At 30.7% G+C, this 57,671-nt stretch carries 45 protein-coding genes; 9 read left to right on the forward strand and 36 right to left on the reverse strand.

From position 1 onward, the window contains the following. Positions 1-134: 134 nt before the first annotated feature. Positions 135-815: a YczE/YyaS/YitT family protein gene (locus H9661_RS09570; RefSeq protein ID WP_143316235.1), complete on the reverse strand. Its 681-nt coding sequence runs from the start codon at positions 813-815 to the stop codon at positions 135-137. 277 nt (positions 816-1,092) lie between these two features. On the opposite strand from H9661_RS09570, the gene H9661_RS09575 reads away from it, so the two are divergent. After that, a complete protein-coding gene (locus tag H9661_RS09575; RefSeq protein ID WP_143316234.1) occupies positions 1,093-1,887 on the forward strand; it encodes an SDR family NAD(P)-dependent oxidoreductase in 795 nt (264 codons plus the stop codon). 130 nt (positions 1,888-2,017) lie between these two features. Then, a complete protein-coding gene (locus H9661_RS09580) occupies positions 2,018-2,908 on the forward strand; it encodes a LysR family transcriptional regulator (RefSeq protein WP_191768484.1) in 891 nt (296 codons plus the stop codon). A 112-nt stretch (positions 2,909-3,020) separates the two neighbouring features. On the opposite strand, the gene H9661_RS09585 is transcribed toward H9661_RS09580, so the two are convergent. From H9661_RS09585 to H9661_RS09635, 11 genes are all read right to left on the reverse strand, one after another. Beyond that, positions 3,021-3,398, reverse strand: a complete 378-nt coding sequence (locus H9661_RS09585) for a PH domain-containing protein (protein WP_191768486.1) — start codon at positions 3,396-3,398, stop codon at positions 3,021-3,023. Between the two features lie 167 nt (positions 3,399-3,565). Next, the gene (locus tag H9661_RS09590; protein ID WP_191768577.1) at positions 3,566-5,494 is read right to left on the reverse strand and encodes an ABC transporter ATP-binding protein; all 1,929 of its coding nucleotides are present in this window, start codon (positions 5,492-5,494) and stop codon (positions 3,566-3,568) included. Then, positions 5,481-7,220: an ABC transporter ATP-binding protein gene (locus tag H9661_RS09595; protein WP_191768489.1), complete on the reverse strand. Its 1,740-nt coding sequence runs from the start codon at positions 7,218-7,220 to the stop codon at positions 5,481-5,483. Before H9661_RS09595 ends, H9661_RS09590 begins: the two co-directional genes overlap by 14 nt. Before the next feature lie 58 nt (positions 7,221-7,278). Then, positions 7,279-7,710: a MarR family winged helix-turn-helix transcriptional regulator gene (locus H9661_RS09600; RefSeq protein WP_143316229.1), complete on the reverse strand. Its 432-nt coding sequence runs from the start codon at positions 7,708-7,710 to the stop codon at positions 7,279-7,281. 227 nt (positions 7,711-7,937) lie between these two features. Then, positions 7,938-9,500 (reverse strand): MFS transporter, encoded by a 1,563-nt coding sequence (locus H9661_RS09605; protein WP_143316228.1) that lies wholly within the window; start codon positions 9,498-9,500, stop codon positions 7,938-7,940. A gap of 179 nt (positions 9,501-9,679) precedes the next feature. Beyond that, a complete protein-coding gene (locus H9661_RS09610; protein ID WP_207706230.1) occupies positions 9,680-11,560 on the reverse strand; it encodes a sialate O-acetylesterase in 1,881 nt (626 codons plus the stop codon). A 26-nt stretch (positions 11,561-11,586) separates the two neighbouring features. Continuing rightward, entirely contained in the window at positions 11,587-13,677 is a 2,091-nt protein-coding gene (locus tag H9661_RS09615; protein WP_191768491.1) for an alpha-glucuronidase family glycosyl hydrolase, read from the reverse strand. A 31-nt stretch (positions 13,678-13,708) separates the two neighbouring features. Beyond that, a complete protein-coding gene (locus H9661_RS09620) occupies positions 13,709-15,322 on the reverse strand; it encodes a mannitol dehydrogenase family protein (RefSeq protein ID WP_279290156.1) in 1,614 nt (537 codons plus the stop codon). Positions 15,323-15,326: 4 nt separating this feature from the next. After that, a complete protein-coding gene (gene uxuA, locus H9661_RS09625) occupies positions 15,327-16,400 on the reverse strand; it encodes a mannonate dehydratase (RefSeq protein WP_143316227.1) in 1,074 nt (357 codons plus the stop codon). Between the two features lie 45 nt (positions 16,401-16,445). Further along, on the reverse strand, positions 16,446-18,578 hold the full coding sequence (locus H9661_RS09630) for a glycoside hydrolase family 3 C-terminal domain-containing protein (RefSeq protein WP_191768493.1): 2,133 nt from the start codon (positions 18,576-18,578) through the stop codon (positions 16,446-16,448). A gap of 93 nt (positions 18,579-18,671) precedes the next feature. Continuing rightward, complete coding sequence (locus H9661_RS09635; protein ID WP_191768495.1) at positions 18,672-22,025, reverse strand: hypothetical protein; 3,354 nt, start codon at positions 22,023-22,025, stop codon at positions 18,672-18,674. Positions 22,026-22,145: 120 nt separating this feature from the next. On the opposite strand from H9661_RS09635, the gene H9661_RS09640 reads away from it, so the two are divergent. Beyond that, positions 22,146-22,940 (forward strand): AraC family transcriptional regulator, encoded by a 795-nt coding sequence (locus H9661_RS09640; RefSeq protein ID WP_185966770.1) that lies wholly within the window; start codon positions 22,146-22,148, stop codon positions 22,938-22,940. A gap of 85 nt (positions 22,941-23,025) precedes the next feature. Here H9661_RS09640 and H9661_RS09645 read toward each other — a convergent pair whose 3' ends face one another. From H9661_RS09645 to H9661_RS09670, 6 genes are read right to left on the reverse strand one after another with little or no spacing between them, the layout of a single operon-like run. After that, positions 23,026-24,054 carry an aldose epimerase family protein gene (locus H9661_RS09645; RefSeq protein ID WP_191768497.1) on the reverse strand — a complete coding sequence of 343 codons (1,029 nt, stop codon included), beginning with the start codon at positions 24,052-24,054 and terminating at the stop codon, positions 23,026-23,028. Between the two features lie 16 nt (positions 24,055-24,070). Continuing rightward, positions 24,071-26,059, reverse strand: a complete 1,989-nt coding sequence (tkt, locus tag H9661_RS09650) for a transketolase (protein WP_191768499.1) — start codon at positions 26,057-26,059, stop codon at positions 24,071-24,073. An 18-nt stretch (positions 26,060-26,077) separates the two neighbouring features. Then, positions 26,078-26,725 carry a fructose-6-phosphate aldolase gene (fsa, locus tag H9661_RS09655; protein ID WP_191768501.1) on the reverse strand — a complete coding sequence of 216 codons (648 nt, stop codon included), beginning with the start codon at positions 26,723-26,725 and terminating at the stop codon, positions 26,078-26,080. A gap of 24 nt (positions 26,726-26,749) precedes the next feature. Continuing rightward, a complete protein-coding gene (araA, locus tag H9661_RS09660) occupies positions 26,750-28,216 on the reverse strand; it encodes an L-arabinose isomerase (RefSeq protein ID WP_191768503.1) in 1,467 nt (488 codons plus the stop codon). Then, positions 28,209-28,934 carry an L-ribulose-5-phosphate 4-epimerase gene (gene araD, locus H9661_RS09665; RefSeq protein WP_143316219.1) on the reverse strand — a complete coding sequence of 242 codons (726 nt, stop codon included), beginning with the start codon at positions 28,932-28,934 and terminating at the stop codon, positions 28,209-28,211. The genes araA and araD overlap by 8 nt, the downstream gene beginning before the upstream one ends. A 4-nt stretch (positions 28,935-28,938) precedes the next feature. Beyond that, positions 28,939-30,624, reverse strand: a complete 1,686-nt coding sequence (locus H9661_RS09670; RefSeq protein ID WP_191768506.1) for a ribulokinase — start codon at positions 30,622-30,624, stop codon at positions 28,939-28,941. A gap of 175 nt (positions 30,625-30,799) precedes the next feature. On the opposite strand from H9661_RS09670, the gene H9661_RS09675 reads away from it, so the two are divergent. Together H9661_RS09675 and H9661_RS09680 are read left to right on the forward strand one after the other, a co-directional pair. Then, entirely contained in the window at positions 30,800-31,891 is a 1,092-nt protein-coding gene (locus H9661_RS09675; RefSeq protein ID WP_191768508.1) for a GntR family transcriptional regulator, read from the forward strand. 182 nt (positions 31,892-32,073) lie between these two features. Continuing rightward, positions 32,074-33,480: a sugar porter family MFS transporter gene (locus H9661_RS09680; RefSeq protein WP_143316216.1), complete on the forward strand. Its 1,407-nt coding sequence runs from the start codon at positions 32,074-32,076 to the stop codon at positions 33,478-33,480. A 181-nt stretch (positions 33,481-33,661) separates the two neighbouring features. On the opposite strand, the gene H9661_RS09685 is transcribed toward H9661_RS09680, so the two are convergent. Together H9661_RS09685 and H9661_RS09690 are read right to left on the reverse strand one after the other, a co-directional pair. Further along, positions 33,662-35,131 carry an amino acid permease gene (locus H9661_RS09685; protein WP_191768510.1) on the reverse strand — a complete coding sequence of 490 codons (1,470 nt, stop codon included), beginning with the start codon at positions 35,129-35,131 and terminating at the stop codon, positions 33,662-33,664. A 130-nt stretch (positions 35,132-35,261) separates the two neighbouring features. Beyond that, positions 35,262-35,606: a phenylpyruvate tautomerase MIF-related protein gene (locus tag H9661_RS09690; protein WP_143316214.1), complete on the reverse strand. Its 345-nt coding sequence runs from the start codon at positions 35,604-35,606 to the stop codon at positions 35,262-35,264. Between the two features lie 287 nt (positions 35,607-35,893). Between H9661_RS09690 and H9661_RS09695 the strand changes: the two genes are divergently transcribed. After that, positions 35,894-39,517 carry a family 43 glycosylhydrolase gene (locus H9661_RS09695; RefSeq protein WP_191768512.1) on the forward strand — a complete coding sequence of 1,208 codons (3,624 nt, stop codon included), beginning with the start codon at positions 35,894-35,896 and terminating at the stop codon, positions 39,515-39,517. A gap of 66 nt (positions 39,518-39,583) precedes the next feature. Here H9661_RS09695 and H9661_RS09700 read toward each other — a convergent pair whose 3' ends face one another. Then, on the reverse strand, positions 39,584-39,823 hold the full coding sequence (locus H9661_RS09700; protein WP_143316212.1) for a hypothetical protein: 240 nt from the start codon (positions 39,821-39,823) through the stop codon (positions 39,584-39,586). 346 nt (positions 39,824-40,169) lie between these two features. Between H9661_RS09700 and H9661_RS09705 the strand changes: the two genes are divergently transcribed. Genes H9661_RS09705 through H9661_RS09715 form a run of 3 tightly spaced genes read left to right on the forward strand, consistent with a single transcriptional unit; the run spans position 40,170 to position 43,606 of the window. Further along, positions 40,170-41,156, forward strand: a complete 987-nt coding sequence (locus H9661_RS09705; RefSeq protein ID WP_191768514.1) for an alpha/beta fold hydrolase — start codon at positions 40,170-40,172, stop codon at positions 41,154-41,156. Between the two features lie 3 nt (positions 41,157-41,159). Then, positions 41,160-42,974 carry an ATP-binding protein gene (locus H9661_RS09710; protein WP_191768516.1) on the forward strand — a complete coding sequence of 605 codons (1,815 nt, stop codon included), beginning with the start codon at positions 41,160-41,162 and terminating at the stop codon, positions 42,972-42,974. A gap of 26 nt (positions 42,975-43,000) precedes the next feature. Further along, positions 43,001-43,606, forward strand: a complete 606-nt coding sequence (locus H9661_RS09715) for a response regulator (protein ID WP_143316209.1) — start codon at positions 43,001-43,003, stop codon at positions 43,604-43,606. A gap of 114 nt (positions 43,607-43,720) precedes the next feature. Here the strand turns inward: H9661_RS09715 and H9661_RS09720 are convergent, their stop codons facing one another. The 15 genes from H9661_RS09720 to hemC all read right to left on the reverse strand — a co-directional run bounded on the left by H9661_RS09720 (position 43,721) and on the right by hemC (position 57,558). Then, a complete protein-coding gene (locus H9661_RS09720; protein ID WP_143316208.1) occupies positions 43,721-44,254 on the reverse strand; it encodes a phosphoglycerate mutase family protein in 534 nt (177 codons plus the stop codon). Positions 44,255-44,332: 78 nt separating this feature from the next. Further along, the gene (locus H9661_RS09725; protein WP_191768518.1) at positions 44,333-44,575 is read right to left on the reverse strand and encodes a hypothetical protein; all 243 of its coding nucleotides are present in this window, start codon (positions 44,573-44,575) and stop codon (positions 44,333-44,335) included. 137 nt (positions 44,576-44,712) lie between these two features. Beyond that, a complete protein-coding gene (locus H9661_RS09730) occupies positions 44,713-46,011 on the reverse strand; it encodes an FtsW/RodA/SpoVE family cell cycle protein (RefSeq protein ID WP_191768520.1) in 1,299 nt (432 codons plus the stop codon). Continuing rightward, positions 46,005-46,349: a PadR family transcriptional regulator gene (locus H9661_RS09735; RefSeq protein WP_191768522.1), complete on the reverse strand. Its 345-nt coding sequence runs from the start codon at positions 46,347-46,349 to the stop codon at positions 46,005-46,007. The genes H9661_RS09730 and H9661_RS09735 overlap by 7 nt, the downstream gene beginning before the upstream one ends. 347 nt (positions 46,350-46,696) lie before the next feature. After that, positions 46,697-47,236, reverse strand: a complete 540-nt coding sequence (locus H9661_RS09740) for a GNAT family N-acetyltransferase (RefSeq protein WP_191768524.1) — start codon at positions 47,234-47,236, stop codon at positions 46,697-46,699. A 239-nt stretch (positions 47,237-47,475) separates the two neighbouring features. After that, complete coding sequence (locus tag H9661_RS09745; RefSeq protein ID WP_185966768.1) at positions 47,476-48,270, reverse strand: abortive infection system antitoxin AbiGi family protein; 795 nt, start codon at positions 48,268-48,270, stop codon at positions 47,476-47,478. Positions 48,271-48,593: 323 nt separating this feature from the next. Continuing rightward, on the reverse strand, positions 48,594-49,112 hold the full coding sequence (locus H9661_RS09750) for a hypothetical protein (protein ID WP_143316202.1): 519 nt from the start codon (positions 49,110-49,112) through the stop codon (positions 48,594-48,596). Between the two features lie 86 nt (positions 49,113-49,198). After that, entirely contained in the window at positions 49,199-50,755 is a 1,557-nt protein-coding gene (locus tag H9661_RS09755; RefSeq protein ID WP_143316201.1) for an ABC-F family ATP-binding cassette domain-containing protein, read from the reverse strand. A gap of 136 nt (positions 50,756-50,891) precedes the next feature. Continuing rightward, entirely contained in the window at positions 50,892-51,440 is a 549-nt protein-coding gene (locus H9661_RS09760; RefSeq protein WP_191768526.1) for a DUF3867 domain-containing protein, read from the reverse strand. 93 nt (positions 51,441-51,533) lie between these two features. Next, positions 51,534-52,061 carry a hypothetical protein gene (locus H9661_RS09765; RefSeq protein ID WP_191768528.1) on the reverse strand — a complete coding sequence of 176 codons (528 nt, stop codon included), beginning with the start codon at positions 52,059-52,061 and terminating at the stop codon, positions 51,534-51,536. A gap of 88 nt (positions 52,062-52,149) precedes the next feature. Further along, the gene (locus H9661_RS09770) at positions 52,150-52,935 is read right to left on the reverse strand and encodes a sirohydrochlorin cobaltochelatase (RefSeq protein ID WP_191768530.1); all 786 of its coding nucleotides are present in this window, start codon (positions 52,933-52,935) and stop codon (positions 52,150-52,152) included. A 2-nt stretch (positions 52,936-52,937) separates the two neighbouring features. After that, entirely contained in the window at positions 52,938-54,221 is a 1,284-nt protein-coding gene (gene hemL, locus H9661_RS09775; protein WP_191768532.1) for a glutamate-1-semialdehyde 2,1-aminomutase, read from the reverse strand. A 4-nt stretch (positions 54,222-54,225) separates the two neighbouring features. Next, the gene (gene hemB / locus H9661_RS09780) at positions 54,226-55,197 is read right to left on the reverse strand and encodes a porphobilinogen synthase (RefSeq protein WP_191768534.1); all 972 of its coding nucleotides are present in this window, start codon (positions 55,195-55,197) and stop codon (positions 54,226-54,228) included. Then, the gene (cobA, locus tag H9661_RS09785) at positions 55,197-56,675 is read right to left on the reverse strand and encodes a uroporphyrinogen-III C-methyltransferase (protein WP_191768536.1); all 1,479 of its coding nucleotides are present in this window, start codon (positions 56,673-56,675) and stop codon (positions 55,197-55,199) included. The genes hemB and cobA overlap by 1 nt, the downstream gene beginning before the upstream one ends. A 4-nt stretch (positions 56,676-56,679) precedes the next feature. Then, entirely contained in the window at positions 56,680-57,558 is an 879-nt protein-coding gene (gene hemC, locus H9661_RS09790; protein ID WP_191768539.1) for a hydroxymethylbilane synthase, read from the reverse strand. Positions 57,559-57,671: the final 113 nt, after the last annotated feature.

The raw sequence follows: 57,671 nt of genomic DNA on the forward strand, positions 1-57,671 counted from the left end.
AAGCTAATGGTTGGCACTATCAACCCCCATATCGGACTTTCACCGACTAGTACGTGCCCATGCTGGGCACACATAAATATAGGGATAGTTGAATTTCTCTACTATCCCTATATCTGCTAAAAACTGCTATATTCTTAAACTTCAACATCTTGGATTTCATCAAAAGCATAATTCTCCTTTAACATTTCCCCAATAAACTCAAGTTTTTTATTAAAGAACTTAGCCATAAGTCCAACAATTAAAGCCGCTATTATGGTACCTTCTCTAACCCCTACAATATTATGAAATAAAACTAAAGAAATAACACATGCACCTATAGTCAGGGATCCATCAAATACTATTTTGGTAGTACCAAATTCCTTTTTCATAACTTCTGAGATTGCTTTTACAAAAGCTTCCCCTGAAAGCATAACTACATCAGCAATTACTTCCATACTAATACCCAATGCAAGTATTATACATCCTATTATTAAATATGCAATTTTTTGAACATATACTGCAGGATTAAGAAAGGACAGCCCAGCCATAGTTAAATCAATAAAAAATGCAAATAGAAATGATACTGGAATTTGTAAAAGTTGTATTTTTTCAAAATCTTTTCTTAATATAACAATTTGTCCTAATATTAAGAACATATTTAATATAAATGTAAACTCTCCCATTGTAAGTGAGAATCCTTTGCTAAGGGTATACGGAATGCTTGATATTGGTGATGTACCCAAGCTTGCTTTTGTGATAAAACTCACACCTAATGCATTAATAAATAATCCAATAATAAAAAATAAATATCTTTTCGATAACTCCTTCTTCGTCATATAGAAAAACCTCCTGCTAAATTTATTTTTACATTTTCATCTTCTTTTACTTGTCCTAATCTGTTTAACTAATAAACTTCAAAAGGAAATAGTATATTGTATTTGATTTATAATCATTCACATCTACTTATTATAATTCTTCATTCTATTCTTATCTAATACATTTTTCATAACTTATAATAAGTAGATACTTATTATTGATATTTATAGAATAATTTATAAATTGATGCACAAAATAAATCTTAATCATTTATTTTAGACAGATTAGGGTGATAATATGAAAAAAATATTAATTACTGGGTGTGGTTCTGGACTTGGAAGAGAAGCAGCAGTCGCTTTAGCTAATAGAGGGCATTATGTATACGCAACAACCCATACAGAAGAACAAGCAAATGAATTAAATATCATAAGTGAAAAATATAATCTACCCCTTGAAAGCTTTAAATTAGATGTTTTATCCAAAGATGACAGAATGAAAGCAACAAACATTAGAGTTGATGTTTTAATAAATAATGCTGCTATTGGCAGTTCTGGTTCAGTTGCTGAAATAGATATTAATAATTACAAAGATACATTTGAAACTAATGTATTTTGTCCTATTGAGTTAACTCAACTTGTTTTAAAACAAATGCTCACTAGAAAAGAAGGCAGAATAATTTTCTTATCTTCACTAGCTGGACTTTCACCTATTCCATTTTTATCTCCATATTGTGCTACAAAATTCGCTTTAGAAGCCATAGCCCCCTCTTTAAATGAAGAATTAAAAGAATTGAAAGGCGTTAATATTCCTGTAATATTAATTGAACCTGGCAGTTTTCCTACTGGCTTTAATCAAAAAATTATAGGAAAACAATTTAACTGGATGAAGATGAATTCTTATTTCAGTAATAATATAAAATCACTAAAAAAGAAGCAATATGCATACTTCAAATTAACTGAATGCAGTGATATAGATTCTATAATTGATAAATATATTAAAGCAGTTGAAGATAAATATCCAAAGAAAAGATATACTGCTCCACATAATCAAAGTACTTTTATAAAAATAAAGAATAGCCTTTTTAAGAAGTAATTTATGTATTAGTCTAACAATACCTTTATCTAAGTTTGATAATTCTTTACAATATGTATTCTCTTCAGCCTTTGCCAATACTATTTTAATGACTTATAATAAACATATACTTATCATTGGCGGTGATTTTATGAACATAAGACAATTAGAATACTTTCTTGCTGTTGCAGAAAATTTAAACTTTACCAGGGCTGCTGAAAAATACTATATCTCACAAACCGCAGTCACTCAACAAATACAATCTTTAGAAAAAGAACTTAATGTAAAACTCTTTAATCGTACAAATAGACATGTAGAATTAACTTCTGCTGGAAGGATTTTTGTTAAGGAAGCAGAATCACTTATAAAACACACAAAAGAAGCATTAGAACGGACTCAGATAGCATCTACTGGATACTCAGGGGCATTAAGTCTTGGATTTGTAAAAGGTTATGAACAAACTTCCTTTTCTAGATTAATTCAATCTTTCCATACTTTCTTTCCAAATATATCTTTATTTCTAGTGCGTGATAATACTGCAAAACTATATACAGATTTAATAAATAGGCAACGATATGATATAATTTTTGCCGTTAAATTTCATATTGAAAAATATAATAATGTTAATTATAAAGTTATTGAAAAACATCCTCTTATTGTAGTTCTTTATCCTGACCATCATCTTGCTAATAAAAGATCTATTAAAAGGTCTGATTTAAAACATGAATTATTTATTGCAAATGAAATGCGTAATAATAGACATAACGGAGCTAGTTCTATTATTAATGATTCTATAAATGTTGGATTCATGCCTAATATAGCTAAGCAGTCAAGAGATGTTGAAACTATCCTACTCATGGTTTCCGCTGGTATGGGAATAGCAGTTCTCCCAGACTATGCAATCAAGGCATATACTAACTTCATGAATTTAGTGTATATTCCCATTGATGTAGAAGAAGAATATATAGAAACTGTTGCTGTCTGGAATAAAGATAATTCAAATCCATCATTAACTAAATTCTTAGAAATCCTTAATATTTAATTTTTCACATATACTAAAAATTATATTACTTTACAAAAATAACAGCCTCTATTATATAAAAAATCTATAATAGTAAGCTGTCTTTCTATTTTCCCCTAATTAACTTAATAGCTTATTTTAAAACATATGAAGCCAATACACTTTGTAGCTCATATATATTTAAACTTTTATTAAATTGTTTTTGTATTGGAAGGGCCATACTAGAAACCCATATCTTAAGTTCTGCATCTAGATCTAAATGCCCAGCTGTTTCAATACTAAATTGTGTAATACTTTTATATGGAATTGAATGATAATCTGTCTTTTTACCAGTAACTCCTTGCTTGTCTATTAATATAAGACGTTTATCTGTGAATATGAACATATCTCTTATTAACTTATATGCCTTTTCTATTCTTTCTGTAGGTGTTAAAAGATTAGCATATTCATTTTCAATTTCCTGAATGTTAACCTCAGAAGCATTTCCCATTAATCCACCAAGTAGTCCCATTATTAAATCCTCCTAAAAATATATTTTTTTAATATTGTATCATGGGAATTCATAAAATGTAATATTTTTTTATTTTGTGCATATATTACTCAAAATATAAATAAAAAAGCATTTCAAGATGATTCTCCAACCATCTTGAAATACCTAATTTTAATTCTATCTAAATCTTATGATAATTCAAATGCTCCTGTATATAATTGATAGTACTTTCCTTTTTGTTCAATTAAATCATCATGATTTCCTCTTTCAATAATTCTACCTTGTTCTAAAACCATAATTACATCAGAATTTTTGATTGTTGAAAGTCTATGAGCAATTACAAATACTGTTCTTCCATGCATAAGTTTATCCATACCATCTTGAACAATTTTCTCTGTTCTTGTATCAATACTAGATGTAGCTTCATCAAGTATTAAAACTGGAGGATCTGCAATAGCAGCTCTAGCTATTGTTAATAATTGTCTTTGTCCTTGTGATAAATTTCCTCCATCACCTGTAAGTATGGTATCATATCCCTTTGGTAAATGTTTTATAAATTGATGAGCGTTTGCAAGTTTTGCTGCTTCAACTACTTCTTCATCAGTTGCATCTAATCTACCATATCTAATATTATCTGCAACTGTACCTGTAAATAGATGAGCATCTTGAAGTACTATTCCAAGTGATCTTCTTAAATCATCTTTTTTAATCTTATTGATGTTAATACCATCATATCTTATTTTCCCATCCTGGATATCATAGAAACGGTTAATTAAATTAGTGATAGTAGTTTTCCCTGCACCTGTAGCTCCTACAAATGCTATCTTTTGGCCTTGTTTTGCATAAAGTTTTATATTGCGCAATATAATCTTTTCATCATTGTAGCCAAAATCAACATCATCAAATACTACTTCACCAAGGAGCTTAGTGTAGGTAAGGGTACCATCTTCATGTGGATGTTTCCAAGCCCAAATTCCAGTACGCTTTTCAGACTCTACTAACTCTCCATTTTCATTTTCATTTGCATTAACTAAAGTTACATACCCTTCATCCATCTCTTTTTCTTCATCAAGAAGCCTAAATATACGTTCTGCTCCTGCTAAAGCCATAATTACAAAGTTAAATTGTTGAGACATTTGATTTATTGTTTGGCTAAAAGTTCTTGTTAATTGTAAGAACGACGCAAGTGCTCCAAGAGTAAAGCTCCCTATTGAACCAATGGCAAGAATAGCACCTATAATAGCAACAAGCACATAATTTATATAACCTATGTTACCCATAATAGGCATTAAAACATTAGCATATTTATTTGCATTGTTTGCACTATTCATAAGCATATCATTTAATTTATCAAAATTTGCCTTTGCTTCTTCTTCATGACAAAAAACTTTTACAACCTTTTGTCCTTCCATCATTTCTTCTATATATCCATTTACTGCACCTAAATCTTTTTGTTGAAGCCCGAAATACTTTCCACTTTTTGCTCCAATTGATTTAGTTACATAAAACATTAATATTATGATTAAAATTTCTACACCTACTAATGGCAAGCTTAAAAATATCATAGAAATAAATATACTAACAACTGTTATTATAGCTGATAATAGTTGTGGTATACCTTGGCTAATCATTTGCCTTAACGCATCTGTATCATTGGTATAAAGACTCATTATATCCCCATGAGCATGTATATCAAAGTACTTTATAGGCAGTGTTTCCATATGTGAAAACATATCATCCCTTATCTTTTTTAGTGATCCTTGAGATATAAGAATCATAACACGGCTATATGCATAAGTTGATAAAACTCCAACATAATAAATTACAGCCATAGTAACTATCATTTTAAATAGTGGTCCAAAATTAGGCGAAGCCTTACCTAAAAGTGGTGTTATATAATCATCTATTAAATTTCTCAAAAATAATGTTCCTACAACATTGGCAAGAGAACTTATAATTATCATTATTAACACAATAAAAAATAATAATTTATATTCTTTAAGGACATAAGCTAATAATCTTTTTAACACTTTTAAAGAATTTTTATTAGCTTTTACAGGTCTACGTACCCCACGTCCATGGATTTCTCTTGGTTTTACTCCATTATTTTGACCCATCATTATCAGCTCCTTTCACTTGTGATTCATAAACTTCTCTGTATATATCATTTGATTCCAATAATTCTTCATGAGTTCCAAATCCATTTATTTTTCCATCATCTAACACAATAATCCTATTAGCATCTTGTACTGAGGATATACGTTGAGCAATTATTAGTTTTGTAGTATCAGGAATTGATTCTTTAAATGCTTTTCTAATTAAAGCATCTGTCTTAGTATCTACTGCACTTGTAGAATCATCTAAAATTAATATTTTAGGTTTCTTAAGAAGTGCTCTTGCAATACAGAGTCTTTGTTTTTGTCCTCCTGATACATTTGTTCCACCTTGTTCTATAAAGGTATCATATTTGTGAGGAAGATTTTCTATAAATTCCTCTGCTTGAGCTTGCCTGCAAGCAATGATTATTTCTTCATCTGTTGCATTTTTATTTCCCCATCTTAAATTTTCTTTTATTGTCCCTGAGAATAATACATTCTTTTGTAATACCATTGAAACTTCATCTCTAAGAGTTTCAATATCATAATTTCTAACATCTATTCCTGAAACTTCAACAGAACCTCCTGTAACATCATATAATCTTGGAATAAGCTGAACAAAAGTAGATTTTGAGCTACCAGTTCCTCCTATAATCCCTATAGTTTCCCCTGAATTTATTTTTATGTTGATATTTTCTAAAGTTAGGTTGTCCTTATCTTTAGCATAACTAAAATTAACATTATTAAATGAAATAGATCCATCTTTTATTTCATAGATTGGATTTTCTCCATTTGTTAAATCACTTTTCTCATCTAAAACTTCTACAATTCTTTCTGCTGATGACTTTGCCATAATTACCATAACAAATACCATTGATATAATCATAAGGCTCATTAGGATATTTGTTGTATAAGTAAATAAACTCATAAGTTCACCAGTTGTCATTGAATTAGCAACAATATTCTTTGCTCCAAGCCAAGATAAAAGTAAAATACAAGTGTAAACTGCAAATTGCATTGCTGGTCCGTTAATTATTATTAACTTTTCGGCTCTTATAAAGAATTTGTATAGTACTTCTGAAGCTTTATAGAACTTGTCTGTTTCATGTTCTTCTCTCACATAAGCTTTTACAGCTCTAATTGCAGTTAAATTTTCTTGTACACTTGCATTTAAATCATCATACTTTTTGAATACCTCCATAAAATATGGATGAGCTTTAGTCATAATAAAATATAATATAACTCCTAAAAATACTATAGCTCCTAGGAATATTGAAGACATCTTTGCATTAATATAAAAACTCATTGCCATAGCTGAGATCAGCATAAATGGTGCTCTAACAAGTATTCTTATTACCATTTGAAAAGCATTTTGAACATTAGTTACATCTGTGGTAAGCCTTGTTATAAGTCCAGCTGTAGAATATTTATCTATATTAGAAAAAGAGAAATTTTGTATATTATAATACATTCCTTTTCTTAAGTTTCTTGCAAAACCTGTTGATGCACTGGCTGCATGTTTACCTGATAATGCACCACAAGTAAGAGATATAAATGATACTATTAACATTACTCCCCCAACAATGCAAACATACTTCATATCACCTTTTCCTATTCCATTATCAATAATCCATGCCATTAATAGTGGAATAATAGTCTCCATTATTGCTTCTAAGGCAACATATATTGGAGTGAGAATAGTATCTCTTTTAAATTTTGCTACATAACCTACTAATCTTTTTATCATAATTTTCCTCCCTTTTTGTTAGACTTCTAACTAATAATTTTCCAAAAAAAAATTGCATCTAATCCGCAACTTTTTCAGATAATCTATCAATTAATTTTATTAATGTTTTTTGTTCATCATCACTTAGTTCATCTCTTAGTGATTTTTCTATTTGAATAATAAAAGCAAAAACATTCATATGAATATCTACACCTTTTTGTGTAAGTATTATCTTCTTAAGTCTTGCATCTTTTGAAACACTTACTCTTTCTATAAATCCATTTTTCTCCATAAGTTGAAGTACACTAGTTACTGAAGAACGTCTAATATCTAGCTCTTCTTCTATATCTTTTTGGAATATGTCCTTTTCCTTAGATTTATTATATATAAATCCCATTATTCTGCCTTGAACACTTGTTATCCCATATTGAGCAGTTTCTTTCTCTATTCTTCTATGGATTCTTCTAGCTAATATATTTATTTTTTTCCCAATATGAAATTCTCCATCCATCTTTGTACTCCTATGTTTTTGTTAGATTTCTAACTAATTTTAATTCTATTTTTTGTGCTTGTCAATAGTTTAGTATATATATTCCTCTTAATTATTAAGGTTATAAATCATTTATATATTCAAATTATATGATTTATAACCTTTAAGATTTTGTATGTAGATATAATAATGAGAGGATACACTCCTCAATTAGTTGTATCCTCTCATTGATATTATTTACAAATAAACTAAATTAATAAATTCTCCCCATTTGTACTGCCATTTACTTCATTTGCAACTGCAGGCCATACTTTTTCATATCTTATACCTGTTAAATGCTCAACAACATCTTTTGTTTTAGCATCTGCATCCTTTTTTAATCCATTATTTTTTAGCCTTTGAATTTCATTGATTAATATTTTATGAGTAGAAGTATTAAGTTTAAATCTAAAAGCTACTAACAATGAAATTAAAGTTAACCCCCCACCTCCAATTAACAAAGTTAATACAATAGCATGTTGTACTACCAATGGTTGAACAGTTGCATCTTTAACTAAACCTGCTGATTCAAGCATAATTCCAATAATAATTGCTGCAATCCCGCTTGTTGCTTTTCTTAAGAAAGTCATCACCGCAGCAAAAAGTCCTTCACGCCTCTTTCCTGTCATTATTTCATCTACATCAGGAATAAACGGAAATACGTTCCATGGCGTAAAATATACACAAGATTTTCCCGCTTGAAATACAAATGAAACAACAATAAGTGCAATAATTAGTGTACTATCTGTTAAATGCAGAACATAAATTCCACAATATCCTAAAATACCTATAATAACTGTTATATAGCAGAATTTTAATAGATTAGCTGGTCCAACTTTAACAAAAAGCATTCCCCACACTAAAGTTAATGGTACCCCAATAAGATTTATTGATAATAAACTCGAAGCAAAAGAAGCAGTAGAACCTAAATTGAAAACAATAAAATAAACAAAAACAGTTACAATAATATCCTGTGCTGTTACAGCAAATAAGTACATAATTAAATGCTGACGAAAGGCTTTTACTTTTAAAGTTGAAAAATATTCTTTAACTATATGAGCCACTTTTCCTGCTATTTCTATAATAGAAATACCTTTAAATGACTTATTCATATTTTGCTCTTCAATCATCTCAGCTGTTAATTCTCTTTCCCAAGTAGTGTTATAAGTAATCAATATACATATAACATAAAGTGTAGCAAAACTGAAACCAAGAACAAAATAAGCATTAGGGTTATTTTCCCCCATTATTTTAATTAATGTACCACCAACTATAGTACAAATAGAACTAGTAAAACCAGAACATAACATTCTACCTGTAGTCAATATTGTCCTTTTATTAAAATCAGAAGTCATTTCTGAAGGTAATGTTTCATATGGAATAAGAACAACACTGGCAAGAATATCGAAAATGACATAAGTCCAGAAATAAAACCAGTAGTTTAGTCCATTAATCCATAGCAATCCATAAACAAACATTAATGGAGCTCCAAATAAAAGGAAGAAACGTCTACGTCCAAATTTTTTTCCAAGCTTTGTACGATAAAAATAGTCGGTAATATTCCCCATGCAAATACTGACTACAGAGTCAATAAGTTTTGAAGATGCAAATATTGCTGCTGCTTCCATGGCGCTTAAGCCAACAAAGGTAGTATAGAAATACATAAGATAGGCCCCTATGAGCATTCCAGAGCTCCCTCCCATAACATCAGTTAATCCATATCCTAAACCTGTTAACAGAGTAATTTTTTTCTCTTTCCTACTTTTAAACATTCAATTTTCCTTCTTTCCTAAATATTAATTATTGTAGTATTTAATTACAATATAGAAACTCACTCATAATAATCTTACTTGTACCTATTGCGTTTTGTATTAAAACGTTTTCTTAAGTATGTTTAAAATATGAATTTCCCCTACTTTAAACAAAATATTGAAATCACTTTGTTTTCTATCTATATTGCAGTAAATGGAGATGCTGGTAATCCTTCTTTATTGTATAAAGTAACATTAGTAGGATTATCTGCCCAGCAGTATCTTACACCTATTGGATTTTTTATATTCTTGTTATAAACCTTTACTCTATTTCCTTCTATTTCAGCACTTGCTTGCACATAGTTTTTATCCTCTCCACATATAAAAAATTGATTTAAACTATTCTCCTTAATCATTAATCCGCTACCTATATTTGAAAAATTTAAATAAATTTTATTTTCTAAAACCTCCATACTCTCATATAAAGGCCCACTATAAACTACATCTTCTCCATAAGCTATTTTTTGAGCTGCAAGCGCAAGTCTTCTTCCTACTTCTTTTTTATTTTGTGGATGTAAATCATTATATTCTCCTAAATCAATTGAAACTACCATGGCAGTATTATTTACTTTTAAAGCTCTTCTTTGTAAATCTCTTATCTTAGCCCAATTTTCACTGTATTCCTTAGAAGGCTCTAAGAAATTTGCAAGTTGAACAAACAAAAATGGGAATTCTCCTATGTTCCAAGCACTTCTCCATTCTTTTATCAATCTTGTAAATAGCTCTTCATAACCTTTTGTATCACAAGTATTAGACTCTCCTTGATACCATATAACTCCTTTAATTGTATAATGCCTTAATGGTGAAATTAATCCATTATATAACCCTGTAGGCTTATATTGAAAGAATGTCTGATCCTCTAAAGGTTCCATCTTGCATCCTACTCTATATTTCCAATTTCCATCTAGTTTTATCTCTTCACCTTTTGCAATTATTTTATAAGCCTTATCTTTAATAAATCCACCAATATTAATTTTACTGAAGACACGTATGGCAATAATATTTTTACCTTCCTTCAATACTCCACTTGGAATATCGTATTTGCGTGGTGGATATCTATAATCTGTGTTTCCAACTAATTTTCCATTAATATATATAAAATCAGCGTCTACAATTGCTCCAAAATATATTCTAGCTGGCATATCTATCATTGACTTTGGTATATCAATTTCCTTTCTAAACCAGATCGAACCATTGATTTTTTCTAATTCTGTACCTTCAAAGCTCTGTGGTATAAAGAACTCATTCCACTCTGAATCATCTAAGCTTTCACCATACCATCTCTTGCTTTCATCTTTATAACCTTCATCAATTAAATCTATAAACTCATACCAATTGCTAATTCTTTTCTCATCATCCTTCTTTACTTTTTCTACATAGGAATCATCTTTGCACTCATGTAATAAGTTCTTAAGTTTTGGAAAATCCTCTAGTGACTTTTCACTAATCCATGCTTCAACTGGAGTTCCCCCTACTCCTGCTGAAATTAATCCTATTGGAATTTTATATTTTTCATATAATTCTTTTGCAAAAAAATATCCCACTGCAGTAAAGTCTAATGCAGTATCAGGGGTAACTGATGTCCATGGACTGTTACACTCCAACTCTTCTTTTGGACCATGAAAATTATATGTTTGTTTAGGTAAAAACTGACGAATATTAGGATTTGAATAACTTAATATTTCATCTTCAAATAGATCCATAACTCTTCTACAAGGCAGTTCCATATTTGATTGTCCACTACAAAGCCAAACATCTCCTATTAATATATCTTTAATAGTTCCTCTTTTTCCTCTTTCTATAATGGTCATTTCATATGGCCCACCAGCTTCTAGATCTTCCAAGAGTATTTCCCACATTCCTTCTTCGTTCGCAGTAGTTTCATATGTTTTTCCTAAAAATTCAATTGTTAATTTTTCTTTTTTATTTGTTTTTCCATAAACCTTTGTTTGCTTTCCTCTTTGAAGCACCATACCATCACTTATAATACATGATAAAGGCATATCCTCTTCACCCTTCATATTTATCAACTTCCTTCATTTAATCATTAATATATATTTCTTTCCTTTTCATCCTCTATCCCCGACATCCTATAAAAATACGTATTAACCTGATCTCTCCAATCTCTAGCACTTCCTAATTGAATACTAAGTCGTTCAAGAACTTCCTCATATACTTTTTCATCTATAATACCTTCTAGTTTTCTCCACCTATCGACAAAATTTTCCACTTCCTCGTAGCCTTCAAAATGTGTATCATAAATATGCTGAATTACAGTTTTACCTGATTTCAATAGATGAGTATAAGGAACATGGTGAAAAAATAACAACACCTCATCTGGACAGGTTTCTAAATTATCATATTGACTTTTGAGTGGCTCATTGTATTGTCCTACATAACCTGTCCCGCTTTCTATAGTCCGATCAATTCCAATCCCTCTAATATCTGCTCTATGGTATGTTCCCCAAGGTGAAAACTCATATCCATCTACATCTGGACCATAGTGATGTCCTGTTGCTACCATCCAGCCTATACCAAGCGGAGCTGTATAATTTTCATATGCTTTCCAAGAATTCATTAATATCTCCATTACATTTTCTATAACTATCGGATTATCACCAAAGGTAAGATTAATCCATTCCTCTGCAATTTCTTCACTTGTCATTTCACTATTCCATGCAAGTCTGCCATATCCATAAAGATTTGCTTGAGCTAAAAAATGTCCTGTCCAATTTTCATCATCACCTACATTGACTATTGCAGCTATTCCATTAATTCTTTTAGCAACACTACTTTCATTTCCATTTGCATATGTTGGAGAACTTAATGCTTCTTTCCATAAGGGAATTAAAAAGCATACATGTTTTTGCTGACCTGTGTATTCTTGAGTTATTTGAAATTCCATTAACTTGTTAGTTTTATCCATTGCTCCAAATAGTGGCGATATTGGTTCTCTAACTTGAAAATCCATAGGTCCGTTTTTAATTTGTAAGTATACATTATCTAAAAATTGTCCATCTAATGGCTCAAAACAGTCAAATGCAGCCTTAGCTCTATCTATTGAATAATCTCTCCAGTCTTGCTTACAGTTATATACAAAGCATCTCCATATTAATATTCCTCCAAATGGTGCTAGTGCTTTCCCAAGCATGTTGGCCCCATCTGCATGATTACGTCCATAAGAAAATGGTCCTGGCCTACCCTCTGAATCAGCCTTTACCATAAAGCCTCCTAAGTTTGGAATTACACTATACACATATTGAACTCTTTTCTTCCACCACTTTTTTACCCTCGCATCCAAAGGATCACAAGTTTCTAAGTCCTTTAAGGTAATTGGTGCTGCAAAATTTATACTTAAATAAGTTTTAATTCCCCATCTGTTAAATATGTAGCTTATAGTTTTTACAATATCAGCTTTGTTATCTATTAAATAAGTTTCTGCTTCATGGACATTTGTGTTATTTATAATTACTCCATTAATTCCAATGGAAGAAAGCATTCTCGCATAATCATTAATTCTATCTAAATCCGAAGCTACCTTATAATCATCATTAAATGCCTTTCTTAGCCCTGGTCTAGCTGCTGTAATACCACCTATTTCATCCATAACAGCTTTCATAATCTCTTTATTACGGCAGCTTTCAAATAGTATAGAACACCCTGCAAATCCACGTTCAATAGTCCCATCTATGTTATCCCAATGATCTATTAGTCTAAGATCTTTCCTCGGATTGTCTATAACTTCCTTTCCTTCCAGCTGTTTGTTTTGTTCAAATAAACTCAATAATGCAAATACTCCATAAAGAATACCATTATCATTCTTAGCTGAAACACTTATACATCCATTAGTTGCATTACAGTTTATTTTATATCCATCATTAACTAAAGTTTTGTCTTGTGTTCTCTCTAGTTTTATATATTTAACCTCTTTAATATCTTCTTCACTTTCATAAAACACCTGTGTTCTTTTGCTATCACTTATTTGCTTAAATGCTCTTTTTAGTTCTGATAATGCAGAATCTATAACTTCACTTCTATGACAAACCAACACATTTTCAAGATATTCTTTATATTTACTATTTTTGATATTATTATGGCTTAGCCAACAAGAATATAATTTACTTTTTTTATTTACCATATCAACATCACCTCTTCTTTCCTTTTGCAAATTATAAATAATTCTTCAAAGTTCTTCTTACTGCTCCCTTACCATCTATCATTTCTTCAAAACATAGTTCTATTAAACTTCCTAAATCTGCTTTATATAAATCTAACCCAAAGATCTTTTCATTTGAAAGAATAGGTTTCAATTCTTCATGAAATGGTCCTTTTTGTCCTAGTTTAATTCCTTTAAGATGTTCTCTAAGTATAGATAGCATTGGATCATCACTAATTTCAAATTTATTACCATTGTCATCAACACCTAGCAAATATCTACACCACCCCGCTATAACTATAGGAATAAACTTCAATTGGCTTACTTCTAATTTAGGATCTTTCAAATATGCCTTGATTGTTTCTCCAAAGCGAATAGGCAGTTTTTGTGAAGTATCTGTGGCAATTCTTTGTGGAGTATCTGGCATAAATGGATTTGGTATTCTAATAGTTAAAACTTCATCTATAAAATCTTTTGGACTTATAATTTTAGGATCAACAACTACTGGTAATCCTTCTAAATACGCAATATTCTCCACTAAAGATCTTAACTGCGGGTCTTTCATTTCTTCACAAATTCTAGTATAAGATAGTAAACATCCAAATACAGCTAATGCAGTATGTAGTGGATTTAAGCATGTACAAACTTTCATCTTTTCCACACGATCTACTGTACTTCCATCAGTAAATTTGACACCTACCTCTTCAAGTTTTGGTCTACCATTTGGAAATGAATCTTCAATTACTAAATATTCTGCTTCCTCTGCATTTGTAAAAGAAGCTACATAAGTATTTTTAGAAGTTATAATAGGTTCTACATCTGAAAATCCACTCTCTATAAGCATGTTTTTTACACTATCATCTGGTCGTGGTGTAATTTTATCAATCATTGTCCAAGGAAATGTTACACTACAGCCATTATTAATGTATTTCAAAAATCCCTCCTCTGCTTTCCCATTATCAACCCATTTCATTGCAAAGGTATTAATAGCATTGTATAATTTTGATCCATTATGTGAACAATTATCCATACTCACTAATGCAATTGGCATTCTATTATTAAGATATCTTTCATAGCATAATGCAGATACTTTCCCTATATAACTCTTAGGTTTCTTAGGACCATTTTTAAAATCTTCTTCTACTTCTGGAATGAAGTTTTCATTCTTTCCAATAAGGCTATACCCCTTTTCAGTAATAGTAAAACTAGCCATCTGCAGCGATGTCTTTCTAAAAATCTCTTTTAATCTTTCAAAATCTTTTTCATTGTCACTATCTAATGCAAGGGATTCTGTAATACTTCCAATCACAGTTTTTTCAACAGTTCCATTAGCTTTTAAAATTACCATTACACTTAAGTCATCATGCTTTTTATTTACTTTTTCAATAATCTCATAATCATAACCTTCTGCTACAATAATACCTTTATTGGTTTTTCCTTCATCTAAAAGAGTTTGCTGTAATGCAGCTGGAAATGACCTGAAAATATTGCCTGCACCAAAATGAATCCATGTAGGATTTTCTTTTGTCTCCTTTATAACTTTTTCTCTATTAAATTTAGGAATCTTAAAGCCTCTTTTTTCCCATTCTTCTCTGCTTTTAATTCCCTCATTATTTAACTCCAACATTTTTTCACCTACTTTTATTTGATTTTTTCAAGCTTTCTAATATTCCGTTTAAATATGTTACTCCAAGTGCTCTATCATAAAGCCCATATCCAGGCATGGCTACTTCTCCCCAGATAGCACGTCCATGATCTGGTCTTACAATTCCTTTAAATCCAATTTCATATAATGCTTTCATAATTTCATACATGTCTAGAGATCCATCTGATGATAAATGTGCAGCTTCATCAAATTTACCCGGAGCAATATGTTTAATATTTCTAACATGTGCAAAGTGAATTTTTCCTTTTAGAGACCTTATAATATCAGGAATATCATTATTTATGTTAGAGCCTAGTGACCCTGTACATAATGTAACCCCATTGCAAGGACTATCTACCATTGTTACTAATTTTAGTAAATTTTCCTTGCAAGTCATAATTCTTGGGAGTCCGAATACTGGCCAAGCTGGATCATCTGGATGTATTGCCATTTTTATATTGTATTTTTCGCACGTTGGCATAATTGCTTCTAAGAAATACCTTAAATTATTAAATAACTTTTCATCATCTACATCTTTATACATTTCAAATAATTCTTTTATTCTGGCCATACGCTCTGGTTCCCATCCTGGTAATTCAAAGCCATTAGCTTTTGAATCCATTGATGATAATAAGTTTTCAGGATTTATTTTATCTATAATTTCTTGGTCGTAAGATAATACTGTTGATCCATCTGGTCTTACCTTTGCAAGATCAGACCTTGTCCAATCAAATACTGGCATAAAATTATAGCAAACGACATTAATCCCCTCTTGTCCAAGGCCCTCCAATGTTTTGATATAATTTTCAATGTATTTATCTCTATCTGATGTACCTACCTTTATTGAATCATGAATATTAACACTTTCTATCCCCGAAAGCTTAAGCCCAACAGCTTCTACTTCTGCCTTCATAGCTTTAATTCTTTCCTTTGACCATACTTCTCCAGGCATTGTATCATATAAAGTAGTAACAACACCTGCTACTCCTGGAATTTGCCTAATTTGCTCTAGTGTCACTGAATCTGCTTCTTTTCCAAACCATCTTAATGTCATTTCCATAATAGTGTTTCCTCTTTTCAATTTCGTATTTAAATTTAATAGATTTTATACTACTTCAATATCAGCTTCTAGCGGAGTAATTCCTATAAGCCTGATACTTCTACTGTCTGGTTGTGATATACCAACAAACAACTTAAACTTCTTGCTATCAAGAATTCTTTCACCTTTATCATTTACAGCTTCAAAAGATTTTTTATCTATTTTGATTGATACTGTTTTACTTTCCCCTTTTTTAAGCTCAACACGTTTAAATCCTGATAAACTATAATTATCAACTGCAAACTGTGATTCAAGGTCCTTTACATAACATTGAACTACTTCCTCTATATCAAAATTTCCTGTATTAGATATTTTAAGACTTACATTAACGCTATCAAAATTTTTATGAATATTAGATACTACTAAATCAGATAATTCAACAGATGAATAAGTTAATCCATAACCAAATGGATATAGACTTTCATTCTTCATATAACGATAAGTTCTACCCTTCATAGAGTAATCTGTAAACTCTGGTAATTCTTCAATAGTTTTATAGAAAGTTACAGGTAATTTACCACTTGGTGAACATTTCCCAAATAGTATATCAGCCAAAGCTCTACCACCATGACTACCTGGATACCATACATCTAAAATAGCAGCACAGTTTTCTTCTTGCCCTTGAAGAGTTAATGCACTTCCAGCTCCAAGCACTACTATTACAGGTTTGCCAGTTGCAATTACTTTTTCAAGCAATTCTTGTTGTCTTCCAGGTAAATTTAAGTTTAATTTATCTCCAGCACCATCACTATTACTAGCATCTCCTTGTTCTCCTTCAATTGAAGAATCTAAGCCTAAACAAAGAATAACTACATCGCTATGTTCTGCAACAGTAACTGCTTCAGCCATTCTATCATCTGCTTCTGCTAAATCTGAAACTCTATCTTTGTATAGATGGCAACCTTCTGAATAAAATACCCTTATATCATCTGAATCTACAGCTTCATGAATTCCTTCTAGTATTGTAGTGTACTTTGAAGCAGTGCCAAAATAATTTCCCTTAAGCATTAACTCACTATTTGAGTTTGGTCCAATAACTCCAATGGATTTCAATTTTGATTTATTTAATGGAAGTACTCCATTATTTTTTAACATTACTATAGATTTTCTTGAAGCTATTAATGAAATTTCATTATGTTCCTTACTATCATTCATCTCATAAGATATTTTGTTATACTCACATTCTTCATCAAACATACCGAATCTAACTCTTGTTGCCATTAATCTTTCAGCAGCAGTAGTTATATCCTCTTCTGATACTAAACCTTCCTTATATGCTAATAACATTTGAAGATATACATTTCCACAATTTAAATCACAACCATTCTTTATTGCAAGAGCCGCTGATTCAGTAGCAGTGCTTGTAACCTTATGATATAGATGAAAATCTGCAATAGCCCAGCAGTCAGATACTACATGTCCTTTAAATTGCCATTTTCCTCTTAAAATATCCTTTAATAAAAGTTTACTTCCACAACAAGGTTCATCATTTGTACGATTATAAGCCCCCATTACAGCTTCAACGTCAGCTTCTTTTATGCAAGCTTCAAAAGCTGGTAAATAAGTTTCAAACAAATCTTTTTTACTTACAACAGCATTAAATTCATGCCTTAAGCCTTCTGGTCCACTGTGCACTGCAAAGTGTTTAGCACATGCTGCTATTTTTAAATACTTTCCATCACCTTGTAATCCTTTGACAAAGGCCACTCCTAACCTAGAAGTTAAATATGGATCTTCACCATAAGTTTCATGCCCACGTCCCCATCTTGGATCTCGGAAAATGTTTATATTAGGAGACCAATATGTCAACCCTTTATAAATATCTCTATCACCTTTCTTAGAATTCTCATTATATTTGGCACGCCCTTCAGTTGCTATAATTTTTGCAATTTCTTTTAATAGCTCATCATCAAACATGGCAGCTAATCCAATAGCTTGAGGAAATACGGTTGCTGTGCCTGCCCTTGCTACACCATGAAGCCCTTCATTCCACCAATTATATCTTGGTATATTTAAATGTTTTATAGCTGGTGCCTTATATGTTAATTGCTCTGCTCTTTCTTGAAGAGTCATTTTAGCTACTAATTCTTTTGCTTTCTCTAATGCACACTCATGAGTTATTCTTTCATTGTTTCTCATAATATTTCCTTCTTTCTCTATATTTTTTCTTATCTAACGAAAAATTTATTAGCTGTCTAAACATCTCTTACATTTCTATTTTTACTGTTTCTTCTACTTTAGTGCTTCCATCAATTCTGTAACTTTTCTTTGAGTTATACTACTACTTATTAACGCTTCCTCACTCTCATTAACAAGGCTGCTATTTTTACCTTTATACTTCCTAAGTGCATCTCTTAGTGCATCACGATTTGGTGCTGGAACAATTGAAAGTTCATCCACATAAAGTATATTGTCATCTTTAGAATACAGTGACAAAATAACCTTAGTAGTACCCTTGGGCTCATCGTATACAAAAGCCTCATTATTACATTCAGCCCAATTTGCCACTCTCACATTAACAGGTTGAAATGAACTTATACTAAGAGGGCCACCTTCGAGAATAGAACCTAACAATGTATTACCATTAAACCAAGCCCTTTCACCAGCTTCACGTGCTGCAAGTGGTTTTGGCATATCACGTCCACCAATTTTGGTCATCCCTAACTGCTTACCGTTTTCATCATAATATACTAATGCAACTTTAACATCTCCTGGTTTTTCAGCTGCAACTTCATAACCTAGTGATCCATCCTTCATTGAAAGAAATTGACCATTAAAATGGTATCTCTCACCTTTTGTCATCTTACCAGTGACATCTTGCCATATCCCATCATATTTCCCATTAGCACTTGTACGATTTCCCAACCTTGCAGAACCAGCAACTTTCGAAGTATTACTATTTTTTAGATATCTTGAAAGTCCTGAATAGCTCTGGATTGTGCTTGCACTTAGTGCAGGTCCAGTGACATTCTGCTCAAACTTTCCTTTGCTATATCTTCCTACTGACCACCCATCAGTATTTGAATCAGTTGTAGTATCAAAATCACCATTCTTTAGCACGTTTCCTTCTGTAATTACCACTGAATTATTTGCATCAGCACTCCAATCAGAATCGTTAGCCCCAAATAAAAAGCGATCAACTGTAATCTTATCATGTAAGCCACCTAATGCAGCTACAATATAAAGATCTTTATGTCCATAAGCCCCATTATCACCAGTGTCAACCTTAGCTTGATATTTGCTATAACTTGTTCCTTCTGGCACAAGTATTTCAGCTACTCGTTTTCCTTTTGATGTTATATCGCTAACGCTTCCTACATGTGTGCCAACAGGCAATGTGTATGCGAGTAAGCTTCCACCCTTACCTGATGTTGCATGTGAAAGTGCAGTTAGATATAGCAAGTGTCTACGAACGACGCCACCATTAGCAGAGCCATCAGCAAAGTTAACATTTTTATAAGAAAGATAATCACTATTTCCAAGTGAAACTGCTTCTTTAGTACGACCAGCATTACCAGCTTTATTTCCCATTATACCGTTATCGTTTTCTTCAGCTTCAAAAGTAGAGAAAATATCGCGTTCACTGTCAAGACCATTAAAAGTAGCATATCTGCCTTCAGATGGTACTATTGTAACAATACTTGCTGATGGAATATCTATGATAAACTTACCATTCTTCACAGGAATCTTTGCAAGCTTCTTCTGATTTTCGCTACCAGAAGTACGAAATACTGTTACACTCTTAGTACCCTCTGGAAAATCCTTCAAGGCAAACTCTAGATGTTTAATACTATCATCATTGTTAGAATTAGTTATGGTTATTGAAAAATCCTTATCATCTGAACTCTTAAATCCAACAACATTTAAATTGTCACCTGGCTCACGTGTCACACTAAAACGTTTGTCCCCTGGATTCATAAAACGTGAAAAATGACCAAAACCATAAAAACGTTTGAAAATTTGATATTCGCCTGTTAATGTACTAGTATGTCCAGCGTATTGTTGGGAGTTTGTATTTACCAATCGAATTAGGTCAGAACCATTTGCACCGTTATTATCCCATGTCATCCACCATAGATAAGCATTAATACCTGGATTGCTTGTAAACATATTTGTCATAAGATATGCATATCGCACAGCATCATTGATATTCTGATTACCATAACGCTGAGTATATGCACCTGCTGATCCATCACTAACATCCTGATTCATAAACTCGGCTTGCCAGATCTTATATCCATTTAGGTATGATGGCCACTTTGTACCATCTACTGTGTAGTCATAAGGTTTAAGTGCAATATTGCTATTTCCTTCTGCATTATGTTTTAGTATAGTTTCATCTGTTCCAGTGCCAACTGAACCATATAAATGGGTAGTAGCCACATCGAGATACTTATGTTTGTTGATACTAGAATCTAGTTCTGGAAAAACCTCAGCCCCCCTATCCAAAGTAGCCTCCAGGTTAGTTCCATCCAATGCACATAACTTTGGTTGAAAATCAATCACTTTACCATCAGGGTTCTTAATTCCATATAGCATACCTCCTGGTTGTACAGCTTTCTTTAAAGTTGGACCTATGTAATCATCAATAAGTTCCTTAATGTATGAAGAACTTGCACCTTCAAGGTCAGGTTCATTAAATGGGTTTATGTTAGTAATAGGAATTCCCCATTGCTCCCAATAGCCCTTAATATAATTGACTAGATAATCTGCATATGCTTGATAGTAGATTTTTTTACCATCTGAAGCTTTATCATCACGTATTATCTTACTTGGAACATTGCTTCCAGATGAAGATGGCTTGCTCATCCAATAAGGTGCCTCCCACATACATGCATAAAATGTATGTACCCCATACTTCATTGCTTGTTTCATAGTCCACACTTGGTCTATATCAAAAATTTCTTTTCTAGTACGAGAACTGCTCTTAATTACTACAGGTTTATCTCCTGATTCCTTAATCCAATTTACAGGGCCACCTTTGTCATTTGCTATAGACTTGTCCCAATTATCATAATCCCAAGCGAAATCCTTTACAGGAACCATAGTGCCAGTTTTATGTTCAGGTTCATTTGGCCAAATTGTATCAGTTTGACCATCGTAGAAACGATTTGATGCTTTCATCATCTTATAACCATACAAACCAGCTGTTCCATTCACAGGAATTGGGTTTCCACCCACGTCATAACCAGGTTTGCTTATGTCAACCCTCAAACCTGTCTTTGGATTAAACCCCGGACTACTTTGCGAAGTCCCACTAGCAGTAACACCACCATTGCCAATAATAACTCGTACAATATCATGCCCAGTTCCATTCTTTTCACTAAACGCCAAGTTAAGCAGATGATTAACTGTTTCTTGTTTACCTGCTGTAGCTAACTGTATAAGCATGCTGGAAGCAGTATATGCATAGGCTGATCCTACACCATCCATAGTCTGATATGTTGTTTTCCAATCAGCAATAACTGGAGCTGCATAATTTACTGCCTTTGCCTGAAAAGGAACCAGCATTGTAATACTGATAAAAAACGCTAGCGTGATATTAGCAAAGAGCATCAGAAACGATTTTGTATTATTTTTCCTCATTGTATAAACCCCTTCCTTAATTTCAAATTATTGATAATATTTTATTACTGTAATATAATAAACTCAATGGTCAAAAATTAGATGACTTGTACAATTTTAGAAAGGATAGTATATTTTTATATGAATTATGCTGATATTAATCCTCAAATTGAATATTTTATTAATAGACATTCCACACCTAGTTGGATTATTGAAGATGCTATAACAGATTTTATTGATTTAACATATATTTCTAAAGGGAAAGTTTTCTACACTATTAATGATGTAACATATGAATTAAATGAAGGCGATCTTATATGTATTCCCAAAGGTAGCCGTAGAAGTGCATTTACTGATTCTGAAAACTTAATGTCAAGCTATGCTCTAAATTTCCACCTCTATAATCTAAAAGGTGATACTGTAACCTTACCATTTCCACTAGTATCACATATTGGTAAGCCAGAAGAATTGCTTTCCTTATATAATAATTTGACATTTGAATGGTTAAAGAAAAATCAAGGTTATGAATTGAAAACTCGTGCTTTGCTTCTTATGATACTTCATTATTATTTTAAACATTTATATTATAAAGATAATATCATTGATGTAGACAAACGTATTCAAAAGGCTGTTAACTATATTTTAAGAAATCTGCAAAATCAAATAGAAGTAAAAGAATTAGCATCTACTACTGGTTTAACCACTGCCTATTTTGGCACTCTTTTCAAGAGATACATGGGATTATCTGTTAAAGAATATATTAATCGAATGAAAATTAATAACGCTGAAAATATTTTGTTGAGTGGTGAATTCTCTGTTCAAGAGGCTGCATATAAATGCGGTTTTGAAGACGTTTACTACTTTAGCAAACTATTTAAAAAAACAAAAGGATTCCCACCATCTAAAATTCTATTAGAGAAAAATAAGAGCTATTAATATTTATAACTATCTATATTTTATGGAATCGTCAATTATAAATGCACCAATCTCACAATGATTGGTGCATTTATTCATACTACACTTAAGCTAAACTAAAATGATATTTTATATTATAATGTTTCTTTTCATCTGCATTTAGCACAATGTGTCCAAAACCTTTATGATTAATTGCATCTGGTAAAGTTTGAGGTTCTAAAGCTACTGCCATATGCTTAGCTATACTCTTCCCATTCATTTTAAAATTATCATAACAAGCATTTAAAGTATAAACTATTAATGCATTACGTTCTGATTCAATATCTAATCTTATACCTGTATCCTTACTAATTAAAGTAGCAATATTTTTACTATTAACTTTAAATGGATGATCAATTCCATCTAATTTTAATTCCTTCTTAAAACTTTCTACTACCTTCATTAAATCTTTGGGTTCTCTAAAATCAAAAGGTGTTTCCTTAACCTCTTTAAGCTTTCCTGTAGGTATATTATCAGATCTAAGTTCTTCAACGTAATCTGAATTAATTTGTAAGGTATGATTTCTTAGTAAATTTTCAAAATTGCCACTTAAATTAAAATATGAATGCACAGTTGGATTAAATAATGTATCCTTATCTGAAGATGCATCAAAGTCAATATTCAAATCATTATTATCATTTAAAGAGTAAGTGATTTTAACTTCTATATTACCTGGAAATCCATCCTCTTCTTCTTTGATAATATTATAGAAAGTTACACTATTATTACTTTCGGAAATTCTACTTTCCCAATTAAACGAATTAAATCCATGAGTACCTCCATGAAGAAGATTTTCACCTTCATTAGATTCTACCTTGTACCTTTTTCCCTTAATCTCAAATTCACCTTTTTCTATACGTCCAGCAACACGTCCTATAGATGCAGCTGAAAATATTTTTGTATCTTTTAAATAATAATCTAAATTATTAAATCCTAGCAGTACATTTACTGGATTATTATTTTTATCTAAAGCATAAATTTCTGTTAAAGTAGCTCCATGAGAGATACATGAAAACTTCATGCCATTTTTATTATTTATAGTATACTTATATACAGGCTTTTCTTGAAATTGTCCACAAATTTCTTTCTTGATCACATTTCTCCCTCCCTTATTATAAATTTTCTAAAACACTTTTAGCTTTTTGTACTACATTTTCTATAGTAAAGCCAAACTCTTTAAATAAAACTTCTGCCTTTCCTGATGCTCCAAATGTCTCCATTCCTATTACTTCACCATCAATACCTACATATTTATGCCATCCAAATGGTGATGCAGCTTCCACAGCAACTCTTGCTCTAACCTTTTTAGGCAATACTGAACTCTTATATTCTTCGCTTTGATCATCAAATAATTCAAAAGAAGGCATGCTAACAACTCTAGCATCTATATTTTCTTTTTCTAACTCTTTTGCAGCATTTAAAATAAGTTCAACCTCGGAACCTGAAGCCATTAATATAACATCTGGATTTTCTTTATTTTTAGAATCCTTAAGTATATATCCACCCTTTAATGCATTTTTACCTGAACCATCATATAAAGGTAGTGTTTGTCTTGTAAGAACCAACGCAGTTGGACCTTTTTTACTATTTATTGCACTGTACCAAGCTGCAGCAGTTTCATTTGAATCCGCCGGTCTAAATGTAGTCATATTAGGAATTGATCTAAGTGCTGCTAACTGTTCAATAGGTTCATGAGTTGGTCCATCTTCTCCTACTCCAATACTATCATGGGTTAACACATAAGTAATTGGAAGTTTCATTAAAGCTGAAAGTCTCATTGCCCCCTTCATATAATCACTAAATACAAAGAAAGTTCCTACAAATACTTTAAGTCCTCCATGTAAATACATTCCATTAGCAATGGCTGCCATAGCATGTTCCCTTACTCCAAAATGCATATTTGAACCTTTTCTATTTTCAGCAGAAAAATCTCCTCTATCATTCATATATGTTTTATTTGATGGAGCTAAATCTGCAGAACCTCCCATAAGATTAGGAATTACTTTAGCAAGTCTATTGATTATAACCCCTGAAGATTGTCTTGTTGCCATTGGTTTATCAAACTTCCAAAACTCTTCCGCTTCAAGAAGATTAACTTCTCCTTCCCCATTAAACCAAAGCTCCCACTCTTTAGCTAATGAAGGATATTCTTTTTCATATTCTTTAAATAACTTATTCCATTTTTCTTCTTCTTTTTTAGCTCTTACTTTAAATTCTTCTCTAAAAGCTCTTACTTCATTTGGAACACTAAAAGGCTCATAATTCCAATTTAAATTTTCCTTTGTAAGTCTTAGATTTTCTTCCCCTAAAGCCTCACCATGAGCTGATGGTGTTCCTTGTTTATTAGGACAACCAAATCCTATAATATTTTTTACTATTAGTATAGAAGGCTTATTCTTTTCTTCTTTAGCCTTTTTAATAGCTGCATCTACTTCTTCTATATTATTACCATCATCTACATTTATGACTTGCCAACCATAAGCTTTATATCTTAAAGCTACATTTTCTCTAAAAGCAATATCTGTATTTCCTTCTATAGATATGTTGTTTGAATCATATAAAACTATTAATTTTCCTAGTCCAAGTGTCCCAGCTAAAGAGCTAGCTTCACCTGAAATTCCTTCCATTAGACATCCATCACCAGCTACAGCATAAGTATAATGATCTACAACCTTATATTTTTCTCTATTAAACTTTTCTGCTAAATAAGTTTCCGCTATAGCCATACCAACAGCATTACAAATTCCTTGTCCAAGTGGTCCTGTTGTTGTTTCTATCCCATGAGTATGTCCATATTCAGGATGTCCAGGAGTCTTGCTTCCAAATTGTCTAAAATTCTTTATATCATCTATACTTACATCATATCCAAAGACATTAAGTAGTGAATATAAAAGCATTGAACCATGTCCTGCAGAAAGTACAAATCTATCTCTGTTCTTCCACTCAACATTTTCTGGATTATGTTTTAAATATCTACTCCAAAGTGTATATGCCATGCTTGCACAGCCCAAAGGCAAGCCTGGATGCCCAGACTTCGCCTTTTCTATAGCTTCTGCAGAAAGTATTCTTATTGTATTTATAGCTAAATTATCTATATTCATGGTGTTTTATCTCCTTTGCTATCTATTAAATGCATCTTTCCAATCCTTCATAAATCTTTCTATCCCTGCATCAGTAAGAGGATGTTTAACTAATTGCTTTAAAACTTTATATGGAATTGTCCCTATATGTGCTCCAGCTTCTGCTGCATCAACTACATGCTTTGGACTTCTTATGCTTGCAGCTATTATTTCTGTCTTTATTCCATGAATATTAAATATATTGACAATTGAATTTATTAGCTCCATAGAATTAGATGATATATCATCTAATCTACCAAGAAAAGGACTTACAAAAGTAGCACCTGCTTTTGCTGCTAAAAGAGCTTGCCCTGCTGAAAATATAAGTGTTACATTTGTTTTTATTCCTTCTTTAGATAACACCTTAACAGCTTTTAATCCCTCTTCTGTTATTGGTATTTTTACTACCATATTCTTATGGATTTTAGCTATTTCTCTACCTTCCTTAATCATTCCTTCTGCATCTAATGCAATGACTTCACCACTTATAGGTCCATCCACTATAGATGTAATCTCTTGTATAACTTCTTTAAAATCCCTACCTTCTTTTGCTATAAGTGAAGGGTTTGTTGTTACTCCACAAATTATCCCCATGTCATTAGCTTCTTTTATTTCTTCAACATTAGCTGTATCTATAAATAGTTTCATTTCTTATCCTCCTAATTTCTTAACTTACTTTGTTGTTTTTTCTATAATATCTCTAAGTTTAGTTTCCTTATCTATAACTATAGTTTCAAGTCCTACCATACGGCTCCAGTCATATACTTGTTCTACTGTTAAATCTAATGAAACAACTGTATGATGTCCACCACCTGCATAAATCCAAGCTCTTACACCATCAAGGAAATTAGGTTCTGGTTTCCATACCATCTTTGCAACTGGCAAGTTAGGCATATCTTCATCTGGTTCTACAGCAGTTAATTCATTTATAATTAATCTATAATTACTTCCAAGATCTAGCATAGACACGGCTACACCTTTTCCTGTTGATCCATTAAATATTAAACGAGCTGGATCTTCTTTATCACCTATTCCAAGTGGTTTAACAACAACCTTTGGTCTATCTGATGCAAAAGTTGGGTCAACTTCTAACATATGTGCACCTAATACCTTTTCATTTCCACTTTGTAGTTCATATGTGTAATCTTCCATAAATCCAGTTCTAGTGTTATTAGTCATAACTTTTAACATTCTATCTAAAGCTGCAGTCTTCCAATCTCCTTCACCTGCAAATCCATAACCTTCTGCATTTAAACGTTGAACTGCTAGTCCAGGTAATTGCTTCATTCCATAAAGATCTTCAAAGTTTGTACAGAATGCATTGTAATTTCCTCTATCTAAGAAAGTTCTTAGTGCTATTTCCATCCTAATTTGTTCTTTAACTTGCTTTTCATAATATGCTGGATCATTTTCTCCTGGATCTAAAATATATAATTCTTCAAATTCTTTGTAAGTTTTATCAATTTCACTTTCTGATACCTTGTTTATTTCAGCTACCAAATCACCTACAGCAAAATAATCAACTGTCCATCCAAATTGAATTTGAGCTTCTATCTTGTCCCCCTCTGTAACAGCAACATTACGCATATTATCACCAAAACGAGCTACCTTTATATCTTGGCTAGCCATATACCCTACTGCCACCTTCATCCAATCAGATACTTCCCTTTGGATATTTTTATCTTTCCAGTATCCTACTATAACTTTATTATTTTTATTAAGTCTTGCATTAATAAATCCATATTCTCTATCTCCATGGGCACTTTGATGCAAGTTCATATAGTCCATATCTATTTTCTTCCAAGGAATATTTTCGTTAAATTGAGTTGCTAAATGTAGTAGTGGCTTTTGTAGAAGTTTAGTTCCAGCAATCCACATCTTAGCTGGTGAGAATGTATGCATCCATGTAATTACCCCTGCTACCTCATCTCTATAGTTAACCTCTTTCATTATCTTTTTTATTTCATCAGCTGATGTTGCTAAAGATTTAAATACTATTTCATAAGGTAAATTTCCACTTCTATTTAGTTCATCTACGATTTCTTGTGAATCTCTTCTAACTTCAGCTAAAGCTTCTTCTCCATATAGATGCTGACTTCCTACTACAAACCAAAATTCCATTTTACTATTTTTAAACATAATTTATCTCTCCCTTTTCACTTATATTTTGACCATAATATGCATTTTCTCCATGCTTACGGAAAAAGTGCTTATCTAATAATGATTTATTCATCCTAATATTTTCAGGATTTAACTGCAAAGAATGGTAAGTCATCTTTGCCACCTCTTCTAATACAACAGAATTGTGTACAGCATTTTTAGGATCTGTTCCCCAAGTAAATGGACCATGATCATTTACTAAAACTCCTGGCATGTAATCAGGATTTATATTTTTACTTCTAAAGGTTTCAGCAATAACATTACCTGTTTCTTTTTCATATTGACCTTTAATTTCTTCTACTGTCATTTGACGAGTTACAGGTATATCTCCATAGAAATAATCTCCTTGTGTAGTTCCCGATGCTGGAACTTCTAATCCTGCCTGTGCAAATGAAACTGCCCAAGGTGAATGTGTGTGCACAATTCCCTTTATATTTGGAAACGCCTTATATAAAACTAAATGTGTTGCTGTATCACTGGATGGATTCAAGTTTCCCTCTACAATCTTTCCATCTAAATCCACTACAACCATGTCACTAGCTTTCATTTCTGAGTACTCAACTCCACTAGGCTTAATTACAACTAAGCCTTTCTCTCTATCTATACCACTTACATTTCCCCATGTGAATGTCACTAATCCATACTTAGGTAATAACAAATTAGCTTCCAATACCTCTTTCTTTAACTTTTCTAACATAACCTTACCCTTCCTTTACAGCATTCTCCTTAATTTTCTTAAGGCGCTTCATTACATCGTTTTCTCCACGACCAAAGTAATCATGTAATTTTACATATTCTTTATAAATAGCTTCATATCTCTTCATATTTTCAGGGATAGGTTTTATAGATTGTTCCTTAAGTCTTGTCATCTTTTTAGATGCCTCTTCTATAGAATCAAATCCTCCAAGTTCCTTTCCTGCTGCAACTGCAGCAAACATAGCTGCACCTATTGCAGGTGCTTGAAGATGTTCAGCTATAAATATTTCTTTTCCTGTTATATCTGCATATATTTGATTTAACATTTGATTTTTATGAGGTAATCCTCCACAAACAATAAGCTTGTCGATTTTTATATCATTTTTTTCAAAATTATCTATAATTAATCTCTTACCAAAAGCTGTAGCTTCTATTAATGCTCTATAAATTTCTTCTGGCTTTGTTTCAAGATTCATACCAAAGATAAGTCCTGTAAGATCAGTATCTACTAAGATAGATCTATTTCCATTCCACCAATCTAAGGCTAATAGTCCACTTTCGCCAATATTTAATCTCTTAGCTTTCTCTTCTAGTAATTGATGAATATTCATATTTCTTTCATTTGCTTCATTAAAATATCTTTCTGGAACTTGATTTTTAACAAACCAAGCAAATATATCACCAACAGCATTTTGTCCTGACTCATAAGCATAATAACCTGGTACTGCTCCATCTTTTACTACACCACATATCCCTGGTACTGGAACCTCTTTATTTCCAAGTGTAATATCACAAGTTGATGTTCCCATAATATTAAGCATTGTTCCTGCTTCAATAACTCCAGTTGGAGCAACTGATACATGAGCATCTACATTTCCTATAGCTACTGGTATACCTGTGTTTAGCCCTGTAGCTTCTGCTACTTTCGATAAAAGATTTCCAGCCTTCTCTCCAACGGAATAGAAAGTTGTTCCTATCTTTTCTTCTATAACGTTTTCCATCAATGGATTTAAAGCTTTAAAAAATTCTTTGCTTGGAAATTCTGTTTCTGCATTCCAAATAGCTTTATAACCAGCAGTTGTCTTATTACGCATTTCTACTCCAGTTAACTGCCAGGTAATCCAATCTGTAGCTTCTATAAATCTATCCATTTCTTTATAAACTTCTGGTGCTTCTTCAGCTATCTGCATTAGTTTTGGAAATAACCATTCAGATGAAATCTTACCTCCATAATATTTAAGCCAAGCTTCATTCCTCTTTCTTGCAATGGCATTCAGCTCATCTGCTTGTCCTTGTGCAGCATGATGTTTCCATAGTTTTACCCATGCATGAGGATTATCGTGCCATCTATCAATATTCATTAAAGGAGTTCCATCTGCCTTAACAGGAAGAACGGTACAAGATGTGAAATCAACAGAGACACCAATAATGTCATCCTTTGATATTGTTTTACAAGCCTCTTGAACTGCTTTTTTAACAGTTGTAATAAAACAATTGTAATAATCATTTGGATTCTGAAGTGCCCAGTCGTTGCCAAGCTTAATATTAGTTCCTGGCAAATATTCATCTATAACTGCATCAGGATAATCCATAACATCTGATGATAAAACCTCACCATCTTCTAAGCTAACAACTACTGCTCTTGCAGACAAAGATCCAAAATCAACTCCAACAGTATATTTATTTGACATTTTTACCGACCACCTTTTCTTAAGTTAATCGCTTTCATAAGAAAAGCATAATATTCATACGTACAAATGTCAATATTTATTTTTAAATTTATACGTACTAATATTCTACATAATGTTGTTAAGTCAGTTCAATTTTGATATAATTTATGTAAAATATTTTATTTAGGAGAAGATCATGAAACACAAATATGAAGAGGTAGAAGAAAGTATTATAGACTGGGCCAAAACTGGCAGATACAAACCTCACGAAAAAATACCAACTGAATCAGAATTAATGGAAATATTCAAGGTAAGTAGGCATACTATAAGAAAAGCCATAGGTGATCTAGTTTCTTTACAATATGTTTATAGAATCCAAGGAAGTGGCATTTATTTATCTAATTGGACAGAAAATAGCACTAATATCATAGATACAAAAAATGTAGCCGTACTTACAACTCACATATCTAATTATATTTTTCCAGACATAATTAGAGGTATGGAAGATACTCTTTATTCTGAGTCCTATTCACTTTTATTATCTTCAACAAACAACAACGTTATGTTCGAAAACAGCAATTTAAAAAATTTGTTAGCTCACAAAATAGATGGACTTATTTTAGAACCAACAAAGAGTGCATATCAAAGTCAAAATATTGGGTATCTAAACAACATAATTGACAAAAATATCCCATTTGTAATGATAAATGCTTGTTACGCCGGACTAGATTCGCCAAGCCTTAGAGTAGATGACTTTAAAGGTGGAAAACTTGCAACAAATCATCTAATATCCTTAGGGCATACAAATTTGATGGGTATTTTTAAAGTTGATGATTCTCAAGGGATTAATAGAATGAACGGATTTATTTCAGAATGCCAAGAAAATAATATTGCACCTATACCAGGACAAATTTTAACTTATCTTTCTGAAGAAATAACCACATCCCTTCCACCAAAAATAGAATATGCATTAAAATCTGTAAAAAAGCCTACAGGAATCTTTTGCTATAATGATGAAATAGCATTTATGGTATTAACCATTGCTGAAAAACTTAATTTAAGAGTTCCCGAAGATCTTTCAATTGTGGGCTTTGATGATTCTCATCTTGCAGTAGTAATGAATCCTAATCTAACTTCCATAACTCACCCCAAAGAGCAAATGGGTAAAGATGCTGCTAACTTAATTATAAAATTAATTAATAACAATAATAAATTTGAACCTACTGATTCAATTCTTTATGATCCAGAACTTGTTGTTAGAAATTCAACCTGTGAAATAAAAAAATAATTTTTTAAGTCCTCTGCACTAAGACTGCAAGGGACTTTTCTTTTCTTCTTTATTCCAATTTGTACGTATAAAAAATTTTTTTGTATTGACAATTATACAGATAAATATTACCATTTAAGAGTAATCGCTTTCATAAAAAGTTAATATTGTTTAAATATACTAAATTTAAGGAGGAGTTTTCAATGGAAGGAAACAATTCACATAAGCATTCTTTATTATTTATAATCTTAATTTCTTGTGCTGCAGGTCTTGGCGGTTTACTATATGGTTACGACACTGCAGTAATATCCGGTGCAATAGGTTTTCTAAAACAACTATATAACCTATCCCCTGCTATGGAAGGTTTCGTAATTTCTAGTATTATGGTTGGTGGTGTCATCGGTGTTGGTTTTTCTGGTTTTTTAGGTGATGCTATCGGTAGAAGAAAGGTCTTAATGATTGCAGCTGCATTATTTGCTATTTCCGCTGTAATTTCTGCTGCTTCTACTACTGTATTCGTCTTAATATTTGCTCGTATAATAGGTGGACTAGGTATTGGAATGGCATCAGCATTATCAGTAACATACATCACTGAATGTGCTCCTCCATCAATACGTGGTAGGTTATCTTCTCTGTATCAGTTATTTACTATATTCGGTATTTCAATAACTTATTTTGTCAATCTTGCAATCGTAAACATGGGTGGAGATTCCTGGAGAATTTCTACAGGTTGGAGATATATGTTAGCATGTGGAACTCTTCCAGCTGTAATATTTTTATTAACTCTATTCTTTGTTCCTGAAAGTCCACGTTTCTTAGTTAAATCCGGTAATCTTGAAAAAGCATCTGCTGTTTTAACTAAAATTAATGGTCCTAAAATAGCAAAAGAAGAACTTGATTCTATTTCAAAATCTATTGACTCTGAAAAGGATTCATCATTAAAACAACTTTTTCAACCTGGACTTCGTAGTGCTCTATATATAGGTATTTTCTTAGCTATATTTAATCAAGCTATTGGTATGAACTCAATTACTTACTATGGTCCTGAAATATTTCAAATGATCGGGTTTAAGAGTAATTCAAGTTTCCTTGCTACAAGCATTATAGGTGTAGTTGAAATTTTCTCAACTGTTTTAGCCATGTTCTTAATAGATAAACTTGGTCGTAAAAAGTTAATGGAAATAGGTTCAGCTCTTATGGCAATTTTCATGCTATTAATCGGAACTTCTTTCTATATACATCTTTCTAATGGATATTTAATCTTATTATTTATTGTTTGCTTTGTTGTTTCTTTCTGTATTTCAATGGGACCTATTCCTTGGATTATGATTCCTGAAATATTCCCTAATCATTTAAGAGCACGTGCAACAGGTATAGCAACAATTTTCTTATGGGGTGCTAACTGGGCTATTGGTCAATTTACACCAATGCTTCTAAATGGTATTGGAGGAGCTTATACTTTCTGGATGTTCTGTGGAATAAATGTATTTTGTTTTATAATAGTTAAAACTAAAGTTCCAGAAACTAAGAATAAATCTTTAGAAGAAATAGAAAAATTCTGGCTTCCTAAATCCAAAAAACATGTTTCACCTTCTTTGGATGCAAAATAATTTAATATAAAGAATCCGTAACCCTTTAATAAAATTTTATATAAATTAGAAAGATGATTACTGAACATTCAGTAATCATCTTTCTAATTTATGCTATTAATCTAATTTTACCTTCACAAACCTTATGTCCATTAATCCTCATTATATTTTTTCAATAACATTATAAATATTAAAACTTCATTTACTCATTAGCTTTTTTAGTAAGATTTCTTTTATCATTATCTTTTTTTATAATCTCCTCTGCTAACTCTTTTGAAAATTCTACTGCTAATTTCCCCCTATACCTCTTAATATTTAAACTTCTAACAGCTAAATTTTGAGCTTTGGAGCTACTAAAAGATTTCATTCCAAGATAAATTAATGAATATAATGCTATCATTACAACTCCAGCTATAAGTCCTACTCCTTGACCTGAAATGAATGGCATACTTAAAATAACAACAATCATGCCTATTAGAGCAAATAAAGATGCATAGGGAAATCCAGACATCTTCCCCTTTCCATCATTAGAATATCTATTCATTTTGCGAAATCGTATATGAATAGCCAAAATTACTACATATGTAAAAAGAAATGCAAAGCCACTTGAACTTATTAAAAACAAATATACTCTTGGAAACAAAAGACCTAGCCATAATGCTATTAACATTGAAAGTCCAGAAAACAACATTCCTCGGAAAGGTACATCTCTTTTATCTTTTAACCACCTTGGCGCCTGACCTTCATCTGCAAGTGATCTCATCATCCTTCCAATTCCAAACATAGATGCCAGTGAAGCAGATAGTATTGCTGTAATAAGAACTAAATTCATAACTGCACTAGCCCATCCCATTCCCCATCTATTAAGAGCAACTACCATAGGGCTTATACTCTCACTTAGTTCAGCTGTTGGAACAATTGGAAGTAATACAATAACAGAAAGTATATATAACCCTACAAGTCCAAAAACAGTATTTCTAATTGCTTTTGGAACTGTTTCCCTAGGATTGGCTGTTTCTGATGCAGCTAATCCAATTATTTCAAAACCTGCATAGGCAAATATAACTATAAGCATGCTGCCTGCAATGCCCTTTAATCCTCCTGCCATAAAAGGCTCCCTAGCTAACTCTCCAACTCCAATTGCTGAAGTTCCTGGAATTATTCCTGTAATCAATAGCACTGATATAATAATAAAAAAAACTATTGCTAATAATTTCACTGAAGCAAGACTGCTTGCTAACTTACCTATCTTATCTGCTCCTAAAAGATTAAGCAGAGTAACAGCAATTATTATTATGCTTCCCATCAATGATACAGGTATTTTAGGAAGCCAATTAAGTATCAAAATTGATACAGCAGTAGCTTCACTAGACATAGAAAGAATCATTCCAGTCCAATACACCCAGCCTACAACAAATCCAGTTCCTGGTCCAAATACCTGTGTTGCAAAAGTACGGAAGGAGCCAGAATGAGGGTTTGCTACAGTTAGCTCAGATAAGGCATATAGTATATAATAAACTAATATACCTCCTAAAATATAAGATACTATAATAGAAGGTCCTGCCGCATTTATGGCTACAGAAGATCCAAGAAAAAATGAACCTCCTATAACAGTTCCTAGAGTCATCATTGTAAGATGACCTGCTGATAATCCTTGATGTTTTTTTTCCATAATACTCTCGCCTCCCAGACTAAACCAATCTAAAACTAATAGTATTATTCCTCAAATATTTAAATACATTCAGTTTCTTAATAAATAAATTAAGGATAGAATTTCTTCTATCCCTGAGTATATAAAATATTTAAAAATTTCTTCCGTTCCATCCCCAATCACTAACTTCCTCATACTTAACATATATTTCATTTTGAGGTATTTCTAATTCTTCTTCATAAATATTACAAATAGCTTCTGTTAATTTTTCATAAGCATCTTTACTTGTTTTTCCGAATATTTTAACTTCTACAAAAGCACCCTTTTCCAGCTTCTCTCCAGCAAAATATAATGAATATTCATCTTCGAAGCCAACCATTAAATAAGTCTCACTTTTTCCTGGAATTAATTCTATAGCCTTTCCTAACTTCGTTTTTATAATTCCTTCTTTTTCTTTTGAGATTTTAACACTAACTTTTGATCCTATAAATGGCATTATTCTATCCCCTTTCAAATTAAACTTATATATTAATATTACAATATAATTTTATTATGTACTATATTTCTTAGAAATAGTGCCTAATAGCCTCAGAAAAATATAATACCTAAAAAGGATATTTCAAAGCTTATAAAAAATCCAAATCATAAAATATATATTTTTATGTCAGCAAATCCAAGAAATTTTAGGTAATATATGGTAAAATAGAGATAAGAAAGTAAACGTTATCTGAAAGGAGGGTATAAATTTTAAAATAAAAATTTTAACATTTGGAGGGAATTTTTATGAAAAGAATAAAAATTAAAAAACTTTATAAGAGAACAGCGTTTGTAGTAATTGCTAGTATGATATTTTCAATAATGCCTGAAGGATTTATTGCAAAAGCTGATAGTAAAGATTCAGAAAATCACTTAAAACTACATTATGATTTTAGTCAAAAGGACGGCAATATCGTTAATGATATTTCTAATAATGGAAATAACGGACAATTATTGGGAGGTGCTACTTATGTAGATGATATTGGTGATGGAGCTTTACAGCTTGATGGTGTTAATGGATATGTGAAATTGCCAGATAATATTACTAAAGGACTAACTGATTTTACAATTAGTACAACTTATGAGATAGACTCTGTTTCACAATGGTCTAGACTTTTTGACTTTGGAAGTGGTGTAGATAATTATATGTTCTATACTCCAACATCTAATCAAAGTACTTCAAGAATTGCCTTTAGTAAAAACTCTAAAGAGGCTTATTACAATACAACAAGGTTAGTAAATGACACTAATTCTTGGAGAAACTTAACTTTAGTTATGTCTAAAGGAAATTTAACTATTTATGATAATGGTGATGAAATATTAAATAAACAGGTGAATATAAATTTAAATGATTTAGGAAACACCACAAGAAACTTTATTGGAAAATCTCAATATGATGGAATACTTTCAAAATATACTGATCCTTATTTTAAAGGTAAAATAGCTGATTTTAAAATATATGACACAGCACTGGATAAAGAGAATGTAAAAGAGTTATCTTCAGGCTTAGAAGAGGATTTATTAAATACTGATGTAAAAAAATTATCATTAAATAATACAGAAGTTAGTGAAGATATCACTTTACCCTTAGCTGGAGAACATGGCTCAAAAGTCACTTGGATATCAAGTAATAATGATGTTATAACTTCAGAGGGTAAAGTTACTAGACAAGCTGTAGATACTAAAGTTAAATTAACAGCAACAGTAACTAGAGGAAACCTAACTGCTACAAAAAATTTTGATATTATAGTTTTAGCTCCAAATCAAAAGGAAGATATAAAAAAAGATTTTAATGAATTATCTGTTGGACTTGTTACTGTAGCAACTGAAGATTTATATCTCAAAACAGCTACAAAATATGGGTCAACTGTTTCATGGAAATCTTCAGATACATCATTAATAGAAGACAATGGAAAAGTTCATAGACCTGAAAAAGGAGAAGGAAATCAAAATGCAACTTTAACTGCCACAATAAAGAATGATGAATATACTATGTCTAAAGATTTTAATATAAAGGTTTTAGAAGAATATTCAGCATATATAATGGCTTATTTCACAGGAGAGCAAACTGAAATAAGTGATTCATTACATCTTGCTTATAGTTATGATGGTGTAAATTGGACACCTCTTAATAATAATAAAGGTATTTTGTTCCCAAAGACAGGAACTAAGCATATCCGTGATCCTTTCTTATTTAGAAAACAAGATGGATCATTTGGATTACTTGCGACTAACAATTGGAACGACAATAAAATTTACACTTGGAATTCTAATGATATGATCAATTATAGTGATGAAAATCTTGTTACTATGAATTCAGATGGACAACATACATGGGCACCAGAATGTATTTATGATAAGAAAAATGGACAATATAGAATCTTCTGGTCTGGCAATGTTATTTACTCTAATACAACAAAGGATTTTAAAACTATGTCAGAGCCTAAGGAATACTTTAATCCAGGTTATTCAGTAATTGATGCAACTGTTGTAGAAAATAATGATTCCTATTACATGATTTATAAAGATGAAACTAATTCTGGTAAGAGTATAAAAGTTGCTAAGTCTAATTCTTTAGAACCAGGTAGTTTTAATGTTATCACTAATAATTTCATAACAGATGCTAAATGTGAAGGACCAACAATAGTTAAATCCTTAAATTCAAAGGATTGGTATGTATTATATGACAGATATTACGAAGGTAAATGGGGAGCAGTAAAAAATACAAACCTTGATAACGAAGCTGACTGGAAAGCATTAAGTGATACTGAGTTTACAGTACCGAAAGGCGCAAGACATGGAAGCACTGTTAAGGTTACAGAAGCTGAACTTGATAACTTAAAAAATAAATTAGGAAAAGTAACTAATACTGGTGTGGAAGATATTAATATTACAACTAAAGAAGGGGTAAAGCCAGAACTTCCAAAGCAAGTTAAAATGAAATATAGTGATGGCTCAACCGATGACATGAATGTAAACTGGGAGAATATTGATGAAAGAAAGTATAAAAGTGAAGGTTCTTTTGAAGTTAAAGGAACTGTTCCAAATTTGTATGAATACTCTAATCCATTGATTCAACAAAGAGCCGACCCATATATATACAAACATTCTGATGGATATTATTATTTTACAGCTACAGTTCCTGAATATGATAAAATTGTTTTACGAAGAGCAAAAACAATTGAAGGGTTAAAGGATGCAGAGGAAGTTAAAATATGGACAAAACATGCTACTGGAGAAATGGGTTCTCACATATGGGCACCAGAGCTTCATTATATTGATGGAAGATGGTATATGTATTTTGCTGCTGGAGCAGCAGAAGATGTATGGGCAATAAAACCCTATGTGCTTGAATGTAATGGAGATAATCCAATAGATGGAACTTGGACTGAAAAAGGAGTTGTACAAAAAGCAACTGAAAATAATTCTGTAGTTAATGCATTTTCTAACTTTTCACTTGATGCCACAACCTTTGAAATTAATGGACAAAGATATCTAGTATGGGCACAAAAAGATTCAGCAGGTAATTCAAACTTATATATGGACAAGATGGTAAATCCATATACAATAGAAGGTAACCCAATCCTTTTAACAAAACCTGAATACGGCTGGGAAACTATTAGATTTAATGTTAATGAAGGACCTACAGTTATTAATAGAAATGGAAAAGTTATCATCGCATTTTCAGCTGCTGGAACAGGATCAGAATATTGTGTAGGAATGCTAACAGCAGATGAAAACAGTAATTTAATGGACAAAAATGCTTGGGCAAAAACGCAATACCCAATATTGACAACTGAAGATTTGAATAGAGAATATGGTCCTGGACACTGTACATTTACAGTAGATGAAAAAGGTAATGATATTTTAGTTTATCATGCAAGATCCTATGCAGAAATAAATGGAGACCCATTAAATGATCCTAATAGAAGCACAAGGATTTTAAGAGTTCATTGGAATAGTGATGGAACTCCAAATTTAAGAATGTCTAATAAAGATATTCTAAATGATAAATTTAAGACTATTACAGCAACAATAAATGTAGCTAAGAAAGAAAAGACTATTACAAGCATTGCCAAAACAGATTTAACCACAACAGTAGGAAAAAATGTTAATTTACCAAAATGCGTGAATGTAAATTATAATGATGGAACAAATGAACCGCTTGAAGTATTATGGAATGAATATAATAAAGATTTAATAAATAAACCTGGTAAATTTGAAGTTGAAGGAAATGTTCAAGGAACAGAAATTAAAGCTATAGCTGAAATTACAGTTTTAAAGCAAGATATTCCAGACCCATCACTTTTTGATATTATTAAGAATTTTTTTGACAAGATATTAGATTGGTTGAAAAAGATATTTAATTAGGTTTATAAGGGCTTTTGTACTAAATAATTAATTCAAAGCCCTTTCAATTATACCCTTTAAATCTCTCTAACTCTCAAATAGTTCTCTTAAATATTCTTGATACTCTTTGCTATTTTCCCTACTAATATTGAAATACTCATTTATATTTAAGAACTCTTCTTTTCCCATATAATCTGCCACTTCTTGATACTGCATGAATGCTCTTAAACTGCTTTTATATACTTGTACTATATACTCACGATTTAAAGGTGATAATTCATTTTCAAATTCTTTAAATGTTAAATTTAATATATCTGATGTTTTCATATATCCTCTTAAACCTGACCCCTTAGCATAAAGCTTAATAGCCCTATTTCTATCAAAGGCTGGCTTTTCCTCCTATATTATTCATTTCTCTTTTTTTATTTTTTAATTTAGAAAAGCTTATACCCTCAGCTTTCCTAAATTAAAAATTTCTCTCTAAAAATATCTCTTTTCTCCAAACCCGTCTTCAACCAAATTGAAATTTTTTAACCCGTTATACATATCTCACATCATAATTATATTCAATTTAATTGAAGTGGTCAAGAAAATTTATGGAAAAACATATATTGTTTAAAATTATTCTTGTATAATATACTTGAAGATACTTAAAAAATAGGAGGTTTATTTCTTGAGAAAATTAATATCTAATCTAGGAGATCACTACGGATTATATGATTTACATAAAGATTATAGTAAAACAGATCAATTTTTTTATAATGAAAAAGAAGTTATTGAACTTAATAGTGATGATTCAAAAGTTTATTTTGAACCCAAGCTACCAAAAATAGAATTTGAAAACAGTTTTGAAGAAAATAATTACATACATGGAAAATTAAATTTCTTAAGTCAAGTCAGCAATGAGGAATGTAATAAAGATGCAATATTTTATTATGATTTGTGCAAGTGCAAGAATGAAGATAAAGAAAATGTTAATGTTATTATGATTCACGGATGGAGAACAAGCAAACTGGATAAACTAGAAAATTTGTTTTTAAAAGATTTCATCGAGAATAATTATAATATTTATAGATATGTATTACCATATCACTTAGACAGATCCCCTAATACGTCATCTTTTAGTGGAGAATATTTCTTTAGTGCTAATGTAAATAAAACTATAAAATCAATTCAACAATCTGTTAATGATATTAGAGCATTGATCAAATTTATAAAAAATAATAAAAAAGGAAAAATTATTTTAATGGGCTTATCCTTAGGAGGGTTAGTTACAAATTTAGTATCTGAATTTGAAAAAGAAATTGATTTATTAATTTCTTTATTTTACGCAAATGATTTATCTTTTGTAACTTTTAAAAGCATACCTGGAAAATTTATAAAACAAGATTTTCATAATCATGATTTTCATATTAACTTACTAAGTGAATCTTGGAAAGTTATAAATCCTGGTATAAGAAAACCATTAATAAGTTTAGATAAAATATTTTTGGCTTCTGGTATATATGACAAATATGTTTTAGAAGAAGATACAAGATCCCTTTGGGAAAATTGGGGGAAACCAAAAAGGCATTTGTTTAAATGCGGACATTCAGGAATAGTTTTATATAAAAACAAGATAAGAAAAGAAACTTTAGCATTTATAAAGGAAAGGTTATAAACTATGGTATTTACTGTATTATCCATTTGGATAGCAGCATTAGTAGCTATTATAAAAGATAGTAAAACAGAATCAACAATATGGTTAAGTGCTTTTTTATTCACGTTAGGAATTGGTGGATTTTCTGTAATTATTAAAGAAAATTATTTTGTTGATAATTTCCTTATTACTGAAAGTGGAATGAATAAAATATATTTTTTTAATGCCTTAGCTTCAGCTATTTCTCACAATCTTGTTCCATACTTCTCTTTGCTATATGGTATATCTTATACCAGTATTTCAAAGAAGTATAAAAAAATACTCTATAGTTTACTACTTATACCTCCAATTTTATGCTTTATATTTTTACCGTTAAAAAGTAACTATTTGAAAACACCTGAAGAAATTATTTTATATTTTAGAATAATTTCTATATGGATTGTACCATACATGACAACCTCAGTTGTCTTACTGATGTATTCTTTTCTTAAAGAAAAATCAAGGTTCATGAAACGGTATAAGGTTTTAAATATAATAATTATTATTCCTGCTATTATATATATAATTTTATTTAATATCATTTTTAGAGCTTTAGGGATAGATGAAAATTGGAGATACTGCAGTGTATTAGTTCCTATTCTTTTTTTAGGATTTATTTTCTTTGCATATAAAAACGGTGTTTTTGGAGTTAGATTTAAATTTGATAAATACAATTTTGCATTTGAAAATATAAGTGATTTTATATCTGATTCCTTTATTGTATTAGATAAAGAACTTTTTATTGTAAGAACTAATTCATTATTTGTTAAAAACTTCCTATACGATATAGATAAGAAATATGAAAAATTCGAAACTTTACTTAAAGACAGTAAAATATTTAATTATGAAAAAGAAATAATAAACTTAATAAATGAATCAAAAGATAAAGCTAAAATGATAAAAATATCTGTAAATAACAAAAATAATATAGAGTATTTTGAAATACAAGCCAACCCTGTAAAAATACAAAAAGAATTTTTTGGAACAATGCTCTTATTTAAGGATATAACAACTCATGAAAGAAACTTAGAGCTTATAAAAGAAAACCATATCCAATTAATTGAAAAGGAAAGACTTAGATCTTTAAGTCAACTTATAGGTGGAGTCGCACATAATTTAAAAACTCCTTTAATGAGTATTGGTGGCGGCAATGCCATTATTAAGAGAAATATAGATAAAATATATGAGTATACTAAAGAAAATTGTTCTCATAGTAATGATGATGTTTATATAGAAAAACTAATAAATGAAATTAATAATTGGCAAAATAGAAATAAGGAATATTTGCTTTATATGACAGATATAATGAATGCAATAAAAGGTCAATTGAAAGAAGTTGATGAAAACTCTAATGATATAAGCTTTACAATCAAAGAAGTCATTAATAGAATTACTTTACTTATGACATTTGAAATAAAAAAGCATAAATACGAATTTATTAAGGAAGTAGAAATTGATGAGTCAATAAAAATTAATGGTGAAATTAATAATATTATTCAAGTATTAAATAATATTATTAATAATGCAATGGAAGCAAGTACAGAAAATAAACTAATAATATTAAAGGTTTATCAAGAAGCTGATAGCATAATATTTTCTGTTAAAAATTTAGGCGAGAAAATCCCTGACGATATACAAGAAAAACTGTTTAAAAAAATGGTCACTACTAAAGGTAAAAATGGAACTGGATTAGGCTTATACATATCACAATCAATTATAAAAGGAAGTTTTAATGGTAGTATATATTTTAATAGTACTGATAATGAAACTATCTTTTACATAAAGATACCAATTAATTAAAACCAAATTTAAGGAGTATGAGATAAATGAGTAAGGAAAAAATAAATATAATTATTATAGATGATGATTTAGGTATAGTTGAATCATTAAAAAGTTTTCTTGAGGAAGAATGCAATGTTGAAGGTTTTACAGACTCTGTGGAAGGATTAGCCAGACTTCAAGAAAAAAGCTTTGATTTACTTATTTTAGATTATTACATAGACAAGCTTAATGGTGCTGATATAGTAAAAGAGATACGAAAATTTAATAATAACATCTATATTTTAATTTTAACAGGATACTCTGAATCAGTTCCTGGTTTAACATCACTTGAAAACCTAGATATTCAAAATTACTGTGAAAAAACTGCTGATTTTGATAAAATCCTTATACAGATTAAAAGTATAATTAAATCTATTAAATTTTTTAAAGATCAAGATACAACAGGGGGAAGGTTAAAGCAATTAAGAAAAGTAAATCGATTAAGCCAAGAAGATGTTGCAAAATATTTAGGAGTTCAAATATCTTCAATCTCTCAATATGAATCAAATCTTGTACTACCACCAACACAAAATATTTTAAAGTTAGCAAAGTTATTTAATGTTACAACAGATTTTATACTTTGCTACGAACTAGATATAAGAAAAAATTAATTTAAAGCTTTTAATATTATTTAGGGACATTAGAAAGATTTATCTTTACATAAATCATTCTACTGTCCCTACATTATTAATATTTTTACGACTAACAGGTATCTTTATATTTAACTATTTCTTATATAAATATAATCTACCATTCTTAGGTTTTCTTACATTTTCTCCAACAAATCCTCTTCTTTTAAGTTCTTTTTGTAACATATTCATAAAGAAACCATGGCAAACAATTAATATGTTCCTATCCCCTTCATTCTCTATACTGTCTAAAAATTCATTTACTCGCCTTATAGTATCTTTCTTAGTTTCTATTTGAGATTTATGATTAAAAAGCCACCCAAGCCTTCCACTAACACACCAAAATACATAAGGTAGTTTTATATTAGTTTTGCATATTGGTGCTATTGGAACTTCTCTTAACAGAGGAGTTCTTGTTATTTCACTTCTGAAAATAGCTTTAGAAGTTTTTATAGCTCTTGATAAATCACTTGAAAAGCATTTGTGCCATTTTATATTTCCTATTTCAAATTTATTTTCTATAACATCACTATCATCATACTGTTTTATCCATTTATTAAAATCATCTGATGTCATAAACATCTTTGTGTAACAATCAACTTTAAAATGTCTAACTAACCCTATATTCATCTTTCCCCCAGTATCTACTCTCATATTAATTAAACTTATTTTATCTATGCTACAATACTTTTAGCTTAAATGATTTTTTTATTCTGCATACGCTGAAACAAGGTGTCTTGCTAAAATACACTTTTCCTCATCCGTAATAAAATTCTTAGCAATTGATACTTCTGCATATGGCATATATTCTCTCCCTTTCTTTTCATTAATTTTATTATATATAATTTTTCTATTACTTCTCTTCCCTTTACAGCCTCTGTTTTCATATAAAGCTCCTTCTTCAAGCCTCGCTATATATGTAAAATTATTTAATATACTACAATTACGCACTACATTATACTCCAACTATGCTCCAGATACAAATTTATCAAAATAAAAAGATATATAGAAGTCACTATATCTCTTAGCCAATTATTACATCATAGTTATTAAATTATTTTAGTTGCTTTATTTTACAATTCTTTAAACTACTTTAAAGAATCTAGCCTAGCATAAGATAAACTCTTCCCTTTATAAATACTCATTATGATTCCAATAGCAGACATCTGAGTTATTGTTCTTGAACCACCGTAGCTTATAAAAGGCAAAGTGACACTGACAATTGGAGCAAAGCCTAGTATCATCAGTATATTCCATATAAATTCCATGGCGAATATGCACATAAACCCCCATATTAAAAATCTTCCATAAATATCTTTTACCTCTTTTGCTGCAATGACCATACGGGCTATGAATACAAGAACCAGTATTATAAGGGTAATGCCTGCTATCCATCCAAATGTATAGATTATGTATGTAAGAACAAGGTCACTATCTACTATGGGAAGACCTCTTTTAGGGAAAGTGAACCCATTACCCTTAAATCCTACAGATGCCAATAACTTTTTTATTTGAATATATAAGTATCCTGCGTTTGTTGGATCACTTTCAGGATTTGTAAAAATTAGTATCCTTTTTAGTTGGTAAGGTGCAGAAAGAACTATAAGGCCCCCCCCTGTAATCAATGTCCCTATAACAGAAAGCAAGTATGCCAGCTTGACCTTTGATATAAACATGAACATTATAAATACAACTAAATAAACCATAATTTCCATAGACACTTTAAGCATAATATATAAGCTAACAGGTATAAGGAGCATTAAAGTTAAATATACGTAGCCTTTTACACTCTTCAAATCTAAACTTCTTATTAGCTTTGAAAGTGAGATAACGTATAAAAATAAGCTCAGTTCAGTAGTATTAACGCTTAATGGTCCTAATGTCAGCCAGGTTTCCCTTCCATACACAGGAGCTGCAAATAAATGTTGTAACAATAATATCACTGAAATTCCAATAAAAATTTTCGCAGGATACTTCTCTAATTTTTTATAGTCAAAAAAATACACTCCCAAGATAGATATGTATCCAATTATGTTAAATGTTACATTCTTGGAAAGACTACCACTATAAGGAACAACTTCATTAGCTAACATATGATAAGTAGTAACCAACCCCAGCAGAGAAAATAAAACAGTTATAATCAATATAGTCCATTCCGGTGTAGCCTTATGACTTTGATTCAGCTGCTTTCCAATTATTTCAGCCTGTCCCATTTCAACGAGTGCCTTCTTTGATGCTTCTTCCTCATTCATTCCTTCAAGCATCAGATCTTCAGTCTTTTCCTCTATGTGATTTAAAAACTCTATCCTTATTTCTTTGTGAGCTTTTTTAAATTTTACATAGCTACAAATTTCTTTTATATATTCTTCAACCTTAGAATTTACCATCCCAATACAGCCCCTTCCCATATCACTTTATCCACTGCAGAGCGAAAGATCTTCCACTCCTTTTGCTTTTCCTTCGCATATTCTCTTCCGTTCTTAGTAATCTTATAATATTTTCTTTTCCTTCCCCCATCAGTTTTAGTCCAGTAACATTCAACCATTCCCTCAGCTTCCAAGGAATGAAGTATAGGGTACAAAGTTCCTTCCTTAAGTGTGAACACACCTTCTGATTTCACTTCCATTTCCTTTATCATCTCATAGCCATACATAGGCCTTTGGTCAAGAAGTGATAGTATCAAAATCACAGTACTTCCCTTCAAAAGCTCTTTGTTTATTGCCATAGGCTCACCTCCAATTACAATACATAGATTTATTATGTATCGGTTATCTATGTATAAGTATAATTCCATTTTATGTTATAGTCAATATAATAATCCAACCTTGAATAAAAGATAAAGTAATAAATCAATTCAGATATGGCGCATCCTATTCTACAACTTTGAGTTATTTTCATTATATAAATAACATTGTATAACTTTCATATATCCCTAAATAAAATATCTATTATATAACAAAAACAGCCTAAACAATACTGTCTAAGCTATTTATACTAATCATCAAATAAGTTGTCGTTATATTCTTTTTAATGTCCAACAAAGACTCCATAACATGTGTAGTTTTCATATACTTAACACTTAAAGTCATTCCAATTTACTGGGGTAACTTTTTCATTTCGCCAATCTTCTCTTGTAATACCATAACCAATTGCATCATATGGTTTTCCATCTTGACCCACCCATGCTTTTCGATAATGTGCTTCTTTAACAAAACCACACTTATGAAATACACATCTCATAGCATAATTATCTTGCCTTGTATTAGCTTCTATTCTTTCTTTTTCAGAAAAATTATTAAATACATAATCAACAAGCCACTTAACAGTGATTGTACCAATTCTCATACCTTTGTATTTACTCAAAATTCTTATATCAAACAATGGGTCACCATCTTGTAAATCATAAATCCTTATCATTCCCACTTTTGTGTCTTTGTCTATAATAACCCAAAATGTTTTGCAGTCATCCCCAGTATAATGCTGATTTTCATAACTAGCTCTAATCCTTTCTGGCTTTGGATTAGGTGTTCCATAAAATTTCCATGTATCTGATGTTAAAAATTCTATAAGAATATCAATTTCATCTTTAAACTCTTCAAAGTATATTTTCATAATTTCATCCCCATCTATTTTCCTATAATACTTTATATCTGTGTAAATATTGTACTTAAATTATATTCCAAATACAAATATATAAAAATAGAAACAGCAGCAATACTTTTTAGTATCACTGCTGTTATCCTAAAACAATTATTTATGGTGTTCTAAAATTATATAAAACTACTAAACGATTTTAGTCGTCCATTTTTCACAGTCAGTTCCACATATATCTACAAATTAATATTCATGTATTAAAAATCACTTAATATTTGTTCTTTAGAAATTATACGTGTTTTTAATATATTCAACTTATTCTGAGAATAATTATCTCCTTTTATATTATCAATTTCTTTACATAACTTTAATATCTCATCCTCAGAGTTAACAACTATATATTTAATGTCATCTGGATTAAAACTTAATTTTGATATTTCAGACATCCTAATATTGTTATCTCTTCTAAAATCCTCATTTAAGTATTCATCTTTATTTAAAAACCAGCGAATTTTATTACTTTTAATACAATTTAGATCCGGTATATATCTCCATTCTCTTTCATCATAAAATCGCGTATGACTTCCATCAAAACTCTTTTTATTCCAGGCTTGTCCTTCATATGGTTTCATAAAAAATATAAAATGTGAAAGTAAATCAATTGATTGTGATAGACCTGTTAATATTTCATCAGTTATTTCACCACTGTTTTTCAATATTCTCATATCAACGCCTACTTTGCTAATGGCTTCTGTAGCTACTGAACCTTTTATTGAATATGCTACCGGATTAATCCCGTTAGAAACTCCCCATTCTTTTGATAAACCTATACCATATCCCCCGTAATTTTCAATATGATTTACAATCTGAGCAAGTTGTATATCACAAAAACAAACCATTGGAATAGCTATCTCTAAATTGTTACTTCCTATAAATTCAAATTTCTCCATGCAATATCTAGGGCTAAATTCATTTTTTAATATATTAATAATATTATCTATGTTATTTGTAAAATGAAATAACGTATTCGCACTTAAATATTTTTTTCCCATAAAAACCTCCATAATAAAACATCTCCATTAATTCTACCACATTGTCCATCTTAATCCAATTAATGTGTTATACATTACTTGTTTAGTATTCTTATTACTGCTATATAACTTCCTGTTTTTCAATTTTTTCAACATAAAAATGTATACTATTTTATAAGTTTATTTTGTATAAAAGTATTAAAAAATAGCTTAAGCAACACTGTCTAAGCTATTTATATTAACTATCAATTAAGTTATCATTACACTATCTTAGTTGTCCACTCTTTCTACCTTTATGACAACCATAAATCAAAACTTTATTCAAGATTTTACATTAACAAAACTTAAATATTCCACCAAAATACTTTAGGTTCTATTTCTTCACATTTTGAAACTTCAGTAAATTTAAATTCTATATCAAGATCATTTCTTCCAAAATGCTTTTCATTATCAATATCATAATATTGAATAACATCTACTTTATATAACCCATTTTTAATATTAAATCTAAACTTATCACAATACTTATCTGGAACTTTCTCATCTTCAAATTGTGCAGCCATAGTTAAACAAGTATACTCTACAAAACACAATTCGTTGTTATCTACTTTTATATACCCCTCTTCTCTTCTAAAATATGAAGTATCAATAATGTTTTCTTCAAAGTTAACATTAATTCTCCAGTCTCCCTCTATGCCCTCATTAGTCATCTGACATACCAAAATATTATTATTTTTCATTTCTCGAACAAAATGTTCTCTAATCATAGGTAAATCCCAATCTTCATCTACAAATGTCTTGTACTGGTTAGAATTTACAAGTGCAATAAAATTGGTATCTCCAACATTAAATTTAAAATCCATTTCTTCTCCCATCAATTCAGACTCATATATTTTTATTAATTATAGCAAAAAGAGTTAGTTTTAGCACTAACTCCTGTAAAATTTCATTATACAATTTTAGTTGTCCATTCCTCACAGTTCCAAATATCTGTAACTACATCCCTATAAAACTCAGGTTCATGGGATACAAGCAAAATAGATCCCTTAAATTCCTTAAGTGCTCTCTTAAGTTCATCCTTAGCATCTTGATCTAAATGGTTAGTAGGCTCATCTAAGATTAATATGTTTGTTTCATTATTTATAATCTTACATAATCTAACCTTAGCAGCTTCTCCTCCTGATAACACCATTATCTTAGATTCTAATTGCTTAGTTGTAAGTCCGCACTTAGCTAGTGCTGCTCTTATTTCATATTGAGTATATGATGGAAATTCACTCCATACTTCTTCTATACAAGTATTAGTATTTCCACTTCTATCTTCTTGTTCAAAGTACCCTATATGTTGATAATCACCTTTTTCAACTTCTCCGCTTAAAGGCTTAACTATTCCTAGAAGACTTTTTAAAAGAGTTGATTTTCCTAGACCATTTGCTCCAACTAATGCAACCTTTTGTCCTCTTTCCATATAAAGATTTAAAGGTTTTGTTAATGGGCTATCATATCCTATTACTAAATCCTTAGTTTCAAATATAACCTTTCCTGAAGATCTTGCAGCTTTAAAGTTAAACTCTGGTTTTGGTTTTTCCTTTGAAAGTTCTATTACTTCCATCTTATCAAGTTTCTTTTGTCTTGATTTAGCCATATTAGAAGTTGCAACATTTGCCTTATTTCTAGCAACAAAGTCTTCAAGTTTTGCTATTTCCTTTTGTTGCTTTTCATATGCTGCTTCTAGTCTCTTTTTGTTTTCTTCATATATTCTCTTAAACTCATCATAGTCCCCCACATATCTTGTAAGCTTTCTTTCTTCAACGTGATATATTAAGTTAACTACTGAATTTAAAAACGGAATATCATGAGATATTAATATAAATGCATTTTCATAGTTTTGTAAATATCTCTTTAACCATTCTATATGCTCTTCATCTAAATAGTTAGTAGGCTCATCTAGTAAAAGTATATCCGGATTTTGAAGTAAAAGTTTTCCTAAAAGGATCTTAGTTCTTTGTCCACCTGATAAATCATCTACATCTTTATCAAGACCTAAATCTAATAATCCAAGTCCTTTTGCTACTTCTTCTACTTTTGCATCAATAACATAAAATCCATTGTTGTCTAAAAGATCCTGAATAACAGCTGTTCTTTCAAGCATTTTTTCAAGTTCTTCTGGAGTACAATCTCCCATCTTTTCATATAGTCCATTCATTTCTGTTTCCATATCAAAAAGATATCTAAATGCATCTCTTAAAGCATCTCTTATACTTTCTCCCTTTTGAAGGGCAGCATGTTGATCCATATATCCAACTCTAACATTATTAGACCAAATTACCTTACCTTCATCTGGCATTAATTTCCCTGTAACTATATTCATAAATGTAGATTTACCTTCACCATTTGCACCAATAAGACCTACATGTTCTCCCTTTAATAATCTGAAGGAAACATCTTCAAAAATTGCTCTGTCTCCAAAACCGTGATTCATATCTTTAACTTGTAGTACGCTCATACCTTCCTCCTAAAATCAATTCTTAAATAACCTTCTTATATTATAAAGGATTTTGTCAAAAAAGAAACTGGGAAATTTCAAAAGTTATATATAATTTAAATGGAGAAGAGACATATTTATCCCTTCTCCATTTTATTTAGTACTCATATTTTTTTATATTCTCACATAATTTTATGGATAATAGTTTATCCCCTCTAACTTTCTTATAAGAACATAATAAATCACTTAACTCCAAATCGCCAAGATCTATTTTACCTTCACTTTGAATAATTACATTTTCTTCTTCCATAGTTATTTCAACATTATTTTTGTCATTCTTTATTTTATAAATAAAAACGGTCTTATTTTCAAGTCCACTTTTATACTTTTCTTGAAAGCCCATAGTCTTTTTTATGCTTTCATAGCTTACATCTATATTTACTCCAACTTTTTTTAATTGATCATCAATAATAGAAGAATCAAATCCATATCTCTCCATAAGCTTCTTTTGAATATTTAAGAATTTATCTTGTGAAATATTATTTTCTTCCATATATTTATATATTTTTTGAGTAAATTCAGCCATAGTGATTTTACCTTCTGCCATTTCATAGTATAAAGAGTACATATAGTCTTCAAGCTTATCTACATCTTTTTCCTTAGCCTTATTTTTAAGCTCATTAAAATCTATAATTCTATCGTCCATACAATCACTCCTTTCCTATATTATATATCAAATACCGCTATTTAACTACAAAAAACTTAGAAAGGCATCTTATTAAGATGCCCAATATAGTAATCATTTATTCTTCTTTTTACCTGATTTTGAAAATATAACTTTTGATTCAATAATAGTTTTTCCTTCTATCCCCTTAGCTGCACTTCTATATAATAAAACATGTCCTACTATTGTTACAATGATACCTATAATAATGAATTGCCCAATTAGTTGACACAAAAATCCAAAAACAAATATTAATATATTTATTTCATATCTATCACATATTCTATTATAAATAAATAATTTATATATAACCCAAGCTGCGGTTATTATAAGCCCAATAGTCTCTATGCTCTCTAGCCCTAAGCTTAAAGCTGGACCACCTGTAATTAAACTAGCTATAGATAATATAATAAACCACATTGAGCCATTTCCTAGTTTAATTAGTAAATAATCATTACATATTGGAAGCCATGCAAACCATGGTTTACTTACTTTTTCTAACTTAGATATTTTAAACATTGCCATAGATGATACTATATAATTTGCTATAAAAAATAGAAAAGAAAAAATCAATAGCAAATTGCTAACTGCTATCTCGTTCATATTATCCCTCCACCCCATTGAAACCATTTACTTCTTCTCTGTCTAATTATATATTTTTTCTACAATTATGGCAATATTTACTTAAAACTTAGTTGTTTACATATTTTCTCAGTAGCTCAATAAAAATTTTTCTAAACTCTTCTCTTTCTCCTAATGATAGCATATCTTCTTCAACCTTAACTCCAAGAGCTTTTAACTTTGAACAATATGAAGTTTCCATTTCTCCAAAAATATCTTTTTTAGAATGATAACCTGAAAAAATTAAAAAACTAGTTAGTCTTATATAATCAATTCTATCTTCAAATATTTTCTGCACTGTTTCATCGAAATTTGGTCTTCCTTCAAAGGTAGAAAAATATATATTTTTTATATTTCTTCTATATAATTCTTCTTTTAATCTGATAAACGGTATATTTATCTTATTCTTAATTCCATGACCAACAAATAACATACTTTCTTTATTCTTAGAAACCTTACTAATTGCAGTAATAAGGCTTTCCACATTTTTAAGATTCCCTTTGTTATCTAAAGATAATAGTGGTTCTAAAAGAGAAAGGAATCTAAATGAATCCTTTCTCTCTAAAACCAACTTTTGAAGCGCTTTATGTTCTTCATTTTCTATTAAGTATAAAGGTAATATTATTATTTCTTCATAGCCCTTCTCTTCTAATCTTTTAAGACTTCCTTCTAAACTAAATATTTGCATATCATATTTTAATAAAAGTCTTTCTCTTATAATTTTAGATGTAAAAACTGTAAATACCTCATAGGATTGAAATTCTTTTTTGATATCATCCCTAATAGGATATAAACATCTCTCTATATCATTTTTTTCAGAGGTTCCAAAAGAAGTTAACAGTATGACCTTTTTCATAATTAATCCATTTCCTTCTTTGCAAATTCTTCAAAGGCTTTAATAAATTTATATACATGTGTTATATTATGTTCTGTTGATAAGAAGAATGTTTCAAACTGTGATGGAGGTAAATGAATTCCGCTCTTAAGCATGTGTACAAAATATCTGTTAAATCTATCTACATTACACTTTTTAACCTTATCATAAGAATCAACTCTTTCATCACTAAAGAATAAAGTCATCATTCCACCAACTCTATTTATCCATATTGGCAAATTATATTTTTCACTGATCTTATATAAACCTTCTTCAAGCTTTCTTCCCACTGATTCAATATGGTTATAATATTCTGGATGATCATATAATTGGTTTAATGTAGAAAGCCCTGCTGCCATTACTATTGGATTCCCTGACATAGTCCCAGCTTGATATACTCCCCCCTTTGGTGAAAGATTCTCCATTATTTCTCTCTTTCCACCATAAGCTCCTGAAGGAAGTCCGCCACCAATAATCTTTGCATATGTAACTAAATCTGGTGATACGTTAAATAAATTTTGAGCTCCTTTAAAGGAAACTCTAAAGCCTGACATGACTTCATCAAATATTAGTAAGGCTCCATATCTATTACATAAAGTTCTTAAAACTTGCATGAATTCATTTTCAGCTTTAACTACTCCCATATTTCCTGCTACAGGTTCTATAATTACAGCTGCAATTTCATCTCCATATTTTTTAAATAAACTTGCAACTTGCTTTTCATCATTATATATACCTATTAATGTATTCTTAACACTATCTTCTGGTACTCCTAAAGAACCTGGTATTCCTTCTGTTAAGACTCCAGAACCAGCTTCTACTAAAAATCCATCAAAGTGGCCATGGTAACATCCTGCAAACTTAACTATCTTATCTCTTTTTGTATATCCTCTAGCTAACTTTATTGCGCTCATAGTAGCTTCTGTACCTGAATTAACCATTCTAACCATCTCAACTGAAGGCATGTTTTCACATATGAATTTACTCATTTTAAGTTCCAAATTTGTTGGTGCCCCAAATGCTAAAGCCTTCTCAGAAGTCTCTTTAATAGCTTCTACCACAGTATCATTACAGTGTCCAAGTATTAAAGGACCCCATGCAAGCACAAAATCTATATATTCATTTCCATCTTCATCTACTATTACAGCACCTTTACCAGACTTTATTATAGGAGGATTTATTCCCATGCCCCTATAAGCTCTAACTGGGCTATTAACACCACCTGGCATAAACTTTTTGCTTTCATTAAAAATCTTTTCATTTGACATATTCTTATCCTCTTTTACTTAAAATATTAGCTGCATAAATTGCATGATATGTTATTATAATCTTTGCTCCAGCTCTCTTTATAGAAGTAAGCATTTCCATAACCACTCTCTCTTCATCAATAAATCCGGCCTGAGCTGCTGCCTTAATCATTGAGTATTCCCCACTTACGCTATACGCAGCTATTGGAACATCTGTGCTACTTCTTACTTCTCTTATTATATCAAGATAAGATAATGCTGGCTTAATCATAATTATATCAGCACCTTCATTGATATCCATCTCAACTTCTCTAAATGCTTCTAATCTATTAGCTGGATCCATTTGATATGTCTTTCTATCACCAAACTTTGGTGCGGAATCAGCTGCTTCTCTAAATGGACCATAAAATGCTGAACAGTATTTAGCTGAATAGCTCATTATAGGTACATTAATAAATCCAGCTTCATCTAAAGCATCTCTAATGTAACCAATTCTTCCATCCATCATATCTGAAGGAGAAATCATATCTGCACCTGCCTTTGCATGTGACACTGAAATTTTCCCTAAGTATTCTAATGTTTCATCATTATCAACATATTCACCATGCAAAATACCGCAGTGACCATGATCAGTATATTCACACATGCAAACATCAGTTATTACATAAATAGAACTATCTATTTCTTTTATTTTTCTTACTGCTTTTTGAACTATCCCCTCATCATTAAAACTTTCTGAACCACAAGCATCCTTTTTATTTGGTATTCCAAATAATAAAACGCCCAAAACACCTGCATCTTTAATTTCTTTTATAATTTCTTCTAATCTATCTAAAGAATAATGATAACATCCTGGCATTGAAGAAATTTCTTTTTTAATATTTTCTCCCTCAACCACAAATATTGGTAATATAAAGTCCTTTACTGACAGTTCTGTCTCTCTTACTAAGCTTCTAATACTTTCGCTTGCTCTAAGTCTTCTTCCTCTATTAATCATTAAAATTTTGCACCTTCTTTTATTAATTCTGTTATTTCCTCCAAGAACCCCTCTTCAGAATGCTTGCTACACATATGCCCATCTAAACCCTTTTCTTTTAATGTTTTCAAAGTCTTAGGACCAATTGCTATAGCCTTTTTTTCTTTAATCTTCTCAAGACCTATCATTTCTATCATGTTATTAACTGTACTAGGGCTTGTAAATAAAATTATATCAACTTCTTGAAAGCTATTCCTATTTAATACTCTTCCTGCCACTGTATCATAAATATTTATCCTATCTACTTTAGCTCCTAACTTCTCCAATTCTTCTTTTAAAAGTTCTCTACTCTTAGAAGAACATGGAATTAAAACTCTTTCCCCTTTTTCAATACTTGGTTTTAAAGCTGATACAAGTCCTTCTCCAACAAACTCCCTTGCTGTTTTAAATGGCAAAATTCCTCTTTTTTCCAAAGCCTTTCTAGTTGCCTTTCCTATTACTGAAACTTTTGCTCTTATCTGTCTTATATCAATATTTCTTCTATATAAATAATCAAAAAATATATTAACTCCATTTACTGAAGTAAATAATATATGATCATATTTATCTAACTTAATTAGATATGGTTCTAAATTATTAGCTGTATTTTCTATCTTAATTGAATTAATTTCAGTAACCTCTGATCCTAATTCTATCAGCTTTTCCTTTAAACTTGATGCTTGTTCCCGAGATCTAGTTATACATATATTCCATCCATATAAAGGCTTTTTTTCATACCAAGCTAAATATTCATTAAGAGTAACTACTTCCCCAACTACTATTATACATGGAGACTTCAAGCCCCCCTCTATTACTTTTTCTTCAATATCATTTATTGTACCTACTACTTTTTTTTGCTTTGATGAAGTCCCTCTCATTATAACTGCTGCTGGTGTTACTTTATCTTTTCCATGCTCAATTAATTTTTCCATTATATCATGAAGGTTATTTAATCCCATCATAAATACTAATGTTCCATCTTCTTTAGCTAGAGCTTCAAAATTAACATTAAGAACACTTGCAGACATTCCTGTTACAACATGAAAACTTTGAGCTTTCCCTCTATGAGTTATAGGTATCCCTGCATAATTTAAAACAGATATGGGTGAAGGTATTCCTGGTATAACTTCAAAATCAATATTTTCAGCTTGAAGAGTTAATACTTCTTCCCCACCTCTACCAAAAACGTAAGGATCTCCACCTTTAATACGACCAACTATATGGCCTTTTTTCGCTAGTTTCACTATCATTTCATTTATTTCTTCTTGAGTTTTATAGTGCCCTCCTGGTTCTTTTCCACAGTAATATATTTCACAGTCTTCATTTAAATAGTTTAGTACATTATTTGATATTAATCTATCATAAAGAACAGCTGTACATTTTTCTAATGCTTTTACTGCCTTTAGTGTCAGTAATTCTTCATCGCCAGGACCAGTTCCTATTATATATACTTTACCCATAAATTTACCTACCATCTCCTAATATTTTTTGAGCTAAGATTTTACCAATCTCTATGTTATCTTCTACTTTGCCTCGTATATCTTTTTTTACAATCTTATTATTCACTTCATAGGCACCTATCATATATATGTCCGTACCTTCGAGTTTAGTATAAGCACCTATTAGACTATGACAGTCTCCATTTAAAGCTTTCATAAAACTTCTTTCAGCTTCAACTGTTATTCTTGTTTCTATAGAATCCAACCTTTTAAAATGCTCTTTAACCTTACTTCTCTTTAAGCACTCAACACCAAGAGCTCCCTGTCCTATAGCTGGCAGGAAAATCCTTGGATCAAAATAATCTGTAATAATATTTTCTAAATTTAATCTTTTCAATCCTGCTGCTGCTAAAACTATTCCATCTAATTTCTGTTCATTCATCTTTTCTAACCTTGTTTGAACATTTCCTCTTATAGGAACTATTTCTATATCACTTCTTATTTCCTTTAGAAACCTTCCTCTTCTTATGCTACTAGTTCCTATTTTAGCTCCACTTTTTAAATTTTTAAAGTTTATGCCTTCCCTTGAGATAAACACATCTCTAATATCTTCTCTTTCCGGCAAGGCTATAAGCTCAAATTCTTCTGCTAAATCAAATGGTACGTCTTTCATGCTATGAACAGCTGCATGAGCTTTTTCCTCAAGTAATGCCGTCTCTATATTTTTTGTGAATAATCCCTTACCACCTATTTTATCTAAAGTTACATCAAGTCTTCTGTCCCCTTCTGTAACCATTAATAATTTTTTAGCATCTATATGTTCTTTATTCTTTAATAATTCTATAACTCTATCTGCCTGCACTTGTGCTAAGCTGCTCTTTCTAGTAGCTATAATTAGCTCCATTATTATTCACCTCGTAATCAATACGTATATTTTTCCTTATATTCTATTTTATATTCTATGTCAAATCTAGTCCAATAAATTATATTCTTTCTTAAAACTATGAAAAATAGTCT

The organism is Clostridium cibarium, from assembly GCF_014836335.1.
GTDB classification, from domain to species: domain Bacteria; phylum Bacillota; class Clostridia; order Clostridiales; family Clostridiaceae; genus Clostridium; species Clostridium cibarium.

Coding starts and splice junctions, on each gene's coding strand:
- fsa (WP_191768501.1), bottom strand. CDS start 26,725: ATGAAACTATTTATAGATACAGCTAATGTTGAAGAAATAAAAGAAGCT.
- H9661_RS09740 (WP_191768524.1), bottom strand. CDS start 47,236: ATGAAAATATACTTTGAAGAGTTTAAAGATGAAATTGATATTCTTATA.
- H9661_RS09595 (WP_191768489.1), bottom strand. CDS start 7,220: ATGATAAAAAGATTAGTAGGTTATGTAGCAAAATTTAAAAGAGATACT.
- H9661_RS09690 (WP_143316214.1), bottom strand. CDS start 35,606: ATGCCATTTATAGGATCAAAAGTTAGTGTTAAAATCTCAAAAGAAAAA.
- H9661_RS09600 (WP_143316229.1), bottom strand. CDS start 7,710: ATGGATGGAGAATTTCATATTGGGAAAAAAATAAATATATTAGCTAGA.
- H9661_RS09750 (WP_143316202.1), bottom strand. CDS start 49,112: ATGGATTTTAAATTTAATGTTGGAGATACCAATTTTATTGCACTTGTA.
- H9661_RS09605 (WP_143316228.1), bottom strand. CDS start 9,500: ATGTTTAAAAGTAGGAAAGAGAAAAAAATTACTCTGTTAACAGGTTTA.
- H9661_RS09620 (WP_279290156.1), bottom strand. CDS start 15,322: ATGTTGGAGTTAAATAATGAGGGAATTAAAAGCAGAGAAGAATGGGAA.
- cobA (WP_191768536.1), bottom strand. CDS start 56,675: ATGGGTAAAGTATATATAATAGGAACTGGTCCTGGCGATGAAGAATTA.
- hemB (WP_191768534.1), bottom strand. CDS start 55,197: ATGATTAATAGAGGAAGAAGACTTAGAGCAAGCGAAAGTATTAGAAGC.
- H9661_RS09685 (WP_191768510.1), bottom strand. CDS start 35,131: ATGGAAAAAAAACATCAAGGATTATCAGCAGGTCATCTTACAATGATG.
- H9661_RS09635 (WP_191768495.1), bottom strand. CDS start 22,025: ATGAGGAAAAATAATACAAAATCGTTTCTGATGCTCTTTGCTAATATC.
- H9661_RS09580 (WP_191768484.1), top strand. CDS start 2,018: ATGAACATAAGACAATTAGAATACTTTCTTGCTGTTGCAGAAAATTTA.
- araA (WP_191768503.1), bottom strand. CDS start 28,216: ATGTTTAAAAATAGTAAAATGGAATTTTGGTTTGTAGTAGGAAGTCAG.
- H9661_RS09570 (WP_143316235.1), bottom strand. CDS start 815: ATGACGAAGAAGGAGTTATCGAAAAGATATTTATTTTTTATTATTGGA.
- H9661_RS09590 (WP_191768577.1), bottom strand. CDS start 5,494: ATGGGTCAAAATAATGGAGTAAAACCAAGAGAAATCCATGGACGTGGG.
- H9661_RS09575 (WP_143316234.1), top strand. CDS start 1,093: ATGAAAAAAATATTAATTACTGGGTGTGGTTCTGGACTTGGAAGAGAA.
- H9661_RS09770 (WP_191768530.1), bottom strand. CDS start 52,935: ATGAAAAAGGTCATACTGTTAACTTCTTTTGGAACCTCTGAAAAAAAT.
- H9661_RS09735 (WP_191768522.1), bottom strand. CDS start 46,349: ATGGCAATAAACAAAGAGCTTTTGAAGGGAAGTACTGTGATTTTGATA.
- H9661_RS09610 (WP_207706230.1), bottom strand. CDS start 11,560: ATGAAGGGTGAAGAGGATATGCCTTTATCATGTATTATAAGTGATGGT.
- H9661_RS09710 (WP_191768516.1), top strand. CDS start 41,160: ATGGTATTTACTGTATTATCCATTTGGATAGCAGCATTAGTAGCTATT.
- H9661_RS09680 (WP_143316216.1), top strand. CDS start 32,074: ATGGAAGGAAACAATTCACATAAGCATTCTTTATTATTTATAATCTTA.
- hemL (WP_191768532.1), bottom strand. CDS start 54,221: ATGTCAAATGAAAAGATTTTTAATGAAAGCAAAAAGTTTATGCCAGGT.
- hemC (WP_191768539.1), bottom strand. CDS start 57,558: ATGGAGCTAATTATAGCTACTAGAAAGAGCAGCTTAGCACAAGTGCAG.
- H9661_RS09615 (WP_191768491.1), bottom strand. CDS start 13,677: ATGGTAAATAAAAAAAGTAAATTATATTCTTGTTGGCTAAGCCATAAT.
- H9661_RS09730 (WP_191768520.1), bottom strand. CDS start 46,011: ATGGTAAATTCTAAGGTTGAAGAATATATAAAAGAAATTTGTAGCTAT.
- H9661_RS09675 (WP_191768508.1), top strand. CDS start 30,800: ATGAAACACAAATATGAAGAGGTAGAAGAAAGTATTATAGACTGGGCC.
- H9661_RS09700 (WP_143316212.1), bottom strand. CDS start 39,823: ATGAAAACATCAGATATATTAAATTTAACATTTAAAGAATTTGAAAAT.
- araD (WP_143316219.1), bottom strand. CDS start 28,934: ATGTTAGAAAAGTTAAAGAAAGAGGTATTGGAAGCTAATTTGTTATTA.
- H9661_RS09765 (WP_191768528.1), bottom strand. CDS start 52,061: ATGAACGAGATAGCAGTTAGCAATTTGCTATTGATTTTTTCTTTTCTA.
- H9661_RS09630 (WP_191768493.1), bottom strand. CDS start 18,578: ATGAGAAACAATGAAAGAATAACTCATGAGTGTGCATTAGAGAAAGCA.
- tkt (WP_191768499.1), bottom strand. CDS start 26,059: ATGAATATAGATAATTTAGCTATAAATACAATAAGAATACTTTCTGCA.
- H9661_RS09695 (WP_191768512.1), top strand. CDS start 35,894: ATGAAAAGAATAAAAATTAAAAAACTTTATAAGAGAACAGCGTTTGTA.
- H9661_RS09640 (WP_185966770.1), top strand. CDS start 22,146: ATGAATTATGCTGATATTAATCCTCAAATTGAATATTTTATTAATAGA.
- H9661_RS09745 (WP_185966768.1), bottom strand. CDS start 48,270: ATGGGAAAAAAATATTTAAGTGCGAATACGTTATTTCATTTTACAAAT.
- H9661_RS09585 (WP_191768486.1), bottom strand. CDS start 3,398: ATGGGACTACTTGGTGGATTAATGGGAAATGCTTCTGAGGTTAACATT.
- uxuA (WP_143316227.1), bottom strand. CDS start 16,400: ATGGAAATGACATTAAGATGGTTTGGAAAAGAAGCAGATTCAGTGACA.
- H9661_RS09720 (WP_143316208.1), bottom strand. CDS start 44,254: ATGAATATAGGGTTAGTTAGACATTTTAAAGTTGATTGTTACACAAAG.
- H9661_RS09670 (WP_191768506.1), bottom strand. CDS start 30,624: ATGTCAAATAAATATACTGTTGGAGTTGATTTTGGATCTTTGTCTGCA.
- H9661_RS09715 (WP_143316209.1), top strand. CDS start 43,001: ATGAGTAAGGAAAAAATAAATATAATTATTATAGATGATGATTTAGGT.
- H9661_RS09755 (WP_143316201.1), bottom strand. CDS start 50,755: ATGAGCGTACTACAAGTTAAAGATATGAATCACGGTTTTGGAGACAGA.
- H9661_RS09760 (WP_191768526.1), bottom strand. CDS start 51,440: ATGGACGATAGAATTATAGATTTTAATGAGCTTAAAAATAAGGCTAAG.